Source organism: Candidatus Poriferisodalis sp., from assembly GCF_965208555.1.
In the GTDB taxonomy this organism is placed as follows: Bacteria; Actinomycetota; Acidimicrobiia; order Acidimicrobiales; family Poriferisodalaceae; genus Poriferisodalis.
This window is the reverse complement of sequence record NZ_OZ242342.1, coordinates 973448-1029988: the sequence shown is the minus strand read 5'-3', so window position 1 is coordinate 1029988 and position 56541 is coordinate 973448. Positions and strand designations below refer to the sequence as shown.

Annotated in this window: 56 protein-coding genes, 1 tRNA gene and 1 pseudogene (2 of these 58 only partly in view); 38 read left to right on the top strand and 20 right to left on the bottom strand. The window is 67.2% G+C overall.

Annotated features, from left to right (window positions below):
• The 4 genes from ACOGXE_RS04775 to ACOGXE_RS04760 form a co-directional block, all read left to right on the top strand.
• A protein-coding gene (locus ACOGXE_RS04775) for a hypothetical protein (RefSeq protein WP_419932809.1) crosses the window boundary here: on the top strand, window positions 1-393 show its 3' end. 630 nt of this gene lie to the left of the window's left edge; only the last 393 of its 1023 coding nucleotides appear in the window; its start codon lies off the left edge, out of view; the stop codon is at window positions 391-393.
• Window positions 394-417: 24 nt separating this feature from the next.
• A complete protein-coding gene (locus ACOGXE_RS04770; protein WP_419932808.1) occupies window positions 418-912 on the top strand; it encodes a MazG nucleotide pyrophosphohydrolase domain-containing protein in 495 nt (164 codons plus the stop codon).
• 67 nt (window positions 913-979) lie between these two features.
• Window positions 980-2275, top strand: coding sequence for a phosphopyruvate hydratase (gene eno / locus ACOGXE_RS04765; protein ID WP_419932807.1), 1296 nt, complete (start codon window positions 980-982; stop codon window positions 2273-2275).
• Window positions 2276-2285: 10 nt separating this feature from the next.
• Entirely contained in the window at window positions 2286-2702 is a 417-nt protein-coding gene (locus ACOGXE_RS04760) for an FtsB family cell division protein (RefSeq protein WP_419932806.1), read from the top strand.
• 18 nt (window positions 2703-2720) lie between these two features.
• On the opposite strand, the gene ACOGXE_RS04755 is transcribed toward ACOGXE_RS04760, so the two are convergent.
• On the bottom strand, window positions 2721-3308 hold the full coding sequence (locus ACOGXE_RS04755) for a TetR/AcrR family transcriptional regulator (protein ID WP_419932805.1): 588 nt from the start codon (window positions 3306-3308) through the stop codon (window positions 2721-2723).
• Between the two features lie 165 nt (window positions 3309-3473).
• On the opposite strand from ACOGXE_RS04755, the gene ACOGXE_RS04750 reads away from it, so the two are divergent.
• Entirely contained in the window at window positions 3474-3944 is a 471-nt protein-coding gene (locus ACOGXE_RS04750) for a (2Fe-2S)-binding protein (RefSeq protein WP_419932804.1), read from the top strand.
• Window positions 3945-3957: 13 nt separating this feature from the next.
• Entirely contained in the window at window positions 3958-4785 is an 828-nt protein-coding gene (locus ACOGXE_RS04745; protein WP_419932803.1) for an FAD binding domain-containing protein, read from the top strand.
• Between the two features lie 536 nt (window positions 4786-5321).
• On the opposite strand, the gene ACOGXE_RS04740 is transcribed toward ACOGXE_RS04745, so the two are convergent.
• The 5 genes from ACOGXE_RS04740 to ACOGXE_RS04720 all read right to left on the bottom strand — a co-directional run bounded on the left by ACOGXE_RS04740 (window position 5322) and on the right by ACOGXE_RS04720 (window position 8388).
• Window positions 5322-6065: an SDR family oxidoreductase gene (locus ACOGXE_RS04740; protein WP_419932802.1), complete on the bottom strand. Its 744-nt coding sequence runs from the start codon at window positions 6063-6065 to the stop codon at window positions 5322-5324.
• A gap of 621 nt (window positions 6066-6686) precedes the next feature.
• Window positions 6687-6869, bottom strand: a complete 183-nt coding sequence (locus ACOGXE_RS04735; RefSeq protein ID WP_419932801.1) for a hypothetical protein — start codon at window positions 6867-6869, stop codon at window positions 6687-6689.
• 250 nt (window positions 6870-7119) lie between these two features.
• Window positions 7120-7608, bottom strand: coding sequence for a hypothetical protein (locus ACOGXE_RS04730; protein ID WP_419932800.1), 489 nt, complete (start codon window positions 7606-7608; stop codon window positions 7120-7122).
• 160 nt (window positions 7609-7768) lie between these two features.
• Window positions 7769-8074 (bottom strand): addiction module antidote protein, encoded by a 306-nt coding sequence (locus ACOGXE_RS04725; protein ID WP_419932799.1) that lies wholly within the window; start codon window positions 8072-8074, stop codon window positions 7769-7771.
• Window positions 8071-8388 carry a type II toxin-antitoxin system RelE/ParE family toxin gene (locus ACOGXE_RS04720; RefSeq protein WP_419932798.1) on the bottom strand — a complete coding sequence of 106 codons (318 nt, stop codon included), beginning with the start codon at window positions 8386-8388 and terminating at the stop codon, window positions 8071-8073. Before ACOGXE_RS04720 ends, ACOGXE_RS04725 begins: the two co-directional genes overlap by 4 nt.
• A gap of 62 nt (window positions 8389-8450) precedes the next feature.
• On the opposite strand from ACOGXE_RS04720, the gene ACOGXE_RS04715 reads away from it, so the two are divergent.
• The 3 genes from ACOGXE_RS04715 (at window position 8451) to galE (ending at window position 11590) form a co-directional block, all read left to right on the top strand.
• Window positions 8451-9503 (top strand): fatty acid desaturase family protein, encoded by a 1053-nt coding sequence (locus ACOGXE_RS04715; RefSeq protein WP_419932797.1) that lies wholly within the window; start codon window positions 8451-8453, stop codon window positions 9501-9503.
• 68 nt (window positions 9504-9571) lie between these two features.
• Window positions 9572-10609: an aldo/keto reductase gene (locus ACOGXE_RS04710; protein WP_419932796.1), complete on the top strand. Its 1038-nt coding sequence runs from the start codon at window positions 9572-9574 to the stop codon at window positions 10607-10609.
• A gap of 24 nt (window positions 10610-10633) precedes the next feature.
• On the top strand, window positions 10634-11590 hold the full coding sequence (galE, locus tag ACOGXE_RS04705) for a UDP-glucose 4-epimerase GalE (RefSeq protein WP_419932795.1): 957 nt from the start codon (window positions 10634-10636) through the stop codon (window positions 11588-11590).
• A 13-nt stretch (window positions 11591-11603) separates the two neighbouring features.
• Here galE and galK read toward each other — a convergent pair whose 3' ends face one another.
• Both galK and ACOGXE_RS04695 read right to left on the bottom strand, forming a co-directional pair.
• On the bottom strand, window positions 11604-12737 hold the full coding sequence (galK, locus tag ACOGXE_RS04700; protein ID WP_419932794.1) for a galactokinase: 1134 nt from the start codon (window positions 12735-12737) through the stop codon (window positions 11604-11606).
• A gap of 29 nt (window positions 12738-12766) precedes the next feature.
• Complete coding sequence (locus tag ACOGXE_RS04695) at window positions 12767-13765, bottom strand: LacI family DNA-binding transcriptional regulator (RefSeq protein ID WP_419932792.1); 999 nt, start codon at window positions 13763-13765, stop codon at window positions 12767-12769.
• 175 nt (window positions 13766-13940) lie between these two features.
• On the opposite strand from ACOGXE_RS04695, the gene ACOGXE_RS04690 reads away from it, so the two are divergent.
• The 18 genes and pseudogenes from ACOGXE_RS04690 to ACOGXE_RS04605 all read left to right on the top strand — a co-directional run bounded on the left by ACOGXE_RS04690 (window position 13941) and on the right by ACOGXE_RS04605 (window position 32920).
• Entirely contained in the window at window positions 13941-15296 is a 1356-nt protein-coding gene (locus ACOGXE_RS04690) for an alpha-glucosidase/alpha-galactosidase (RefSeq protein ID WP_419932791.1), read from the top strand.
• Entirely contained in the window at window positions 15293-16243 is a 951-nt protein-coding gene (locus ACOGXE_RS04685) for a carbohydrate ABC transporter permease (RefSeq protein WP_419862640.1), read from the top strand. Before ACOGXE_RS04690 ends, ACOGXE_RS04685 begins: the two co-directional genes overlap by 4 nt.
• The gene (locus tag ACOGXE_RS04680) at window positions 16240-17196 is read left to right on the top strand and encodes a carbohydrate ABC transporter permease (RefSeq protein ID WP_419932790.1); all 957 of its coding nucleotides are present in this window, start codon (window positions 16240-16242) and stop codon (window positions 17194-17196) included. Before ACOGXE_RS04685 ends, ACOGXE_RS04680 begins: the two co-directional genes overlap by 4 nt.
• A gap of 61 nt (window positions 17197-17257) precedes the next feature.
• Window positions 17258-18670 carry an ABC transporter substrate-binding protein gene (locus tag ACOGXE_RS04675; protein ID WP_419932789.1) on the top strand — a complete coding sequence of 471 codons (1413 nt, stop codon included), beginning with the start codon at window positions 17258-17260 and terminating at the stop codon, window positions 18668-18670.
• Between the two features lie 271 nt (window positions 18671-18941).
• A complete protein-coding gene (locus ACOGXE_RS04670) occupies window positions 18942-20462 on the top strand; it encodes a CRTAC1 family protein (protein ID WP_419932788.1) in 1521 nt (506 codons plus the stop codon).
• Window positions 20459-20950, top strand: coding sequence for a hypothetical protein (locus tag ACOGXE_RS04665; RefSeq protein WP_419932787.1), 492 nt, complete (start codon window positions 20459-20461; stop codon window positions 20948-20950). The genes ACOGXE_RS04670 and ACOGXE_RS04665 overlap by 4 nt, the downstream gene beginning before the upstream one ends.
• Entirely contained in the window at window positions 20937-22103 is a 1167-nt protein-coding gene (locus ACOGXE_RS04660; protein ID WP_419932786.1) for an ABC transporter ATP-binding protein, read from the top strand. Before ACOGXE_RS04665 ends, ACOGXE_RS04660 begins: the two co-directional genes overlap by 14 nt.
• Window positions 22104-22158: 55 nt before the next feature.
• Window positions 22159-22986 carry an EamA family transporter gene (locus ACOGXE_RS04655; protein ID WP_419932785.1) on the top strand — a complete coding sequence of 276 codons (828 nt, stop codon included), beginning with the start codon at window positions 22159-22161 and terminating at the stop codon, window positions 22984-22986.
• Window positions 22987-23142: 156 nt separating this feature from the next.
• The gene (locus tag ACOGXE_RS04650; protein WP_419932784.1) at window positions 23143-24810 is read left to right on the top strand and encodes a hypothetical protein; all 1668 of its coding nucleotides are present in this window, start codon (window positions 23143-23145) and stop codon (window positions 24808-24810) included.
• A gap of 46 nt (window positions 24811-24856) precedes the next feature.
• Window positions 24857-25762: an AAA family ATPase gene (locus ACOGXE_RS04645; protein WP_419932783.1), complete on the top strand. Its 906-nt coding sequence runs from the start codon at window positions 24857-24859 to the stop codon at window positions 25760-25762.
• A gap of 5 nt (window positions 25763-25767) precedes the next feature.
• On the top strand, window positions 25768-26937 hold the full coding sequence (locus tag ACOGXE_RS04640) for a vWA domain-containing protein (protein WP_419932782.1): 1170 nt from the start codon (window positions 25768-25770) through the stop codon (window positions 26935-26937).
• A gap of 75 nt (window positions 26938-27012) precedes the next feature.
• Window positions 27013-28169: pseudogene (locus ACOGXE_RS04635) on the top strand (XdhC family protein).
• A 33-nt stretch (window positions 28170-28202) separates the two neighbouring features.
• Window positions 28203-29369: an acyl-CoA dehydrogenase family protein gene (locus ACOGXE_RS04630; protein WP_419932781.1), complete on the top strand. Its 1167-nt coding sequence runs from the start codon at window positions 28203-28205 to the stop codon at window positions 29367-29369.
• Between the two features lie 22 nt (window positions 29370-29391).
• Window positions 29392-29958, top strand: a complete 567-nt coding sequence (locus ACOGXE_RS04625) for a nucleotidyltransferase family protein (RefSeq protein ID WP_419932780.1) — start codon at window positions 29392-29394, stop codon at window positions 29956-29958.
• The gene (locus ACOGXE_RS04620) at window positions 29949-30638 is read left to right on the top strand and encodes an SRPBCC family protein (protein ID WP_419932779.1); all 690 of its coding nucleotides are present in this window, start codon (window positions 29949-29951) and stop codon (window positions 30636-30638) included. Before ACOGXE_RS04625 ends, ACOGXE_RS04620 begins: the two co-directional genes overlap by 10 nt.
• 83 nt (window positions 30639-30721) lie before the next feature.
• On the top strand, window positions 30722-31144 hold the full coding sequence (locus tag ACOGXE_RS04615; RefSeq protein ID WP_419932778.1) for a DUF501 domain-containing protein: 423 nt from the start codon (window positions 30722-30724) through the stop codon (window positions 31142-31144).
• Window positions 31145-31149: 5 nt separating this feature from the next.
• Window positions 31150-32250 (top strand): exopolyphosphatase, encoded by a 1101-nt coding sequence (locus ACOGXE_RS04610; RefSeq protein WP_419932777.1) that lies wholly within the window; start codon window positions 31150-31152, stop codon window positions 32248-32250.
• 31 nt (window positions 32251-32281) lie between these two features.
• A complete protein-coding gene (locus tag ACOGXE_RS04605; protein WP_419932776.1) occupies window positions 32282-32920 on the top strand; it encodes a GNAT family N-acetyltransferase in 639 nt (212 codons plus the stop codon).
• Here the strand turns inward: ACOGXE_RS04605 and ACOGXE_RS04600 are convergent.
• A complete protein-coding gene (locus tag ACOGXE_RS04600; RefSeq protein WP_419932774.1) occupies window positions 32890-33849 on the bottom strand; it encodes a PD-(D/E)XK nuclease family protein in 960 nt (319 codons plus the stop codon). The genes ACOGXE_RS04605 and ACOGXE_RS04600 overlap by 31 nt on opposite strands.
• 103 nt (window positions 33850-33952) lie before the next feature.
• On the opposite strand from ACOGXE_RS04600, the gene ACOGXE_RS04595 reads away from it, so the two are divergent.
• Both ACOGXE_RS04595 and ACOGXE_RS04590 read left to right on the top strand, forming a co-directional pair.
• Complete coding sequence (locus ACOGXE_RS04595; RefSeq protein ID WP_419932773.1) at window positions 33953-34432, top strand: hypothetical protein; 480 nt, start codon at window positions 33953-33955, stop codon at window positions 34430-34432.
• Window positions 34433-34503: 71 nt separating this feature from the next.
• Window positions 34504-34589 (top strand) — tRNA-Leu (locus ACOGXE_RS04590).
• Window positions 34590-34595: 6 nt separating this feature from the next.
• Here ACOGXE_RS04590 and ACOGXE_RS04585 read toward each other — a convergent pair.
• Window positions 34596-35648 carry a ketopantoate reductase family protein gene (locus tag ACOGXE_RS04585; protein ID WP_419932772.1) on the bottom strand — a complete coding sequence of 351 codons (1053 nt, stop codon included), beginning with the start codon at window positions 35646-35648 and terminating at the stop codon, window positions 34596-34598.
• Window positions 35649-35748: 100 nt separating this feature from the next.
• Here ACOGXE_RS04585 and ACOGXE_RS04580 point away from each other — a divergent pair, with 100 nt between their 5' ends.
• The 3 genes from ACOGXE_RS04580 (at window position 35749) to ACOGXE_RS04570 (ending at window position 39081) form a co-directional block, all read left to right on the top strand.
• A complete protein-coding gene (locus tag ACOGXE_RS04580; RefSeq protein ID WP_419932771.1) occupies window positions 35749-37017 on the top strand; it encodes a cytochrome P450 in 1269 nt (422 codons plus the stop codon).
• A gap of 57 nt (window positions 37018-37074) precedes the next feature.
• On the top strand, window positions 37075-38376 hold the full coding sequence (locus ACOGXE_RS04575; protein WP_419932770.1) for an inositol-3-phosphate synthase: 1302 nt from the start codon (window positions 37075-37077) through the stop codon (window positions 38374-38376).
• Window positions 38377-38487: 111 nt separating this feature from the next.
• The gene (locus tag ACOGXE_RS04570) at window positions 38488-39081 is read left to right on the top strand and encodes a hypothetical protein (RefSeq protein WP_419932769.1); all 594 of its coding nucleotides are present in this window, start codon (window positions 38488-38490) and stop codon (window positions 39079-39081) included.
• A 79-nt stretch (window positions 39082-39160) separates the two neighbouring features.
• Here ACOGXE_RS04570 and ACOGXE_RS04565 read toward each other — a convergent pair whose 3' ends face one another.
• From ACOGXE_RS04565 to ACOGXE_RS04550, 4 genes are read right to left on the bottom strand one after another with little or no spacing between them, the layout of a single operon-like run.
• Window positions 39161-40039: a DMT family transporter gene (locus ACOGXE_RS04565; protein ID WP_419932768.1), complete on the bottom strand. Its 879-nt coding sequence runs from the start codon at window positions 40037-40039 to the stop codon at window positions 39161-39163.
• Window positions 40036-41016 (bottom strand): ornithine cyclodeaminase family protein, encoded by a 981-nt coding sequence (locus tag ACOGXE_RS04560; RefSeq protein WP_419932767.1) that lies wholly within the window; start codon window positions 41014-41016, stop codon window positions 40036-40038. The genes ACOGXE_RS04565 and ACOGXE_RS04560 overlap by 4 nt, the downstream gene beginning before the upstream one ends.
• The gene (locus ACOGXE_RS04555; RefSeq protein WP_419932766.1) at window positions 41016-42218 is read right to left on the bottom strand and encodes an aminomethyltransferase family protein; all 1203 of its coding nucleotides are present in this window, start codon (window positions 42216-42218) and stop codon (window positions 41016-41018) included. The genes ACOGXE_RS04560 and ACOGXE_RS04555 overlap by 1 nt, the downstream gene beginning before the upstream one ends.
• Window positions 42215-42703, bottom strand: a complete 489-nt coding sequence (locus ACOGXE_RS04550) for a SixA phosphatase family protein (protein WP_419932765.1) — start codon at window positions 42701-42703, stop codon at window positions 42215-42217. Before ACOGXE_RS04550 ends, ACOGXE_RS04555 begins: the two co-directional genes overlap by 4 nt.
• Before the next feature lie 175 nt (window positions 42704-42878).
• Between ACOGXE_RS04550 and ACOGXE_RS04545 the strand changes: the two genes are divergently transcribed.
• From ACOGXE_RS04545 to ppk2, 3 genes are all read left to right on the top strand, one after another.
• On the top strand, window positions 42879-44861 hold the full coding sequence (locus ACOGXE_RS04545) for a thiamine pyrophosphate-binding protein (RefSeq protein ID WP_419933477.1): 1983 nt from the start codon (window positions 42879-42881) through the stop codon (window positions 44859-44861).
• A 37-nt stretch (window positions 44862-44898) separates the two neighbouring features.
• Window positions 44899-45585, top strand: a complete 687-nt coding sequence (locus ACOGXE_RS04540; protein ID WP_419932764.1) for a class I SAM-dependent DNA methyltransferase — start codon at window positions 44899-44901, stop codon at window positions 45583-45585.
• Window positions 45586-45703: 118 nt separating this feature from the next.
• Window positions 45704-46525 carry a polyphosphate kinase 2 gene (ppk2, locus tag ACOGXE_RS04535; protein ID WP_419932763.1) on the top strand — a complete coding sequence of 274 codons (822 nt, stop codon included), beginning with the start codon at window positions 45704-45706 and terminating at the stop codon, window positions 46523-46525.
• Window positions 46526-46573: 48 nt separating this feature from the next.
• Here the strand turns inward: ppk2 and ACOGXE_RS04530 are convergent, their stop codons facing one another.
• The 4 genes from ACOGXE_RS04530 to ACOGXE_RS04515 all read right to left on the bottom strand — a co-directional run bounded on the left by ACOGXE_RS04530 (window position 46574) and on the right by ACOGXE_RS04515 (window position 51288).
• The gene (locus ACOGXE_RS04530) at window positions 46574-48229 is read right to left on the bottom strand and encodes a SulP family inorganic anion transporter (protein ID WP_419932762.1); all 1656 of its coding nucleotides are present in this window, start codon (window positions 48227-48229) and stop codon (window positions 46574-46576) included.
• 59 nt (window positions 48230-48288) lie between these two features.
• Window positions 48289-49032: an SDR family NAD(P)-dependent oxidoreductase gene (locus ACOGXE_RS04525; RefSeq protein ID WP_419932761.1), complete on the bottom strand. Its 744-nt coding sequence runs from the start codon at window positions 49030-49032 to the stop codon at window positions 48289-48291.
• A 129-nt stretch (window positions 49033-49161) separates the two neighbouring features.
• Entirely contained in the window at window positions 49162-50229 is a 1068-nt protein-coding gene (locus tag ACOGXE_RS04520) for a TIGR03617 family F420-dependent LLM class oxidoreductase (RefSeq protein ID WP_419932760.1), read from the bottom strand.
• Between the two features lie 45 nt (window positions 50230-50274).
• A complete protein-coding gene (locus tag ACOGXE_RS04515) occupies window positions 50275-51288 on the bottom strand; it encodes an NAD(P)-dependent oxidoreductase (protein WP_419932759.1) in 1014 nt (337 codons plus the stop codon).
• Window positions 51289-51345: 57 nt separating this feature from the next.
• On the opposite strand from ACOGXE_RS04515, the gene ACOGXE_RS04510 reads away from it, so the two are divergent.
• Genes ACOGXE_RS04510 through ACOGXE_RS04500 form a run of 3 tightly spaced genes read left to right on the top strand, consistent with a single transcriptional unit; the run spans window position 51346 to window position 54867 of the window.
• On the top strand, window positions 51346-52644 hold the full coding sequence (locus ACOGXE_RS04510) for an MFS transporter (RefSeq protein ID WP_419932758.1): 1299 nt from the start codon (window positions 51346-51348) through the stop codon (window positions 52642-52644).
• A gap of 60 nt (window positions 52645-52704) precedes the next feature.
• The gene (gene hmgA, locus ACOGXE_RS04505; protein WP_419932757.1) at window positions 52705-54027 is read left to right on the top strand and encodes a homogentisate 1,2-dioxygenase; all 1323 of its coding nucleotides are present in this window, start codon (window positions 52705-52707) and stop codon (window positions 54025-54027) included.
• Between the two features lie 27 nt (window positions 54028-54054).
• Window positions 54055-54867: an SDR family NAD(P)-dependent oxidoreductase gene (locus tag ACOGXE_RS04500; protein WP_419932756.1), complete on the top strand. Its 813-nt coding sequence runs from the start codon at window positions 54055-54057 to the stop codon at window positions 54865-54867.
• Window positions 54868-54926: 59 nt separating this feature from the next.
• Here ACOGXE_RS04500 and ACOGXE_RS04495 read toward each other — a convergent pair whose 3' ends face one another.
• On the bottom strand, window positions 54927-56309 hold the full coding sequence (locus ACOGXE_RS04495; RefSeq protein WP_419932755.1) for an LLM class flavin-dependent oxidoreductase: 1383 nt from the start codon (window positions 56307-56309) through the stop codon (window positions 54927-54929).
• Between the two features lie 41 nt (window positions 56310-56350).
• Window positions 56351-56541, bottom strand: partial view of an ABC transporter ATP-binding protein gene (locus ACOGXE_RS04490; RefSeq protein ID WP_419932754.1) — the end only. 568 nt of this gene lie beyond the right edge of the window; only the last 191 of its 759 coding nucleotides appear in the window; its start codon lies beyond the right edge, outside the window — the gene reads right to left on this strand; its stop codon occupies window positions 56351-56353.

Genomic DNA, 56541 nt, shown 5'->3' with positions numbered 1-56541 from the left:
GCCTCCGAGCGCGTGCAGGCCGGGGATGCGTTCGGCGATGTTGCTGCGGCGGTCAACTTGCCCGGTCTCACCGAGACCGACGGCACCATCGGCTGCGGTCTGCCCTTCGACCTGCGACTGCCCAGCGAGCTGACGCTGGCGCTGCTCGAACTGGAGCTTGGCGAGCTGACCGAGCCGCTCCTGCTGCCGTCCACAGCGAGCCCGACCGGCGAGCTCTGGGTGGTGCTGCATTTGGACTCGCTGGACACCGATGCGATCGATCTCTCGTCGATCGGGCCGTTCGCGGGCCGTCTGCTGACGGAGATCATGCCGACCTACGAGGTGAGCGTCGCACCGGCGCTCGGCGCATGGAGCGCCGACAACCTGCGCGTGGCGCTGCCGCTCGTGCCGTGAGTCAGGGCTGGCGCGGGAGCCGTCGTGGCCGGTGAGCACACCACCGGTGAGCAACCAGACCTCGGGCATCGATTGGTGTCGCTTCACGAGGTGATCACCAGGTTGCGTCGCGAATGCCCGTGGGACCGGGTGCAGACGCACGCCACGCTCGCTCCATACGCACTCGATGAGGCCTCGGAGCTCGCCGAGGCGCTGCAGGCGGCGTCCGAAGCGCTGGCCGGTGACGCGCACCAGGCGGCTACGGCCATCGAAGATCTGGTCTCTGAGCTCGGCGATGTGCTGCTGCAGGTCCTGATGAATGCTGCGATCGGCGAGGAGGCGGGCACGTTCACCCTGGTTGAGGTGCTGGAGACCGTCGAGGCCAAGATGCTGCGCCGCCATCCCCATGTGTTCCAGCGCGATCCGAACGCTCCCGAACCCAGTGATGCCGAGCTCTCGGTGCAATGGGAGGCGATCAAGGCCGCCGAGCGTGAGGCTCGGGCCCGCCGCATCGCCGCGCGCGAAGCGCGCAAGGGCTAGCCGCGCACGGGCTAGCACAGCGCGAAGCGCGGAAGAACTGGCTGGCGCACCGGTACTCTCGCATTGCGTGACAGCGCACGCGTCCACGCAGATCGCCGGGGTGACCGGCCGCGAAGTCCTCGATTCCCGTGGCAATCCCACCACCGAGGCCGAGGTGCGGACCGCCGGCGGCGCTGTGGGCCGCGCCATCGTGCCTTCGGGTGCCTCCACCGGTCAGTTTGAGGCGGTCGAGCTACGCGACGGCGGCCCGCGCTATGGCGGCAAGGGAGTCGCCGTGGCCGTGGGGCACGTGAACGGCGAGATCGCCGAGGCGCTCACGGGTCTCGACGCCGTCGATCAGCGGCAGGTCGACGGCACGCTGATCGAGCTCGACGCGACCATGAACAAGGCCCGTTTGGGCGCGAACGCTGTGCTGGCTGCCTCTCTGGCAACGGCGCACGCGGCGGCAGCGGCGTTGGGCCTGCCGCTCTACCGCCACGTCGGCGGAGCCAACGCGCATGTGCTGCCGACGCCGATGATGAACGTCATCAACGGCGGCGAGCACGCCGACAACAACGTCGACCTGCAGGAGTTCATGATCGTCCCGGTTGGGGCGGCGTCGTACTCCGAGGCCCTGCGGTGGGGCACCGAGACGTACCACGTGCTGCGCGGCGTCCTGCGCTCCCGCGGCCTGTCGACGGCGGTGGGCGACGAGGGCGGGTTCGCACCCGATCTGGAATCCAACGAGGCGGCGCTCGCGTTGCTGATCGAGGCGATCAGCGAAGCCGGCTTCGAGCCGGGCGTCGACATGGCGCTTGCGCTCGATGTGGCGTCCACCGAGTTCTACGCCGACGGCGTGTACACCCTGGCCGGCGAAGGACGCCAGCTCGACGCCGCCGGCTTTGCGCAGTACCTGGCCGACTTGTGCGAGCGCTACCCGATCTGCTCAGTCGAGGACGGCATGGCCGAGGATGACTGGGACGGCTGGTCCAGGCTCGGCGATCTGGTCGGCGACAGGGTGCAGCTCGTCGGCGATGACCTCTTCGTCACGAACATCGAGCGGCTGGGGCGCGGCATCGCAGCCGGCGTCGCCAACAGCGTGCTGGTGAAGGTCAATCAGATCGGCACGCTCACCGAGACGCTCGACGCTGTCGAGCTGGCGGGACGGTCTGGCTATACCGCGGTCATGTCGCACCGCTCGGGCGAGACCGAGGACACCACCATCGCCGATCTGGCCGTTGCCACCAACTGCGGGCAGATCAAGACCGGGGCGCCGGCGCGCTCGGATCGGGTCGCGAAGTACAACCGGCTGCTGCGGATAGAGGAAGAGCTCTCCCAGCTCGCCGCCTACCGGGGCGGCACCTCGCTTGCACGTGACTCATGAGCCCGTTTCCATGAGCTCAGGGTCTGCGAACTCAGAGCCTGCGAACACGTCGACGCAGAACCGCCATCGGGAGGGCCGACCCCGACCCCTGGCGGTGCTCGTGGGCCTGGTGATCGTCGTGAGCGCTGTCGGTCTCCTGGCGGTGCTGCTGTTCCCCTGGCAATCGCTGACGTCTCAGCGGCGCAGCATCGATCATGCCGCTGACACGCTCGAGCGGCTGCAGGCGGAGACGTCCCATTTGGCTGCCCAGGTGGCCGACGCCAAGGATCCGGTGGTGGTGGAGCGAATTGCGCGGGAGCAGCTCTCGCTCGTTCGCGAGGGCGACACCCTGTATCGCCTGAACGTGGATCCCGCCGACGTCATCACACTGCCTGCGGCGTGGCCGCTGCCCGGCGTGGCCCACCTGCTCGGCGACGGCGACGGTTGACGGCAGGCTCAGCCTCGGTCAGTCGGTCATGATCTGCAGAGCGCGGCCGATGATCGCTTCACGATGGGCATCGGGATCCACGCCGCTCTGGTCGAGTGACAGACGGATCGTGCCGACTGCGGCTGCTGCCCGGATCCGATCGGTGACGTCCGATGAGGATCCGGTGAGCCAGGCGAAGAGGTCTCTGGCCTGGCCTCGCAGTCGCTGACCGACGGTGCTCTGCTGAACATCGACATCGTCGGCGACGAGTCGGAACACGACGATGTCGCGGGCCAGCAGGTCGAAGTAGCGATCGAGCACCTCCCGCAGGGCTTTGGGCGTTCGCTCGAGTTCGGCCATCCGGGCGATGATCGCCTCGCCGTCGCGCTCCATCGGAGCCAAGACGCCAGCGAGCACATCCTCCTTGCCGGTGAAGTGGTAGTAGAGCGCCGCCGGCGTCAGGCCGAGCCCCGAGGTGAGCTGCCGGATCGACGTGCCGCGGTAGCCCTGCCGGGCGAACAGGTCACGGGCGCGCCGCAGGATCAAGGCACGTGTGTCGGGCGGCACCGGTTCGCCTGCGCGTTCCGGCGTGCCGCCAGTACCCGCTGGGGCCCCGTCGCCGGCCACATCGTCAAACTACTGCTGTGCCTGCGGGCCGCCTGTCCTCGTGTCTGCGCGCGCCTGCCGCATGGTGCATGATGGTGCGCGCTCGGCCCTGCGGGCCGTGTAGACAGACACCCGGCTTGGACGAGCGATTGCTCGGCCACGCGGTCGACCAGAAGAGGGGTCATTGTGGAGATCAGCGTCACTGTGAACGGCGAGACTCGTACCGGCGACGTCGAACCGCGCACGCTGCTCGTGTATTGGCTGCGGGACGACCTGCGGCTGACCGGCACGAACATCGGCTGCGACACGTCCTCGTGTGGCGCCTGCACGGTGCACGTGAACGGCGAATCAGTGAAGTCGTGCACGATGCTGGCAGTGCAGGCCGACGGCGAGGACATCTTGACCATCGAAGGCCTGGCGCCGTCTGACGACGAGCTGCATCCGATGCAGGAGGCTTTCCGCCAGAACCACGGCCTGCAGTGCGGTTACTGCACGCCTGGCATGGTCATGGCGGCGGTATCGCTGCTCGAGGAGAACCCTGACCCGTCCGAGCGTGAGGTCCGCCTGGGGCTGGAAGGGAACCTGTGCCGCTGCACTGGGTACCACAACATCGTCAAGTCAGTGCTGGCCTGCGCGGCCGGCGAGACGTCGGCCTGAGGGGAGCACAGCAATGATTCCTGCAGCATTCGACTACGTACGGGCCGGCGCCGCGGAGGAGGCCATTGCGCTGCTCGGCGAACACGGCGACGAGGCCAAGCTGCTGGCGGGCGGCCACTCGCTGCTGCCGATGATGAAGCTGCGCTTGGCAGTGCCGAGCGTGCTCGTGGACATCGGCCGTGTCGACGATCTCAGCTACATCAACGACGGCGGCGACCACATCGCTGTCGGCGCGCTGACCCGTCACCGCGCCCTGGAGACCAGCGAGCTGCTGGCGGCAGAATGCCCGCTGCTCGGCCATGTGGCCGGCGAGGTCGGCGACCCGCAGGTCCGCCACCGCGGCACCATCGGCGGTTCGCTGGCCCACTCCGATCCCGCGTCCGACCTTCCGGCGGCTGTGCTCGCACTGGGCGGCAGCCTCGTCGCCCAAGGCCCCAACGGCAGCCGTGAGATCTCGGCCGGTGATTTCTTCACCGGCTACTTCGAATCGGCGCTCGCGGATGACGAGATGCTGACCGAGATCCGGGTCCCGAAGGCCCCCGGCAGCGGCTGGAACTACCAGAAGTTCAACCGGCGGGCCCAGGACTGGGCGATCGTCGGCGCCGCTGCGGTGACCGTCAATGGCGGCACCAACGTGGCGCTGGTGAACATGGGCTCGGTGCCGTTGCGTGCCAGCGCGGTGGAGGCGGCGCTGGCAGGCGGGGCGTCAGCGGCTGAGGCCGCTGAGCAGGCCGCCGAGGGCACGGACGCCCCGACGGACCTGAACGCCACGCCGGACTACCGCAACCACCTCGCTCGCGTGCTCACCCGCCGCGCACTCGAGGCCGCCGGCCTCTCCTAGGGCGGCAGCCATCGGGCGGCATGGGATCGCTCGCAGCGCAGCGGCAGTGCTACTGCTGGCCGCACCCGTAGCAGCCAGTTGCGCAGACTCACCGCAAGGGGCTCTTGAGGTTCGGCCATCTGTCGTCGGATCGAGTGAAACCATTCCCGAGTCCTCGATGTCCGCGTCAACGGCTCTTTCCGACGCCACGGACGGGTTTGACTTCCCAGCCGGGTCCTGGTGGGCTGGGAAGCCCAGACGGGTCTTCGGCCTGCGTCGCAGGCCCTCGGGGCATCGCCGCCCGACGATGTGTGGCAGTCCCGCATTCGAGCGGCCTGCGATGCACCGATCTGGGAGCAGGATGGGGCGCGGCGGCTGGCCGAACAGTACGTCGCTGAGGATGGCGGAGATACAGAGTCGGTCAGGCTCTTGGAGGACGCGGCCGAGTCCCTATGGCTCATAGCGGTTCAGGTATGCCGCGAGGATTTCCCCCAAGAGGCGATCGAGCGCGGCCCGCGCTTCGCTTTCTCTCCCTAGGGGAGGCGAGTAACTCGAGGTCAGTCCAAGAGGCCGGTGGCTTGGCCGCCGTCGATGAGCAGGCCTGTGCCGGTGATGAACTTGGCCTGCTCGCTGCACAGGAACGCGACAGCGGCGCCGAAGTCGTCAGATTCGCCGCAGATGCCCATCGGGTTGCTCTGGCCTGCCTGATCCCGGTCCATCATCTTGGCGACCCGATCGGTCCAATGGGAGCCGGGCTGAGCGGAGTTGACCGTCACGCCGTCGGCGGCGACCTCCCGCGCAGTGATCTTGAGGAAGCTGGTGAGGCCGGCTCGTGCGACCGAGCTGGCAAGCAGGAACGGGATCGGCTGCTTCACGCCGACACTGGTGATGGCGCACACGCGGCCCCAGCCGCGCTCACGCATCGGCGGGATGGCAACCCGGCACATCTCGATCATGGCCTTGCAGTTCATGTCGAAAGCCATCTGGTAGGCGTCCATCTCGGTGCTCTCGAACATGCCGGGCGGTGGGCCGCCAGCATTGGTGACCAGAATGTCCACTGATCCGAGCCCGGCAATGGCCTGCTCAACAAAGCTGCGACCCTCGTCCGGATTGCCCAGGTCGGCCGCGATGGTGAGCACCTCGCCGTCGATCTGCGCAGCAGCGGCGGCGAGACGTTCGGAATCCCGGCCGCAGATGGCCACGCGCACGCCGTCGGCCGCGAGCGCCTTGGCCGATCCCAGCCCCAGCCCCGCCGATCCTGCGGCTACCGCCGCGGTGCGTCCCGCAATTCCTAAGTCCATTGCCCGTCCCCTTGTCTCGCTGCGCTGGACAGGCCAGCCCATCCGTGTTCGCCCGGAACCGTAGCCAACCCCCGCACGGCAATGCGTGCCCGCGGCCGCCCCGCGGCGGCGCTACGAATTCAGTCGCGAGGTCTGCCAACCCGATGAGCCTGTCGTGCTCGGCAATGCGACCCAGGACTTGGGGGACTATTGGGCTGCTTCCCCACGCGACTGAACGACGTACAGCGTGTGAGGGTCAACGATTTCCAACGAGTCGTACTCCTGCTGGGTCAAGCTGAGTACGCGAGTGATCTCGCCAGCTTCGAAGGCGTCCAAGTCCGCTGCACTCAGAATGTGAGCCAACATCTAGTACTCGGCAGCGGCCGATCGTCTCACTTCTGCCTCATGCGCCGCCACCAACGCACTCACCCGGTTGTCGGCTGCGTCGGCTCGCGCCATGGCGTCATTAACCCGCTGTTCGCTATCGCGATTGAGTCGAGCACATTCCTCAGCCCACATCGCAGGGACATTATGTGTGCCTCGCTCATGCTGATTCACCCTCGGTTTTGCGCAGGCTGTGGAGATCTCTGTGCATTTAGGGCAGACGGCCGAACGACAACACCCACGGCCACCACGAGCTAGTCAGTCACCCGGTGAGACCTCATCAAGATCAACGTCATGCACTTGGATGGGTTTGGTCCTGCCACTCTGCTCAGCGGCACGGCGCAGTTCGTCTTCCGTCTCTGCTAGATCTGCCCGCTCGTCGAACAGGAACGCCTTTTCGACATCTCTCAGGTCCTCAAACCCCTGCAACGGATCAGTCACGTGGCCTTACCTCACTCTCTCAGCCATCTGGGGAAGCAACCCTATGGTCTCCCTCGGTTGATGCGATCAGAACTGGTCGTGAGTTCTCCCGCTGTTGCCGTGACCGCCGAAGGTGTTGCTGTCGTGGTCGCTAGCCCGGCCAGCACCTCGCATACCGCCGCGTCGATATCGACTTACTCCGCGCCGCTGCCGCAGGCAGCGACCAGTATCGCCACAGCGACGGCAACGGCGAATGCTCGTCCGAAGGCCATCAGCATCCGTGATCTCGCTCGTACTGTGCCTGTGTGCGCAACTCCCCTGTTTGGCTGTACCTCCAGGCCCAGTCTCTTGCCACCTGATCACACCTGAGCTCTTCCTTTATGCGATCTTGCTCGTCGTCGGTCACGACTCGGCCTTCGAGATCGGCCAGTCGGCGTTCCTCTGCTGTCCTGTACACGGGAAACGAGCTGTCGCGGCCTATTCGGACGCCCGCGAGCGTTCGAACTCCGAGCTTGATCTCTTCGATCTGCTCGTGCGTACATCCCCGACTATCGCCGCAGTAGATAACCCCTTCGGGCACAGGAATGGTCGTAGCCGTGGCGGTCGTCGTCGCTGCTGTCGTCGTTGCTGCCTGTTCGGCCAACGCCTTGGCTACGGCAGCGTCGATGTCGGCTTGCCCGAAGTCGCTGCCACAGCCGGAAGCCAGTAGCACCACGATGGATGCCGCCAGCGAGCCACGAACCCTCTCTGGTTTCTCCATGGATCGTGAACCGCTCGACGATGGTTCCTCGCCATGCCCGCAGCCTACGAACGCGACAAATGCCATGTCTGTCCGCAGAAGATGCTCTCGTCCCAATTCTCCTCGTCCGTGACGGCGCCTCAGCTGTCCGGCGATGCCGGGTATGAAAGGGAGCGGCCGGCTATGCCGCGGCTGCGTCGTCGGCCAAGGACGCGTGCAGGCGCAGGCCCGTGGCGCGCATCACCTTGAGCACGGTCGCGAGTTCCGGGTTCCCAGTTGGGGAGAGCGACTTGTACAGGCTCTCGCGTCCGAGTCCGGTCGCAGCGGCAATTTTGGTCATGCCGGCCGCCCTAGCGATGTCACCGAGTACGGCGGCAACCAACTGAGGATCGCCGTCCTCCAGAGCCGCGTCAAGGTACACGATTGCGTCCGCCGCGGACTCGACATGCTCGGCTGGGTCCCACCGACGGATCTTGATGTCGCTCATTCCGCTACCTCGATCCTCGCCGGGATGCGAGCCGCCAGTTCCTGCGCGGTGGCGATATCCCGCTGCTGACTGTCCTTGTCGCCGCCGACAAGCAGCACCACGAGCGTCTGGCCCCGCTGGGTGAAATACACCCGGTAGCCGGGTCCGTAGTCGATGCGGAGTTCGGACACTCCCTTGCCGACCGACCTGACGTCACCTGCGTGACCCAGTCCCAAGCGTCTGATGCGAGCGACGATGCGCAGGCGTGCTTGCCGGTCGCGGAGTTTGGCGAACCATCTCGCGTAGACATCGGTTTGGCCGACCTCGACATCCATCGGGCGAACGTATCCCGCAAGCGTATCTTGTGCGATACGGTTTTTCGAGACGAGACCGCCCGGTGTCGCTGGACTCTTCGGTGCGGTCTGTGCGTCGTAGCATTCGAAGTGTGAGCGTTGCCGCGGCACCGCCGACGCACGATGAGCTCGTGACGAAGATGACCGGTGGCATGACGCGCTCGGACCTGCCTCGGTTCGAGGGCTCGGAGCGCCTGCGCACCGACGGCCGGCCCAAGCCGGCCTTCCGGGCGGAGCTGCGTCGCATCCCCAACTTCATCAATGCGATCGAAGTCGTTGCGACGATGGCGGCACCCGTGACCGTCATTGCGGCGGTGATGGCCATCGGCTACCCGCTGGCAGTCGTCGCCGCAATACCGGTGATCGGCACCTTGCAGCTGCGGTGGTTCATCCTCCATCACGAGGCGGCCCACCGGCTGCTGTTCTCGAACCGCTGGCTGAACGACCGGATCGGCATCAATCTGCTGGGCTGGCTGCCGATGGGCACGGGCTCGCATTTCTACCGACGGGGCCACGCCATCCATCATCGTGACGAGTTCGGCCCCAAAGAGCCCGACTTCCTGCTGTATTCGTTCTACCCGATCTCGGGAAAGTCGCTGCGGCGAAAGCTGGTGCGCGACATCGTCGGAGTGTCGGCCTGGCGCATCACCAAACCGCGGTTCACCGGGCTCGTGAAGCTGAAATACGTGCCGCTCAGCCTGCGCTTCTTCGCCGGGCAGGCAATCGTGTTCGGGCTGTTCTGGCTGGCTGGCCATCCATGGCTGTACCTGCTGCTGTGGGCGCTGCCGTGGTTCACCTGGTACCAGTTCATCAACCGCCTGCGAGCCATCGCCGAGCACGGGGGCATGACACGCACGGCCGACCGTCGCAACACCACGCACCACATCCGCCAAAGCTGGCTGGCTCGGGTGCTTTTCGTGCCCTATCACGTGGGATATCACCTGGCACACCACGTCGATTCCGGCATTCCGGCCCGCAATCTGCCGCGCTTGCAGCGCGCGCTGAGCGAAGACGGCTACCTGCCCGCCGATGCATCTTGGCCGACCTACAGGGCGCTGTGGCGCGGCCTTTCGTCCGCTGAGCCAAGGGCCGCCTAGGGCCGGCTGGGCATTGCCTCCAGCTTCGGCCGACGGATGAGCGTCGCAGTCGAATACGTTTCGTGGCCATGTCGCGACTGAAATCCACCCAGCTCGGTTCGAACTGCGGACTCCAGGTGTCGGAGCTCTGCTTGGGAACCATGAACTTCGGCGTGCCCGGGCGCGGCCACCAGGGTGACTGGACGCTGGGCGTCGAGCAGGCCCGCCCGATCTTCGAGGCCGCCATCGAGCGCGGCCTGTACTACTTCGACTGCGCCGACGTCTACGGGGTGGGTGCGTCGGAAGAGGTGGTGGGGCAGATCCTGCGCGAGCTGCTGCCGCGCGAGCAGTTCGTGCTCACCACCAAGGTTTCGATACCCATGGGCCGCAACCCGAATGAGGGGGGTCTGAGCCGCAAGCACATCATGGAGGGGGTCGACAATTCGCTGCGTCGCCTCGGCGTCGACTATGTGGACCAGCTGATCATCCACCGCCACCCGCACGGCATTCCCGGCAGCGCCGACACGCCCATCGCTGAGTCTTTGGAGGCGTTGCACGATGTGGTCAAGGCGGGCAAGGCCCTGTACCTGGGCGGATCGTCGATGTTCGCGTGGCAGTTCGCCGAACTGCAGCTCACTGCCGAGATGCACGGCTGGACCAAGTTCGTGTCGATGCAGAACCACTACAACCTCATCTACCGCGAGGAAGAGCGCGAGATGAACCCGTACTGCGTCAGCACGGGCGTGGCGCTGACGCCGTGGTCGCCGCTGGCGCGGGGGATTCTCACGGGGTCCTACCAGGGCAGTCTGGACGCCGGCACAACAGATCGCTCGACGGGCCAGGACCGTGCCCGCACAGAAAGCCTCTACCTGGGCGAGCGCGACTTCGACATCGCTGCCCGGGTGTCTGAGCTGGCTGAGCGACTCGACGTGCGCCCCGCCCAGATCGCGCTGGCGTGGCTCGCAAACAAGCCCGAGATCACCGCCCCCGTGGTTGGCGTGTCCAAGATCAGCCAGCTCGACCAGCTCGTCGAGGCCACGACCATCGAGCTCAGCGCAGACGACACGGCCTACCTCGAAGAGCTCTACCAGCCCGTCGAGAACCTCCTCTCGCTTGGCACCAGCTGATGGGCGCGTCCCAGCGGTGATCTCGTGACAGTGCTCGTGACGGGTGGCGCGGGCTACATCGGCTCAGCGGTCGTCGACGCGCTCGCTGCACATGGCGAGGATGTCTTGGTGATCGACAACCTGTCGCGCTCGACGCGTCCCGATTTCCCCGGTGGTGTGGAATTCGAATCGGTGGACATCGGCGACACCGAAAGCCTCGAGCATCTCGTGCGCCGTCACGGCATCGAGTCGTGCATTCACTTGGCGGCATTGATCGCCGTGGGGGAGTCGGTGGCCGATCCCGGGCTGTACATCGAGAACAACGTGGTGCAGTCGGCCCGACTGCTCCGCGTGCTCGTGCGCAACGGCGTTTCCCGGTTGGTGTTCTCGTCATCGGCCGCGGTGTACGGGAATACCTCAACGACTCCAATCTCCGAGAGCGAATCCACTCAGCCGACGAGTCCCTACGGGTGGACCAAGCTGGTCGCCGAGCAGATGCTGGAGATGCACGACCACGCGGACGGTCTGCGGTCGGTGTCGCTGCGGTACTTCAATGCTGCTGGCGCAACCGCTCGTCGCACGTCACCCCACAGGCCGGCGACACACCTGATCCCGCTTGCGGTGCGTGCGGCAACAGAGCCTGACGGGCGGCTGACGGTCTTCGGCGACGACTACCCGACTCCCGATGGCACCGCCGTGCGCGACTACATCCACGTCGCTGACCTCACTGAGGCGCACCTGCTGGCGCTCGACTACCTGCGGGCGGGCGGGTCGACCACGGCGGTCAATCTCGGCGCCGGCGTCGGCCACTCGGTGTTCGAGGTCGTTGCCGCTGTCGAACGTGTGCTCGGACGCCCGGTGGCGTGCGAGATAGGGCCGCGCCGGATGGGCGACCCTGCTGAGCTGGTCGCCTCCACACAACGGGCGCGTCACTTGCTCGGCTGGGAGCCATCGCGTTCGACACTCGCAGAGATCGTGTCGTCCCTGGCCGCACACTCGTGACGACGTGCGTTCGTCACTCCGGATGCTGCCCGATGCTGTCGATGTGGGAGGCGCCCGCAGCGGGCTGGGAGAGCCAGACGCTTGCGTTGAGACCTGAGACGGCCCGGTAGCGCTCCTGCACCGCTGGGATGAAGTCATCTGCGGCGTCGGCGGCGACCAGCGCCACCGCGCAGCCGGCAAAGCCACCGCCGGTCATCCGTGCGCCGATGCACCCGGGGCTGGAATGCGCGATCTGCACCATGGCGTCGAGCGCCTGGCCTGATACCTCGTAGTCGTCTCGCAAGCTGGCGTGACTGGCGTTCATGAGTGCTCCGAAGGCCGCTGCGTCGCCCGCGTCCATGGCGGTGGCTGCCGCGAGCGTGCGCTCGTTCTCGGTGATGACGTGCCTCGCTCGCCGACGTTCAACCGCCAGTTCCGCCGGCATTCGCTCGAGTTCGTCCAGCTCGGCGTCGCGCAGTGCGGCCACCGAGAGCCATCTCGCTGCGCGTTCACAGGCGGCGCGGCGGTCGGCATATGCCGAGTCCACCAGTTCGCGCCGTGTCATGGTGTCGAGGATCGCGATCACCGTCCCGTCCGGAAGCCGGCGCGGCAGCATCTCCAACGACCGGCAGTCAATCAGCGATGCGTGCCCCCGGACCGCACCTGCAGAAATGAGGGGATCCATGATCCCGCACGGCATCCCGACGACTTCATGCTCCACGCGCTGACACAACTCGGCCGTTGCCGTCGCATCCCAGCTCTCGCCCGCAAGTTGCAACAGTGCTCTCGCCATGGCGACTTCCAATGCGGCTGATGACGACAGGCTCGCCCCGATTGGCACATCGGTGGCGATCGTGCATCGCCACGGACCGATCGATTTGCCGAGTCCGTTCAGCAAGTGGCTCACGCCGAAGACATACGCAGCCCAATGCGTTGCGGTGATCGGCTCCCGTTCGTCATCACGCCGTGCCTCGCCGAAGATCTCCGAGATCACTGTGCTGGGGGAACCGCTCTTGGCTCGGCTCAGTGCGACGACGGTGTCGAATTCGATCGCCATGGGGAACACGAATCCGTCGTTGTAGTCGGTGTGTTCGCCGATCAGATTGACTCGCCCGGGTGCCCTGCTGAGGACATCGGGGACGCCCCAGCGTTCGCGATGCAATGCCAATGCTCGATCGACCGGCGCGACTCCACCTGTCACGCCGACTCGCGGATGATCAACTCCACCCCCAGGACCACCGCCTCCCGCCGCTCGCCCGGCGAGTCGATCAGGTCTCCCAGTGCTGTCACCGCCTCTGCGCTGAGCCGCGAGCGGTCGAGTCGGATGGTCGTGAGTGCCGGTGATACGTAGGTGCTCATCTCGATGTCGTCGCAGCCCACGACGGCGATGTCCTCAGGCACTCGACGGCCGCTCGCGATCGCCGCACGTATCGCTCCAATGGCGACGAGGTCGTTGTACGCAAACACGCCGTCGAGGTCTGGCATCTGAGAGAGCAACTGTGTCAAACCCTCTTCGCCTCCCTTCACTGTCGGGTCTGTTTGCGACATGGCCGGCGGGCGGTGGCCGTCCTGAGATTCCGCCAGAGTCTGCAGAAAGCCTTGCTCGCGGTGTCGGCGCCGGGGCGGAGACACGGTTGCACTGATGACTCCCATGCGTCGACGACCGCGCTCGAGCAGGTGCTGTGCAGCAAGCCTGCCGCCGCTGTGGAGGTCGAATGACACGCATGCGACGTTGGGTGCGTCGAGGAAGTCGTCCACCACCACGATCGGCAGTCCGCGTTCGCCGTAGTCGGTGAGCTGTTCGATCGAATCGAGTGCAGGAAAGACGATCACACCGTCCACGGCCCTTGCCCAGAAGGACCGGAGCACTTCTGCCTGCCGTTCCGGATTGCTGCCCGTGCTTGCGAAGAACATGGTCTGGCCGGCTTCACGGGCGCGTTGCTGAATGCCCTCGGCGAGGGCGGGAAAGTACGGGTCGGTCATGTCGCCACCGACCAGACCGACGGTGCCGCTGCGCTTGGTGATCAACGCCCGCGCAACCATGTTGGGGCGGTAGTGCAACTCCTCGACGGCGGCCAATACTCTGCGGCGGGTTTCCTCGGAATAACCCCCCTCATCGTTCACGACCCGAGACACCGTGCGCGGCGAGACCCCGACCTTGTTGGCCACGTCGTGGAGTGTCGCTTCCCGATCCATGGCCCTCCGAACACGAGAGTCGGTCCTGCCGCGGCTAGGCGCTCTTCGCCAGACCCGTCTACGCGCGAACTTACCGGTTCCGGTCGGGCAGGCAAGGGTTTGCGCCATCGTTGACGTCAACGTTGACGCCAACGTTGACGTATGCTATTTTGGCGAGACAAGCCAGGGGGGTCAGATGGTTGCAGTCGCATTCATCGGGGCGGGGAGCACAGTGTTCTCCCGCAACCTGATGGGCGACCTGCTCGCGTACGACGATCTGCGGGACGACCTGGACATCCGCCTTCACGACATCGACCCCGAGCGACTCCGCACATCCGAGATCGTCGGGCACCGGCTGGTCGCAGATCGGGGCGCACGTGCCAAGGTCCTTGCCACGACGGACCTGCGCAGCGCCGTCGAGGGCGCCGACTTCGTCATCACGATGTTCCAGATCGGCGGCTTCGAGCCGGCCACAGTCCACGACTTCGAGATTCCGGAGCGGTTCGGTCTCACCCAGACCATCGCGGACACCATCGGCATCGGCGGGATCATGCGCGGTCTGCGGACGGTTCCCGCGCTGGTCGAAGTAGCCGAAGCCATCAGCGAGTTCAGCGATGGCGCACGGCTGCTCAACTACGCCAATCCGATGGCGATCAACATGTGGGCGCTCACGTTGATGGCCGACGTGGAGGCCTACGGGCTCTGCCACAGCGTGCCGACGACGGCGCATCACCTGGCCGGCGATCTTGGGGTGCCGGTCGACGAGATGGAGTATCTCGCCGCTGGCATCAATCACATGTGCTTCTTCTTGCGGCTGGAGCACCAGGGCACCGACCTGTATCCCGCATTGCGGCAGCTCTATACCGATCCGGCAGAATCGCCGACCCGCGGCGAGTGGGACCTGCCCGATGCCGTGAGGTACGAGATGCTGCGGCGGCTCGGATACTTCGTCACCGAGTCGAGCGAGCACTTCGCGGAGTACACGCCGTACTTCCTCAAGCGAGGCCGGCCTGAGCTCATCGAGCGGTTCAAGATTCCGGTGCGCGAGTACGTCAGGCGCTGCGAGGAACAGATTGCCGAGTGGGAGGAACTCCGCCGGCGCCTCGAAGACCCGGAGTATCCGCTGGAGGTGCCCGCGAGCGACGAGTACGCGCCGCAGATCATTCACAGCATTGCCACCGGCACCGAACGCATCGTCTATGTCAACGTGCCGAACCTCGGCCTGATCGACAATCTGCCTTCGGGTTGCGCTGTCGAGGTGCCGGCCACCGTTGGGGCGGGCGGAGTGACGCCCCACGTCATCGGGTCGTTGCCCCCTCAGCTCGCTGCGCTCATGCACACCAACATCGGCCCCCAGCAGCTCACGGTGGAGGCACTGCGGACCGGTCGCCGCGAGCACGTGTATCACGCCGCCATGCTCGACCCGCACACGGCAGCCGAACTCGATCTCGATCAGATCTCCGAACTCGTCGACGAGCTGATCGAGGCCCATAGCGAATACATCCCCGAGCCGCTTCGCGAGCGGGACACGGCCGCTGGAGAGATCCGGTGACGGTGACCACGGCACCGCCTGGAGCCTCGCCTCGACGGTCGCTGTTCGGCACAGCCAGCCTGCACGGCGGCTGGCGATCCGCCTTCTGGTTCCTGCTCCCTGCGCTGGTGGGATTCGTGGCGTTCTATCTCTATCCCGCGCTGCGAGGCGTGTACATCAGCTTCACCGACTGGAACCTGATCGCCAATCGGGGGAGCTGGGTCGGCACCGACAACTATGACCGACTCTTCAGCGACCGTCAGGTGTGGGAATCGCTCAAGATCACCTTCAAGTACACGGTGATCAACATCGTCTCGCAGACGATCCTCGCTGTCTTGATAGCGGTGCTCATGGATCGTCTCACCAAATCGGTCACCATTCGCGGGATCCTGCTGCTGCCCTGGCTGATTCCCAACGTCATCGTGGCGCTGCTGTGGGTGTGGATGCTCGATGGGAATCTGGGCATCGTCAACGACTTCCTTGGTCTCTTCGGCATGGACCCAGTGAGGTTCTTCACCGACACCGGCAAGGTCATACCCAGCCTCGCGGGCATCAACACGTGGCGTCATATGGGCTACACGGCGTTGCTGATCTTCGCCGGGCTGCAGACGATTCCCCGCAGTCTCTATGAGGCGGCAGCAGTCGACGGCGCTACCGAGCGCCAGATGTTCCGGGACATCACGATCCCGCTGCTGCGCCCGATCCTGGCGCTGGTCCTCGTGATCACCATCGTCGGTTCCTTGCAGGTGTTCGACACCGTGTTTGTCGCCACCGGCGGATTTGGCGGACAGCCCGGCGGACCGGCCAACGCCAGCCGGGTGATCTACCTGTACATCTACCAGAACGCATTCGACTTCAACCAGCTCGGCTACGCAGCCACGATCTCAGTGCTGCTCGTCGCGATTCTGCTGACGGTCACCTTCCTGCAGCTCAAGCTCCTGCGGGCCGGCGAGAGCGATCTGGCATGAGTGGCACGACGCTGGACGACAAGCTCACGCCCGCACCCGCGCCCACCGCCACGCCAACATCGGCGCGGCTGCGGAAGCGGGGGATCGGTCGTGGGGCGGCATGGGCGTTCATGATCGCAATCCTCATCGTCAGCGTCTTCCCGTTCTGGTGGGCGCTGCGCACTGGCCTGTCGACCAATGGCCAGCTCTTTGCGGGCGAGCAGAGCTTGCTTCCGGTCGGCTACACCGACAACAACTTCGAACGCGTGCTCGGCACCGCCAGCGAGGAGGAGATTCTCGAGAGCCTGGGGCGCCAGAACACCGGCTCCTTCGACTTTCTGCAGTCGCTCAAGGTCAGTGTGATCGTCTCGACGGCGATCACCGTCGGGCAGGTCGCGTTCTCGGCGATGGCCGCCTATGCGTTCGCCCGACTGCGCTTCCGGGGCCGCGACAAACTGTTCTTCCTGTTTCTCAGCGGGTTGATGATCCCGCCGATTTTCACGCTTATTCCCAACCTCATCCTGGTCAAGAACTTCGGCTGGCTGAACAGCTACCCCGGGATCATCGCGCCGTTCTTCTTCATGACGCCGTTCGCGGTGTTCTTCCTGCGCCAGTTCTTCCTGGGAATCAGCCGTGAAGTCGAGGAGGCTGCGCTGCTCGACGGAGCTGGGCACTTCAGGACCTTCTTCGGGATCATCGTGCCGATGAGCGCGGCACCGCTCGCAACGCTGTCGATCCTCACCTACATCACTGCGTGGAACGAATTTCTGTGGCCGCTCGTAGTGGCCCGAGATCCAGCGCGACAGCCGCTCACTGTCGCGCTGGGGCAGTTCACGGCTCAACAACCCGGGACCTCCCCGGACTGGTCGGGCCTGATGGCGGGCACCTTGCTCGCAGCCCTGCCGATCATCGTCATCTTCCTGGCATTCGGTCGGAAGGTCGTCGACTCGATCGGCTTCTCGGGGATCAAGTGATCCCCACCGACAAACGGCGGCCCGCTGTGGGTCGCCGCTGACTCCTGGGAGGGAGAACCTGATGAACAAAGCGCTATGGAGACTGCTCGCAGTCCTCTTCGCCTTCTCGATCGTCGCTGCGGCCTGCGGTGACGACGATGCCGACGACGCACCTGCGGCAACACAGGCACCGTCGTCCGATGACGGCGACGACATGTCCGAGGACGACATGGCGGAGGCAGTCAGCATCGAGTACTGGCTCTGGGACGGCAACCAGCAGCCCTATTACGAGCAGTGCGCTGCTGACTTCGAGGCCGCCAATCCTGGCATCGATGTCGAGATCACCCAGTTCGGCTGGGGCGACTACTGGACCAATGTGACCGCAGGCTTCGCCTCGGGCTCGGGCCCCGACGTGTTCACCGATCACCTCGCCCGCTATCCCGAGTTCGTGGCCAGTGATGTTCTGGTTCCGCTGAACGATTTCGTGGAGCGTGACAACGTCGATACCGGCGCCTACTTCCCGGGTCTTGCAGAGCTGTGGGTCGACAACCATGGCAACCGCTACGGCCTGCCCAAGGACTTCGACACCATCGCGCTCGTGATGAACTCGGACCACGTCGCTGGGGCGGGTGTGACGGCCGCAGACTTTGCCTCGGCTGAGTGGAACCCCGACGACGGCGGCTCGTTCGGCGAACTCATCCGCAGGCTGAGCGTTGACGCCAACGGCAACACCGGTGACTCGCCGGACTTCGATCCGGAAAATGTCGAGGTGTACGGACTGGGTCTCGAAGGCAACTTCGGCGCGTTCGGACAGACGACATTCTCGGCCTTCGCAGGATCCACCGGATTCGAGTTCCTGGACGTGAACCCGTTCGGTGACTCCGCGAACTATGACGACCCGCGTCTCGCAGCCACCATCGACTGGTTCGCGCGGATGATTCAGGCCGGCTATGTCGTGCCGATCGAGGACGTCGAATCACTCGGCGGGACCACCGTGTTCCAGAACGGCTCGGCTGCGGTCATGGCTGACGGCTCGTGGAAGATCGGCACCTACATCGGGGCCGATACACCCTTCGACGTCGAGTTCGCCCCGCTTCCGGTTGGACCGAGCGGTGCGCGTGCCTCGATGTTCAATGGCCTGGCCGACTCCATCAACACGCACTCGGAGCATCAAGAAGAGGCGTGGCAGTGGGTCAAGCACATGGCGTCAGCTGCATGTCAGGACGTCATCGGCGAGGGCGCCGTGGTGTTTCCGGCCATTCCCTCGGCTGCCGAGATCGCCATCGCTGCCCACGAGGGCAATGGCGTGGACGTGACGGCCTTCACGGTGCACGTCGACGAGGGCACGACGTTCCTCTTCCCGATCACTGACAGCGCCAGCCAGATCGAAGCCATCGTCGGTCCGGCCATGCAGGAGATCCTGCGTGGGCAGGTTGACGCTGGTGAGCGCCTCGCCCAAGTGGCAGGCGAGGTCAACGCGGTCCTCGGCTCCTAGCCAGGACTGCCCTCCCGGGCGAACCGGACCGGAGGCACTGATGATGTCGAGGGAACGTTCCTCCGACTCCTCGGCTTGCCGGCTGCCTCCGGTCCGGACGCTCGTGGGCGCTTGTCGAGACCTTCGAGCCGGGCGCGCCCGCCTTGTGCTCGGCGCGGTATGCGCGCTGTCGGTGCTGGCGCTCAGCGCTTGTGGCTCAACCGCGGATTCCGCTGAGGTGAGCGTCGAGGCTGTGCCGCACGCCGACCGAAGTGCCTGCGACGGTCGATTCGTGCCCGTTGACCTCGAGCATCACACCCGCGGACCAGGGGCGAGCCGCTCCATGTTCGACGGCATGGGTGCGGGCCTCGCTGTCGGTGACCTGGATCGAGACGGCGACGATGATCTCGTCCTGGCCAATCTGAGTGGAGACAGCTCGGTGCTGTGGAACGACGGTCCACTGCGATTCCGCCGCGAAGCGCTCGTCGAGGGCCGCTTCCGCCAGGTGATCATCGTCGACAGCGATGGTGACGGCAGCAACGATGTCGTGTTCACGACCGGCGTCGGCCGTCCACTGGTCATGCGCAACACGGGCCAGGGCTCGACGGCTGACGAGCGCTTCGAACGCGACGAGATCGTGGGCCTCGATGCGTACACATACTCCATGGCATGGGGGGATCTCGGCGGCGACGGCGACCTCGATGCAGTCACCGGTGCGTACAACGCCGAGCTCACGGCCGAGCGGCGCCTCAATCTCGGCAACAAGGGAGGCGTGGGCCTGTTCGAACGCGACGGCGAGACATTTGTTCATACGCAGCTCGCGTCCGAATCGCAGGCGCTCGCGACCCGCATTGGCGACATCGACGGCGACGGCCGCGCTGACATCTATGTCGGCAACGACCTCGCCACGCCCGACTACGTGTGGTTTGCCGGCGAGGACGATTTGTGGACCCCGGCGACTCCATTTGCCCAGACCGCGTTCAGCACGATGGGCATCGACTCGGGTGACATCGACAACGACGGCGACCTGGACCTGTTTGCGACCGACATGAAGCCCATGGACGACCGACCAGAGACCATCGACGCATACGCCAATGTGCAGTCAGACATCGACGCCTCGCCGTCAGACGACATCCAGCGGCCCGAGAACGTGCTGTTGCTGTCAACGGGCGATGGCTTCGCCAGCGACGCGCCGTCGTTCGGTGTGGAGGCGACGGGATGGAGCTGGTCCGGGCTGTTCGGCGATCTTGACAACGACGGTTTCGTGGACCTGTACGTCGTGAACGGCATGGTCGCCGACAACCTGTTCGGGCACCTGCCCGACGCCAGCCTGGTCGAGACCAACCAGGCATTTCGCAATATCGACGGTGAACGCTTCGCGCCGGCCGCCGGCTGGGACCTCGACGACACGACGGGCGGGCGGGGGATGGCTATGGCCGATCTCGACCTCGACGGGGATCTCGACATCGTCGTGAACAACCTCAACGCGCCGTCGCGGCTGTATGAGAATCGGCTGTGCGGCGGCGGTGCCGTGACCGTCGCGCTGCGTTGGCCCGGCACCGGCAATCCAGATGCCATCGGTGCACAGGTGCGATTGGTCGGTGAGCGCGACAGCACGCTGGTGCGCACGGTCGAGGCGGCACGCGGCTATCTCTCGGGTGCCTCGGCGATGCTGCACTTCGGTGTGGGCGACAGTTCCGGCTCAGTGGAGATCGAGGTGACGTGGCCCGATGGCACCGTCAGCACGATCAGTGACCTTGACGTCAATCGGCACGTCACGATCACCCGGACGGGCGAGGCAGCGCAGTCATGAGTGCCGAATACCTGGTTCAGCCGGGCACGCGGTTTGAGCGCATCCGAGACGCCTCAGTGCATCTGACGCCCTTGATACCGGCCGCGGCCGCAGTGGTGGTGATCGGCCGGCCTGCCGTGTGGGCTGCGCCAGTGATCATCCTGGGACCGCTCGCGCTGGGAGCAATCCTGAGCCGCGGCGGGGACGCCGGCAGACGCCATCGGCGCCGAGCCATTGACTTCAACGCGTCCGTCGCAGTCGCTGCCCTGTTGCTCTGGGGAGTCCTGGAGCTCGGTGCGCGTGTCGAGCTGGCGGGCGTACTCGTGCCCGTCGGCCTGCTGCTGCTCGCGCTGCTCTGGCTGAATTGGCTGCTGATGATGGCGATAGCCGCGAATCGGGCGAGATACGGAGAGCTGTTTGAGCCCCCGTGGGTCCTTCCGTTGTCGCGCTGGCTTCGAAGAGAGGACCCACGGAGGATCGCGAAGGAGAATTCACATGGCGACGGTTGAGCTTGCAGATCTGACGAAGGTATATCCGGGGGGTGTCACCGCAGTGAACGCCATGAGCCTGAGCATCGACGACGGCGAGTTCGTCGTGTTTGTCGGGCCATCAGGGTGCGGGAAGTCCACGGCGCTGCGAATGGTCGCCGGGCTCGAGGAGATTTCGAGCGGGACTCTGCGTATCGGGGATGCTGACATGACCAAGGTGCACCCGCGGGATCGCGACATCGCCATGGTCTTCCAGAACTATGCGTTGTATCCCCACCTCACGGTGCGCAAGAACATCGCCTACCCGCTGAAGCTTGCCAAGACCCCGAAGTCTGAGATCGATCAGCGGGTGCAGCGCACCGCCGACGTGCTGCATCTCTCCGAGTTCCTGGATCGCAAGCCGGCCGCGTTGTCGGGCGGGCAGCGTCAGCGTGTCGCGATGGGACGAGCCATTGTCCGTGAGCCCTCGGTGTTCCTCATGGACGAACCGCTGTCGAACCTCGACGCGAAGCTCCGCGTGTACATGCGCAGCGAGATCTTGCGAATCCAGCGAGACCTCGGCGTGACCACCATCTACGTCACTCATGACCAGGTGGAGGCGATGACCATGGGTGATCGAGTGGCAGTGCTGAACGGCGGTGTGCTCCAGCAAGTCGACAAGCCCTCGGTGCTGTACCGCCGGCCGGCGAATGTGTTCGTCGCTGGGTTCGTGGGGTCACCGGCGATGAATCTCTTCGAGTCGGCTGTCTCCGTCGGCGGCAGCGGTGTCAACGTCGAGATGGGCACACAGAGTGTCGAGTTGCCGCTCTCGATTCTCGATGAGTGCCCGGCGCTGCGTGCTTACGAGGGAAGGCGTCTGGTGTGCGGCATCCGTCCAGACGACGTATATGACTCGGCACTCGCTCCGGACTACAGCCAACGCATCGTCGCCGGCGTACAGCTCCTCGAAGAGCTCGGCTCAGAAATCGTCGCCCATCTCGACATCGGTGTACAACGCATAGAGACCGGCAGTCCGTCGGCTGACGCGGATGACTCTGAAGATCTCGGCAGCGCTTTCCTGGGCCGGTTTGCTCAGCAGAGCGAAGCGCGCGTCGGCCAGCGCATGGAAGTTGCCATCGACGTGTCGGCGATGCACTTCTTCGACAAAGTGACTGGCGACGTCGTTCGCGACTGAGTCGCTCATCGGGGCCGCCAGGCTGAGGGAGACGCGCAACTAGCGTGCGGATCGCATGCCGGTGCTGCTGGGTGCTGCGGCGTCGGTCCTGATCGGCGTATCCGACTACTTCGGTCGCTACTGCAGCCGGCGCGCCCGCGCCATGACCGCGGTCGGCACCGCGTTCATGGGCGGCTTGGTCGTGACGGTGGTTCTGCTGTTGCTGGTGCCGAGTTCTGCCATCGGCGCCTCGCTCGCGCTTGGTGCGGCCTCGGGCGTGCTGATGGCGCTTGCGCTCTCGGCGATGTGGCACAGCATGGCCGTGTCGTCGGCGGCGATTGCCTCGCCGGTGGTGGCAGCGTCCACTGCGCTGGGGCCGCTGGCATACGGGCTCGGCGTCGGCGAGCGGCCCTCGTCGGTTGCGGCCGCAGGCATCGCCGTGACCATCGCCGGGCTGCTGGCCGCGGTGATCGTGCCGGATCTGCGAGGCGACATCAGGCGGGGCATCGCCTTTGCTCTCCTGGCGGGAGTCTCGTTCGCGACGGCGACGGTGCTGTTGGGCGAGACCAGCCTGGACAGCGGCATGTGGCCTGCAGTCAGCCAGCGCATGGCGGCATTGGCGTGCATGCTGGCAGTGACCAGGGTCCGGCGGATACCGCAGATCCTGCCCCCGTCGCTCCGTCTTGCCGGCTTCGCCGGCGGCGTTGCTGGCGGAGCGGGCATGGGCGCCTTCATTGCCGGGCTGCAACGAGGTCCGCTCAGCGAAGTAGCGGTAGCTGCGTCCCTCTATCCGGTGGTGACGATCGCCTTGGCGGTGCTGTTCGACGACGACACGCTGCGCTGGTGGCAAGTCATCGGCATTGCCGCGGCGCTGACCGGCACGTCGATGATCGCTCTCGGCTGAGCATCGTTCGTTGCGGGAGCCTGCACCTGCCTGCATCCCCAAAGTGAAATCTGTTCATGTGATTGTTCGATTTCATGAGAGATGTTGTGAAAAAATCGGAGACCGACAGGACACTGGCGAGCAGCGTCTCCTGACGGAAGGACTCGGGCAACGACGGTGGCCTACTTCGATCTGGGTTCGTACCGCTGGCCGGTGACGACGTCTGACGCCGAGGCCCAGCTGTGGTTCGACCGCGGCATGGCGTGGTGCTACGGGTTCCATCACGAAGAGGCGATCGCCTGCTTCGAGCGTGCACTCCTGCACGATCTCGGCTTCGCGATGGCGCACTGGGGCATCGCGTACGCCATCGGACCGAACTACAACAAGCCGTGGGAGGAGTTCGACGCCGAAGACCTGCGCTCGTCGTTGGCGCGTGCCCGTGCCGAGGCGGCCGCTGCCGAGGACGCTGCGGCCGGCGCCGGCGATCTCGAACGGGCCCTGATTGGCGCGCTGGCGCATCGCTACCCGGCCGATCCCGAGGTGCCTGGCGAGGACGACTTCGGGCGATGGAACGACGCCTACGCAGACGCCATGCGCGAGGTCTACCGGAGTCATCGTGACGACCTCGATGTCTGCGCCCTGTTCGCCGAGGCGATCATGAACCGGACGCCGTGGGAGTTGTGGAATCTGATCACGGGCGATCCGGCAGAGGGTGCGGGCACGCTCGAGGCAGTCGACGTGCTGGAGACTGCGTTCGACACTCTCGACGCCGATGGCGCCAACAGCCACCTGGGCCTGCTGCACATGTACATCCACCTCATGGAGATGTCGCCGCATCCCGAGCGGGCGCTGGCTGCCGGCGACCGCCTGGTCGATCTGGCGCCCGACGCCGGCCACCTCGTCCACATGCCGACCCACATCGATGTGCTGTGCGGCCACTACCACAACGTCGTGACGCGCAACTCGGCCGCGATCGTCGCCGATCGCAAGTACCTGGACTTCAAGGGTCCGATGAACTTCTACTCGGCCTACCGCTGCCACGACTACCACTTCAAGGTGTACGGGGCGATGCTGGCCGGCCAGTACGCCCCTGCCCTGGAAGCGGCCGAAGAGATGAACCGCACGCTGCCCGAGAACCTGCTGCGGACCGGTTCGCCGCCGATGGCCGACTGGCTGGAGGGGTTCGTGGCGATCAAGCAGCACGTGTACGTGCGCTTCGGCAGGTGGCATGAGATCCTCAGCCAGCACCTGCCCTTCGACCAGCAGTTCTATTGCGTCACCACTGCGATGATGCGTTATGCACGCACAGTGGCCTTCGCCTCGCTGAGCCAGGTCGACGACGCGCTGGCCGAACGCGAGGAGTTCCTGGCTGCCAAGGCTCAGGTGCTGCCCAGCCGCACGCTGTTCAACAACACGGGTCTGGACATCCTGACCGTGGCCGAGGCCATGCTGAACGGCGAGGTGGAGTACCGGTGTGGCAACTTCGATGTCGCCTTCGACCATCTTCGCCACGCGGTGGAACTCGACGACAACCTGCCCTACGACGAGCCCTGGGGCTGGATGCAGCCCACCCGCCACGCCTTGGCTGCGCTGCTGTCGGAGCAGGGCCAGTTCGACGAGGCCGAGGCGCTGTACCGCGCCGATCTGGGCCTGGACGACCAGCTGCGCCGGCCCTGCCAGCATCCCGACAACGTCTGGAGCCTGCACGGGCTGCACGAATGCCTCGCACGCCGGGGAGAGACGGTGGAGGAGCCGCTGATCCGCCAGCGCCTCGATCTCGCCATCGCACGGGCAGATGTGCCCATCACCGCCTCCTGCTTCTGCCGGTTGGAGACGACCTCATAGAGCGGCCGGAGGCTGAGCCGTAGGTGAAGCCGTAGCCTTGGCCGCTGTGTTCACGGCGCCCAGTACCACTGCTGATGTCTCGGCGGCGCTGACCGAGCACGGTTACCTGCCCGACGAGGGGCTGTCGACGGTGGTGTACCTGTCGGTCACGATGGGCCGGCCCCTCTTCTTGGAGGGCGATGCCGGCGTGGGCAAGACCGAGTTGGCCAAAGTGCTCGCGGCCTGGATCGGCGGGGAGTTCATCCGCCTGCAGTGCTACGAGGGCATCGATGCCGCTCAGGCGCTCTACGAATGGGACTACACGCGCCAGCTCCTCCACTTGCGCACTGCCGAGGCTGCAGGGCGCGCTGCGGCCGACGCCGAGGCCATCGAGGACGAGCTGTATTCGGAACGCTTCCTGATACGCCGGCCGCTGCTGCGGGCCATCGACCACGACGATGCCACGCCCGCCGTGCTGCTGATCGACGAGGTCGACCGCGCCGACGACGAGTTCGAGGCATTCCTGCTGGAGGTGCTGTCCGACTTCACGGTCACCGTGCCCGAGCTGGGCACGATCACGGCGGCCCGGCCGCCGCTCGTGGTGGTCACCTCCAACCGGACCCGCGATGTGCACGACGCCCTCAAGCGCCGCTGCCTGTACCACTGGGTCTCGCACCCGTCAGTGGACCGTGAGGTCGAGATCGTCAAGCTCAAGCTGCCCGATGTCGACGGCGCACTTGCACGGCAAGTGGCCTCTGCCGTGTCGGTGATGCGCGAGATGCGGCTGTACAAGCCTCCTGGCGTGGCCGAGACCATCGACTGGGCCACGGCGCTGGGGCGTCTCGGTGCAGCCGAGCTGGACACTCCCATGCTCGAGGCCACGCTGGGAACGGTGCTGAAGTACCGCGAGGACCAGCAGCGGGTCACGTCGGTCGGGATGGAGATGATCATGGCCGCCGTCGCCGAGGCCTGAGAGCCGTGGGCGCCGGTGGCACCGATCTCGGTGCACCGCCGTCGGCGCCTGACGAGCACGTCAACGAGCCTGAGCGCTTGGCCTCGGCGTTCTCGTCGATCCTGCGTGGAGCGGGGTTGGTCGTCACCATCCGCCGTGTCATGGCGTTCACTGAAGCGCTGCGGCTGTTGGGAGTTGCCAACCGCGAGGATGTGTACTGGGCAGGCCGCGCCACGCTGGTCGGCAGTCCGGCCGACATCGGCGTCTACGACCGGGCCTTCGCAGTTTTCTGGGAAGGCCGTGCTCCGAGTGGGATCGTGGTCGAGCTGCCGCCAATCTCGGTGACGCTGGCCACCGACACTGACGACGACAGCGGCGCAGCGCCGCCAGGCGACGGTGACGAGCCCGATGCCGGGCCGACTCTGCGGGTCCGCTACAGCGATGTCGAGACGCTGCGCCACAAGGACTTCGCCGATTGCAGCGATGGCGAGCTGTCTGAGCTGCACGCCCTGATGGGCGAGCTGCGCTTCCAGGCAGTCACCCGCCGCTCGCGGCGGGCCGTGCGGGCCAAACGTATGTCTCGGCGTCCGGACCTGCGTCGCACCATTCGGCGTGCCTTGCGCACCGGCGGCGAGGCCATCCGCCGCGAGTTCCTCATCGGCGATCGAAAGCCGCGCCGCCTAGTGCTGCTGCTCGACGTGTCGGGGTCCATGGAGCCCTACGCCCGAGCACTCGTGCGATTCGCTCACGCAGCCGTGATCGGCCGCACCCGGGTGGAGGCATTCACTATCGGCACGCGGCTCACCCGGGTCACCCGCGAGCTGTCCTCGCGTGATCCCGACGCCGGCTTGAAGGCCGCTGCCGACTCGGTACAGGACTGGTCGGGCGGCACCCGGCTCGGCGCGACGCTGCACGAGTTCAACGATCGTTGGGGCGTGCGGGGCCATGCGCGCGGGGCCATTGTGGTGATCTGCTCCGACGGTTGGGACCGCGGTGCACCCGACGAGCTGGCCGAGCAGATGGCCCGCCTGCACTTGGTCACTCACCGGCTGGTGTGGGTCAATCCGCTCAAGCACACTCCTGGCTACGCGCCGCTGGCCCGTGGCATGGCTGCGGCCCTGCCTCATGTCGACGAGTTCATCGAGGGTCATTCCTTTGACTCGCTCGAACAACTTGCCGCTGCCATCGCGGCGTGAGGCGGGCCGCACCGCACGATCACCCGACGCACAACCTTCCGACGCATCAACTATGGAATTGGGGAGACTGGGCACATGGACGAGATCTTGGACGACATCGACCGCTGGCGGACTGCGGGCCAGCGGGTAGCCATCGCCCGGGTGGTGGACATCGAGGGCTCGGGGCCACGCGACCCAGGGGCAGCGATGGCCGTGAACGAAGAGGGCGAGGTCGCTGGCTCGGTCTCGGGCGGCTGCGTCGAAGGCGCTGTGGTGGGCGAAGCCCTTGAGCTGCTGGGCGGCAGGCGAGGCCCGGGCATCACCACGTTCGGCTACAGCGACGACGAGGCGTTCGCGGTCGGGTTGACCTGCGGCGGCACCATCCACCTGTTCGTGGAGGAACTCGACTGGTGAGCACCATCTACGAGGAGTTCCGGGATGCCATCAGGGCCGAGGAGCCCGTCGCTCTGGCCACAATCATCGAAGGCCCTGACACGGGCGCTGTGTCCGATGTGCGCCCGCGGGCGGGCGCTGTGTCGAATGTGCGCCCGCAGGCGGGCGCCAAGCTCCTCGTGCGACCCGATGAGCCCACGCGCGGCACGCTCGGCGACGCCGACCTCGACCGGGTAGCCGAGCGCGACGCACTCGGCATGCTTGACGCTGGCATCAGCGAAGTGCGTCATTATGGCCAGCACGGCGAAGCGCGCCAGATGGACGTCAGCGTGTTCGTGGAGTGCCATGCGCGCCGCCCGCACATGGTCATCTTCGGTGCCGTCGACTTCACGAGGGCACTCGCCTCCCAGGCCAAGCTGCTCGGCTACCGCGTCACGGTGTGCGACGCACGGGAGGTGTTCGCGACCAAGCGCCGCTTCCCGATGGCCGACGAAGTGGTGGTGGACTGGCCGAACCGCCTGCTCGACCGTATCGGCGACGACCTCGGCCCACGAGACGCAGTCTGCGTGCTCACCCATGACCACAAGTTTGATGTCCCGGCCATCGTGGGTGCCCTGCCCACCCGGGTCGGCTACCTCGGCGCGATGGGTTCCCGCACCACCCACCAGAAACGAACTGAGCGCCTCCGGGAGGCCGGCGTCACCGATGAAGAGCTCGAGCGCGTCATGGCCCCCATCGGCCTCGACATCGGCGGCCGTACCCCCGAGGAAACCGCGGTCTCGATAGTGGCCGAGATCATCGCCTCCCACACCGGCCGCCAAGCCCCGAGGCTCAAAGACGGCCACGGCCGCATCCACTGAACCCGGCGGCAGCGGCCCGGTAGCGTCAGCGCGATGGACTTCACCCACAACGAGGACCACGAGGCGATCCGCGAGGGCGTGCGGCGCGTCTGTGCAGATTTCCCCGACGAGTACTGGCGCGAACGCGACGAGCAGCACGAGTTCCCCTGGGACTTCTACAACGCAATGGCCGAGGGAGGCTGGGTCGGCATCGCCATTCCGGAGGAGTACGGCGGTGGCGGCCAAGGCATCACCGAGGCATCGATCGTGCTGGAGGAGGTGGCGGCCAGCGGCGCCGCCATGAACGGCTGCTCGGCTCTGCACCTGTCGATCTTTGGCATGGAGCCGGTGCGCAAGTACGGCTCGGAAGCGCTGGCCAAAGAGATCCTGCCGGGCGTTGCCGACGGCTCCATCCATGCCGCCTTCGGCGTCACCGAGCCCGATGCCGGAACCGACACCACGTCGATCCGCACCCGGGCCGAGCGTGACGGTGATGAGTACGTGATCACCGGAGCCAAGGTATGGACCACCAAGGCCCCCTACTGCGATGTGTGCCTGCTGCTGGTGCGCACCACGCCCAAGGAGCTGTGCGACGGCCCGACCCAGGGCATGACCTTGCTGCTGGTGGATCTGCAGGACCCTGCGGTCGACATCACGCCGATCCCCAAGGTGGGCCGCAATGCGGTGGTCTCGTGCGAGGTCCGCTACGACGGGCTGCGGGTGCCGGTGGACCGCCGGGTCGGCGAGGAAGGCGAAGGTTTCCGCTACATCCTCGACGGTCTCAATCCGGAGCGGATCCTGATCTCCGGCGAGGCGCTGGGCATCGGCCGGGTCGCGCTGCGCCGCGCCGCGGAGTACGCCAAGAGTCGCGTGATCTTCGGTCGTCCGATCGGTCAGAACCAGGGCATCGCCTTCCCCTTGGCAGACAGCCACGCCCGACTGCATGCTGCCGAACTGGTCGTCCGTGACGCGTCGTGGCGCTATGACAACGGCCTCAGCTGCGGCGAGCAGGCCAATCTGGCCAAGTATCTGGCGTCGGAGGCGGCGTTCGAATGCGCCGACCGGGCCATGCAGACCCACGGGGGCTTCGGCTACGCCAAGGAGTACGACGTGGAGCGCTACTGGCGCGAGGCGAGGCTGATGAAGATCGCACCCGTCAGCCAGGAGATGGTGCTGAACTTCGTGTCGTCCAAGGTGCTCGGCCTGCCTCGCTCGTACTAGCCAGGCTCAGGGCCATCAGCCAGTGTCCACGGCGGGAGTGCTGCTGGCAGCGGGGGCCGGGACCCGGTTCACCGATCCGCAGCACAAGCTGCTGGCCGTCATCGAGGGTCAGAGCGTGGTCAGCCGGGCGCTGGGATCGCTCGTCGAGGCGTCGTTCGATGCTGTGGCGGTTGTTACCGGGGCGGCGGACATCTCCCAAGCACTGGCGAGTGCCGGCGGCGAGATCACCATCGTCGAGAACGAACGCTGGGCCTCGGGCATCGCATCGTCGGTGCGATGCGCGGCCTCGTGGGCTGAGCGGCAGGGCCATGATGCGATCGTCGTGGGTCTCGCCGACCAGCCGTTCGTGACAGCGGCGGCTTGGCGGGCTGTCGGCGCCGGCGAGGGACTCATTGCTGTTGCCGACTACGGCGGTCAGCGGAGGAATCCCGTGCGGCTGGCCCGCGAGGTCTGGCCGCTGTTGCCGCACGGCGGCGACGAGGGCGCCCGGACGCTCATGCGGCGATTTCCGGAAATCGTGGTGCCGGTAGCCTGCGAAGGACAACCCGACGACATCGACACCGTGGAGGATCTGCGCCGATGGAGCTGAAGAGCGAATTCCGTGTCGGCATACCCGTCGAGCAGGCGTGGAGCACCCTGACCGATGTGGAGTTCATCGCGCCGTGCATGCCCGGCGCGCAGCTCACCGAGATCGACGGCGACGAGTTCAAGGGCGGAGTGAAGGTCAAGGTGGGCCCCATCACGGCGCAGTACAAGGGCTCCGCGAAGTTCGTGGAGCTCGATGAGGCCAATCGAAGGATCGTGCTCGAAGCGTCCGGCCGCGACTCGCGCGGTGCCGGCAACGCAGCCGCCGAGGTGACCGCCGAGATGACCCCGGACGGCGACGGCACGGTCGTGTCGATCGCCACCGATCTGAAGGTCACCGGCAAGGTGGCCCAGTTCGGCCGCGGCGTGATGGCCGACGTCACCGAGAAGCTCATTGGTCAGTTCGTGGACTCGCTTGAGCAGAAGCTGTCCGAGATCGGCGATCAGGGTGGTTCCGGTGCTGAGGCGAGCGATGCCGCCGACGATGACGCCGATACCGCCGACGAGGCGGCCGAGGTGCCTGCGTCCGGGGGCCCGCGTCAGATCGAGATGGCCGAGCCCGAGCCGGTCGACCTGCTGGAGACGGCGGGCAGGCCGATGCTCAAGCGCATCCTGGCGCCGCTTGCCGTGGTGGTGTTCTTCCTGTTCAACCGTCGCCGCCGGCGCAAGCGTCGTCAAGGCTGAGGGCCAGTCGCTGCGACTCCTTGAGGGCGTTGCTAGTCCGTTGCGCCGCCGGCGCACCCCCAACGCCCGCTCAGTCCGAAGCGGTGGCCGCCTTGCTGGGCCGGCCGCCGCAGTGCGCTTTCGAGGTGGCTGTCGCGCACGGCGACGGGCGTCCGGTGGTGATCGCCAACGCCCCGCTGCTTGACGACGGGCGTCCCATGCCCACCCGGTACTGGCTGGTCGACCTCGACCTGCGTCGGCAGGTGTCCCAGCTTGAGGGCGACGGCGGGGTCCGGACTGCAGAGGCGGCAGTCGATGCGGAGGCGCTTGCAGCGGCGCATGCCCGCTACGCCGCCGAGCGAGACGCACTGGTGCCCCACGACCACCGTGGGCCGCGCCCGACGGGCGGTGTCGGGGGGACGGCGCGAGGGGTGAAATGCCTGCACGCGCACCTGGCGTACCGGCTGGCGGGCGGCGATGACCCGGTCGGCGACTGGGCGCTGGCACGGCTGGACGTCGGCGGGTGAGTCCCGTGACGGACAGCGCTGAACCTCAGCCGACTGGGCACGATCCGGTTGCGGTCGTGGACTGCGGCACGAACACCACGCGGCTGCTCATCGACGACGGCAAGGGGCTGGGCCTGAGGCTGCTGCGCATCACCGGGCTCGGGCGGGGCGTCGACGCCGGCGGCCGGCTTCGAGACGATGCCATCGGTCGCGTGGTCGACGTGCTGGAGGAATACCGCGAGATCATCGAAGACCGTCAGGCGACTGCCGTGCGGGCCGTGGCCACCAGCGCTGCGCGCGACGCGGCGAACGGCGCAGCATTCCTGCGAAGAGCAGGCGATGCTCTCGGGGTGGAGGTCGAGTTGCTGGACGGCGAGAGCGAAGCGGCTTACGGATTCGCTGGCGCTACTGCGGGCCTTGACGGCGCGCACGCCGGCCCGGTACTCGTGCTCGACATCGGCGGGGGTTCCACCGAGTTGGCGTACGGCACGCCGTCCGCGAGCACCCGGCCGGACAACGCAGCCTCCGTGGACATGGGCTCGGTGCGCTGGACCGAGAGGTTCTTGGCCTCGGATCCCCCCCGGCCGGAGGAGTTGAGCTCAGCGATCTCGGTTGCTCGCCTGCACCTCGATGACATCGACCGCGAGCACCCGGTCATCGGACGGACTGCCGCGGCGGCACGGCTCGTGGGTGTCGCTGGGACGGTCACGACGGTGGCTGCGGTCGAGATCGGCCTCGATCCCTACGATCCTGAGGTCATCGATGGGTTCGTGCTCACCAGGGCTGCTGCCGAAGACGTGTTCCGCACGCTGGCCACCGAGCGGCTGGTTGACCGCATCCACAATCCGGGTCTGCACGTCGATCGTGCACCGGTGATCGTGGGCGGCTGCTGCATCCTGGTCGCAGTCATGCGCCACTGGGACATCGACGAGTGCCTCGTGCGCGAGCGTGATCTGCTTGACGGCATAGCGGCTGAGCTCCGCGAGGCGCAGGCCAGCCCAGCGGCTGAGCTCCGCGAGGCGCAGGCCAGCCCAGCGGCTGAGCTCCGCGAGGCGCAGGCCAGCCCAGCGGCTGAGCTCCGCGAGGCGCAGGCCAGCCCAGCGGGGAGCGATCATGCCGCTCGGTGAGCGCCGGCGGCGCGCCAGTACTGTGCGCAGCGTGAGTCGCCTGCGCACCGAGCGGCTGGAGCTTCGCCCGCTCGTGCCGTCGGACTTCGCCCAATGGAACGAAGTCCGGGAGCGATGCCGCGACTGGCTGGCCAAATGGGAGCCCCGCCCGCCTGCGGGTGCGCCTGACCCATCGCGCGACTCCCAAGCGTTCGCCAATCGCTGCCGTGTTCGCGAGCGCGAGCGCTCGCTGGGCACGGCGTTCGACTTCGGCCTCTGGCATGAGGGCTGGTTCTGCGGCGAGATCAATGTCTCCCATGTGGCGCGCGGCGCATTCCAGAGCGCCCATGTGGGCTACTGGATCGACGAGCGCCTGGCCGGCATGGGACTCGTTGCCGAAGGACTGATGGCGGTCTTCGGATTCGCCTTCGATCAGGCCGGCCTGCACCGGGTGCAGGTGTCGATCATGCCTCGCAACGCCGCCAGCTTGCGGGTGGTGGAGAAGCTGGGGCTGCGCTCGGAGGGGACTGCGCAGGGATACATCCAGATCGCCGGTGTCTGGGAGGACCACGTTCGCTTCGGCTTGACGGTCGAGGAATGGCGGGCTGGTCGTGATGAGATGGCGGCGCGGCTCAGCTCTATCCGCAGCGACGGCATCGCTCAGTCGTCGGGGTCTGACAGCCACTCCTGACCTGGCCCACAGCCTGCGGAGATCGGGCACCAACGGCACGGGGGTCCGGGATGGCGGCGCGGCTCGTGCTCGGTCGAGCGAAGCCTGATGAGTCGGCCGATGCCGTCCACCGTGCGGCGCAGCGCGCTGGCGAGCACCTCGGCGGTGACGGCCTCGTGTTCGATGCGCCCTTCGGCGACGTAGAACGAGCCGATGCCGAGCGGTGGCACGCCCACTGACAGTGTCTCGACCAGCGCGTAGAAGCGCAGATCCTCCGGGTCGGTTGCCGATCGCGAACCGGTCTTGAGGTCGATGATGACCTTGCCGGCGCGCTGGAGGCCGTCAGATCCGCCCAGTGGAGCGGGCGACCCGAGCGTCAAGTCGTACTTTCCGGACAGCACGATGGAACCGGCACCGAGCCGTGCACGGGCCCGGACCTCGGCGGCAGGTCGCCACGCACGTTGCATCGGCGGGAAGGTCTCGCTGAATCGCGTGAGCAGTGCAACGCAGTTGGCGGTGAGATCGGCGAGTTCGCCCTCCGATGCTGCGGCCAGGAAGCTGCCGAGACTGTCGTCGTCGGCGATGAGACGCTCGAGTGCTGCGTCGACGGCATCTTCGGGTTCGAAGCGACGGTGGATGGACAGCTCGACCGCTTTGTGCAGCACCGTGCCGCGTGCGGTCGGCACTGTCCATTCGAACGGGGAGTCTTCATCGGCGAGGTAGCGAGCTTCGCAGCCGAACACGCCGGCGAGACTTCGCTTCGACACCCACAGCCCACGGCTGTCCATGTCGCGAGCCGCATCCATCAGCTCAGCCAACGCCGTTTCCGCTTCGTCGCGCAGCTCGGCGGCGAAGGTGTGCGCGTAAGCAGGGCGCCGCTCTGCGGGCGTGCGGATGGCGTTCAGGGTGGCCTGTTGTGCAGGAAGCAGTGCCGGAGCTGTGGTCGCCATGCGGGTCCATTGTGGCCGTCGCTGCAGCAGGCCCTGACATCACCCCGACGGCCCGCACGGCAAGGCCCGTTTTGATGTCACACCCCTCAGAGATGCTGGCCACATGCCAGCGACACCCCGAACCCATCCGCCCGCAGCACTCCGGCTGGTCGACGCAGCGCCGGTTCGCGACCGGCCGCACCGTGCCGGCGGCGCCTCGACGCGCCCTCAACGTGGCGCCGGCGACCGTGCTCCCGATCTCTCGGGTCGTTTCGTTCTGACGGTGCGAGCGCTCACCATGGCGGCTCGTTCGCTGGGTCTGAGCGCTCCGAGCTTTCAGAGCCCGCCCCGCTCCGACGCGCTCGACCGTTCCATCCAGCGCATGCCTGCTGGTGACTGTGTCGTGGGAGTGCGTGTAAAGGGGCGCCCGTTCGGCGCTGTGGTGGCCGATGCCATTGAGGGCATCGTGGTCTGCAACGAACTGGGTGCCGATGCCGCCGGGGCCGTGCGCGACGAACTGTGGCGGGAAGCCGCGTCCATCAGCAGCGGCGGAGGCATACAGGGCCATCCCGTGGCGTCGTTTCCGTTGAACGAGGCTGCCTGAACACCCGGAGTCGCCGTTCGTCGGCGGAGCGAGCATGATGGGCTCCGCGCGCTCGCTTGCCGTGCTGGCTGGCCCGGGTGGCGGAACTGGCAGACGCAGAGGGCTTAAACCCCTCGGCTCCTTCGGGAGTGTGCGGGTTCGAATCCCGCCCCGGGCACCCGTCTCAGAGGCCGGCGGCGGCGCGCAGCGATGCGGCCGTCTCAGTGCCGGGCCCCAAGCGGCGCGCGGCGGCATCGCAGCACCGCTCGGTCAGCACCCGGTTGAGCGGCGTCGGGATGCCGTAGCGCTCGCCGAGCTCGCAGATGCGGCCGTTGAAGTGCTCCACCTCGACGGTCGGGCGCCGGAAGTGCAGGTCCTGCCAGGTCGATGGGTAGCTGTAGAGCGAGGGGTCGGCGACCTCCCGCGGCTCGCGCTGACCCGGTCGGCGCATGCGGGCAATCCACGTATGAAGATCGCTGCCGTCGTCCATGACCGGTGTGATGCCTGCAGCCTCAAGCACGTCGGCCGCCTCTTGCTGGATGTCGGCCATGAGGAAGCGGTTCTCCTCGGCGCAGAACCACTCCTGGACCGGCAAGTCGACGAGGGCCGAAAACGCATTCGTGAGGTTCACCACAAGCTTGCCCCACTTGTGATCGATGACCCGTTCGACGAGCGACGCACGCATCTCGGCGGCGACCAGATCATCGACCACGCGTGTGCACAGGTCGTCGGTTCCAGCCGGCCAGCAGCCGATGTCAGCCCGGCGTGCGCCGGTATGGGTGACCACTCCCGGCTCGTCGATGCGGGCGCCGATGCGGACCATGACGCCGTAGGCACGGAACCCCTGGCCGATCAGCCATTCCTCATTGGAGACGCTGTTCTGGAAGCAGAACAGCGGCACGCCGTCGTAGAGCTCCCGATGCTGTTCGATCGCCTCGAAGGTGTGCTGGGTCTTCATGGTGAGCAGCACCACGGTGTTCGCATCGAGATCGAGTTCGTGCGCGGTGCGAACGGCCGGCAACGGGAAATTGCCCTCGGTGCGGCCCCCGATGCGCAGGCCGTGCTGTTGCAACGCCGCCAGATGGTCCCCACGGGCGACCAGCGCAACCCTGCGCCCCGCGTTGGTCAGCCGCGCCCCGAGAACACAGCCGATTGCGCCGGCACCGTGAATGACGTAGTTCAGCGGTGCGTCGTTCGGGGACGTCACGTCAGAAACGGGGGATGGGTTCTGAGCCACGGCGGTACATCGTGCCAGATGACCTCATGTGCGACCCGCGCAGCCGCCTGACGCCGCCGGACCGTATCGAGCGATCCGAGCGCGGCGCTACCGTGCTGCCATGCGCGAGTGGAACACGTCACTGCCCAACCTCATGGAACCATGGTTCTGGACGCAGCCGGCCGACGAGATCGACGCGGTGATCGCCCGCTATCACGCCGAGGCCCCGCTGGACTGGTTCGAGGAGCCGTACTTCTCCGAATGGGTCGCACCGAGTCCCGGCTACTGGTGCGTCACCCGCCACGAGGACATCGCCACCATCTCACGCAACACCGAGGTCTTCAGCTCCGCGAGAGGCATCACCCTGGGCGACAACCCGCCGGAGTTCACCGAGTTCTTCAGCTCGATGATCGCCATGGACGACCCTCGTCACGCACGGCTGCGGCGCATCGTGGCCAAGGGCTTCACGCCCAAGATGCTCGAACAGCTCGACGGCGGCATCCGTGAAGGCGCCCGCGAGATCGTGAACTCGATCTGCGAGCAGGGCACCTGCGAGTTCGTGTGGGACGTGGCGGCCGCACTGCCGCTGCGCATCGTGTGCGACCTCATGGGCATACCCGGTTCTGAGTACAAGTTCGTGTTCGATCGCACCAACATCATCCTGGGCATCTCCGACCCCGACTTCCAGCCGCCTGACGGCGACCTCGCCACGGCACTGCTGCAAGCTGGCGCCGACTTGGCCGAGCTCATGAAGGAGGTCGCCGCGGCCAAGCAGGGCGGCGACGGCACCGACCTGACCAGCATGATCGTGAACGCCGAGCTCGAAGACGACCGTCTCAGCGAGGCCGATCTCGCCAGCTTCTTCGTGCTGCTGGTGGTGGCCGGCAACGAGACCACCCGCAACTCCACGGCGTGGGGGCTCAAGTTCCTGACCGACAACCCCGACCAGCGTGCCACCTGGATGGCCGACTTCGAGGGCGTTGCGCCCACTGCGGTCGAGGAGATCGTCCGCGTCGCGAGCCCGGTGAGCTACATGCGTCGCTCGGTGACCCGTGACGTCGAGTGCGGCGGGCGTCAGATGCACGAGGGCGACAAGTTGGCGATGTTCTACATCGCTGCGAATCGCGACCCCGCCGTGTTCGACGATCCCTTCAAGTTCGACGTGTTGCGTGACCCGAATCCGCAGTACGGCTTCGGCGGTCCCGGACCGCACTTCTGCCTCGGCGCGCACCTGGCCAGGCGCCAGATCACCACGATGTACCGGGAGCTGTTCACGCGGCTGCCCGACATAGTCGCCGCAGGTGAACCGGACCTGCTGCAGGCGTCGTTCATTCACGGCGTCAAGCGCCTCGACGCCGAATTCACGCCGGCCGCCCCGATGGCAGCCTGAACTCCCTGAGCTTGGGGACTTGACCCCCTTGCACCAGCGCCCCGTAGCGTTCTTGCCATGAACCAACCGCAGATCGCGCCCGCGACCGGCAAGCTCGGCGTGCTCACGCCTGGCATGGGGGCGGTGGCCACCACGTTCATTGCCGGGGTGCTGGCGGCGCGTGCCGGGCTGGCGGAACCGATCGGCTCGGTCAGCCAGATGGCCCACATCCGCCTCGGCGGCCGGGCCGAAGGCCGCAACCCGCTCATCCGCGACTTTGTGCCCCTGGCCTCACTCGACGACCTGGTGTTCGGCGGCTGGGATCCCATCACCCCGAACGCGCTGGAAGGCGCCCGCACCGCCGGTGTGCTGGAAGACCGCGATCTCGGCGTGATCTCGCGCGAGCTGGAAGGCATCGTCGCGATGGATGCCGTGTTTGACACCCGCTGGGTGAGCCGGCTGGAGGGCACCCGCATCAAACCGCCGATGGGCAAGCTCGAAGCGGCCCAGGCGCTGATGGAAGACATCGAGCGCTTCCGCACCGAGAACGAATGCGATCGGCTCGTGATGGTGTGGTGCGGCTCTACCGAGGCATACCAGGAGCCGTCCGACGTGCATGCCGGCGTGGAGGCGTTCGAAGCCGGGCTCGCAGCCGATGACGACAACATCTCGCCCAGCCAGCTCTATGCCTACGCGGCGCTGATGAGCGACGTGCCCTTCGCCAACGGAGCGCCCAATTTGTCGGTCGACATCCCCGCCATGACCGAGCTGGCCCAGCGCCGCGGTGTGCCCATCGCCGGCAAGGACTTCAAGACCGGCCAGACGCTGATGAAAACCCTGGTAGCACCTGGCCTGAAGGCCCGCATGCTGGGCCTGCGCGGCTGGTACTCCACCAACATCCTGGGCAACCGCGACGGTGAGGTGCTGGACGATCCCGAGAATTTCAAGACCAAGGAGACGTCGAAGCTCGGCGTGCTGGGCACGATCCTGCAGCCCGAGACCTATCCCGAGCTCTACAGCGAGATCGACCACGTGGTGCGCATCAACTACTACCCGCCCCGTGGCGACAACAAGGAGGGCTGGGACAACATCGACATCTTCGGCTGGCTCGGCTACCCGATGCAGATCAAGATCGATTTCCTCTGCCGCGACTCGATCCTGGCGGCGCCGATCGTGCTGGACCTGGCGCTGTTCTTGGACCTCGCCCAGCGGGCCGGTCAAGGCGGCGTGCAGGAGTGGCTGTCGTTCTACCTGAAGGCGCCCCAGTCGGCCGATCCGGCCGGTCCCGAGCACGACCTGTTCATCCAGCAGACGAAGCTGAAGAACACGCTGCGGGAGTGGATGGGCGAGGAACCCGTCACGCACTCCGAAGCCGGCTGACGCGCCGCCCGACAGCTCGTTCATCGACTTCTCAGCTTCGCTTCAGGGTCCTCTCAGGTTCGGTCGCCACGCTCGGGGTTGTCGCACACCCCCGGCGAAAGGACTGGCGGCATGACCGATTCCGGCGAGATCGACGAACCCATCGAGGCTCGGCGAGACAGGGGCCCGCGCAAGCGATGGCTGGCGCTTCTGGTCGCCGCGCTGCTCGCAGCGACTGCGGTCGTTGCGTTCAGCGCGGGCAGCGCGAGCGCGCAGACCCAGAACGACGACAGCCACGCTGGCCAGCAGCAAGCCGACGACACTGCCGCTGACGATGCCGACGGCTCCGACGGCACGTGCGATCGTGACGGCACTCGCCGAGGCGGCAAGCTCGGAAGGCTCGGCATGAGCGACACGCTCACCGAGCTGCTGGGCATCGACGCCGAGACCCTGCGCGAGAAGCTGAAGGGCGGATCGACGCTGGCCGACATCGCCGCCGAGCACGGTGTCGAGGTCTCCGATGTGGTGGATGCGCTCGTGACCGCCATCAGCGAGAAAGCGGCCGAGCACGACCGTGAGGTCGACACCGACGAGCTGACCACCCGGATCACGGCGTTCGTCAATGGCGAGCGGCCCGAACGCCCTGAAGGCGAAGAGCGCGGGCATGGCCGCCGCGGCCTGCATCGCGGCGGCAAAGGGATCTTCGGCTCAGCCGACGTTGCATAGCCCCCCGCTGCGGTTGAGCAGCCTCCGAAGCGGGCCGGTTTCCTCTCCGCCGGCCCGCTTCGGCGCGTCGTGCCAGCGGTCAGTCGCTGCCGAAAGCGACCGCGCCCCTGCGGTCCAGCACCGTCGCATACAGCATGCCGAAGATCACCACGACGGCGCCTCCCAAGGTGACCAGCGCCGGGTACTCGTTGAGGAACAGCGCGGCCCACACGATGCCTGCGACGGTTTCGACCGGGGCGAAGAGGGCCACCTCGCTCGCCGGCGCGTACCTCGGGGCGTTGCTGTAGGACAAGCGCCCCAGCGGGTTGCAGACCAGACCCATAGCGATAACGGCCGCCCATGCTGTGGCGTCGAGCGTTCCCAGATCGGCCACGAACGCGGTGGGGATCACCACCAGCACCGCCGAGAGCGACAGGCCGACGATGCGGCTCATGTCCCGGTGGCGGCGCCAGATGACGGTGCTGGCGGCGAAGCAGATCACGGCGATGAGGGCCAGGAAATCGCCGAGAAGATCGGGCGAGCCGATCGACGTGGACACCACCATGCCGATGCCCACCACGGTCAGCGCGATGCCCACGGCCACCCGCGGTGACGTGCGCTCACGAAGGGCCACCCAGGCGAACGCCGCGGCCAGCACCGGCGCGGATGCCACGATGGCAACGACGTTGGGCACCGCGGTGTGAGTGATCGCCGAAATGAATGTGAGCTGGCTGATCGCGCCGAGCACCCCGATCGCCAGCAGCGGCCAGATGTCAGCCCGCAGCGAGGCCCATGATTCCGCCGCCCGGCGCAGTGCCATGGCGCCGTAGAGCACCAGCGACAGCACCCCGACGATGAAGGCGATGTCCAGCGCACCGGCATCGGAGACGCGGACCCACAGCGAGTCGGTGGACACCAGCAGCATGCCCAGCGCTGCCAGGCCCCAGCCGAGGCGACGGCTGCCCGTCCGGGGGCTCACGAGGACGAACTGTCCCCGTCGGGCGCCCCCAGCGTCCTGGTGCCGATGCGTCGATGGATCACGCGTGCTGCGGCCAAGTCGCTCAATGCGAAGCCGACCGACTTGAACAAGGTGATCTCGGCGTCCGAGGTCCGCCCGGGGTGGCTGCGGGTCACCAGCGACGCCAGGTCGGCAGCGATGTCGCCGGGGGCGATGATCCCTCCCTTGAGCGGCTGGGCCAGGTCGCCCGCCAGCACCGCCCCGTCGAGCGTGTCCACGAACAGTGTCGCCGCCTCCACGGCTGTGTCATCGGCTTCTCGCATGTCTGCACGGAAGGCCCCCACCAGGTCCACGTGCGTCCCGGGCCGCAGCAGATCGCCCTGCACCAGCGGGCTGACGGAACCGGTGGCGCAGCTCACGATGTCGGCACGCCCGACCGCGGCGTCAAGCGCTTCAACCGGCCTTGCCGGCAATCCGCGCTCGACGAGTCGGCGGGCCGTCGCGGCGGCGCGCTCGGGGCTGCGGCCCCATACCTCCACGGCGTCGAGCTGACGGACCGCAGCGTGGGCGAGCGCCAGGTTGGGCGCGAGGTTGCCGGTGCCCACCACGAGCAACCGGCGTGCATCGGCCCGGGCCAGCAGATCGGCGGCCAGTGCGGACACGGCGGCAGTGCGTCGCAGCGTGAGCTCGTCGCCGTCGATCACTGCGGCGAGCTGCCCGGTCTCGCCGTCGAACAGCAGGTAGCCGGCACTGATCGTGGGCAGGTCGGTGCCGGCGTTGGAGGGGTAGTAGGTGACGGCTTTCACGCCGAGCAGTTCGGTGTCCAGCCACGCGGGCATCACGAGCAGCGAACCGGTGCCGCCGCCGGGCAGTCCGACGTTGTGAATCTCTCGCTGGGGCACGTTGGCAGAGCCGTCGGCAAGCAGCTCCGCGATGGCTTCCATCAGATCGCTCCACGGCGTGGCCTCACGTACCGCGGCCGCGTCGAGCGCCAGCATCACCCAGAGCCTGCGCCCGCGCCGTTCCAGGCACTGCGCGGCAACCGCTTTTCCTTGTCGACAAACGGCAAGGTGTCGACCGTCGCCGTGTGCGGCGTGCCGTCACGGTCGTGCAGCTGGACTGTCGTGCCGAGCCAGCCGTCGCCGGGCGGCGGCTGATCGAAGCGCACGTAGCCGACGCCGGTATCGAGCGTGGGCGACCACGTCCCGATGGTCACGTGCCCGACGAGCCGGTCTTCGCAGCTCACGCCCATGCCTGGCTCCGGCATGGCCGTGGGGCAGACGAGTCCGAGCAGCAGCTGGCTGCGGTCGGCCTGCTCCAGCGCTGACTTGCCGACGAAGTCGTCCTTGTCGAGCCGGACGAACTGGCCGAGCCCGGCGCCATAGGGGGTCAGGTCGGGCTCGATGTCGCTGCCGTTGTCCAGGATGCCGGCTTCGATGCGGCGGATCCCCATGGACGCCCCGGTGCTGAATTCCATGCCCAGCGGCTCGCCGCAGGCGAACAAGCCGTCCCACAGTGCGTCGTGATCGGTGGGCTCAGGTCCGCTGTTGCAGTAGATCTCGATGCCGGCCTCGCCTGTCCAACCGGTGCGGGACACCCACAGGGTCTGACCGCAGACCTCGAAGAAGCCAGCGCGGAAGTAGCGGAAGTCGGCTGGCAGCCCCCCGCCGATCGCCGCATCGGCCACGTCGAGCGATTTGGGTCCCTGGATCTGCAGTACCCGGGAATGGGGGTCGAAGACCTCGACGTCGAAGTCGATGGCGTGTGCCCCGAGCCAGCTCAGGAACTCGCCGTTTGCCGTGACGTACCAGAAGCGGTCGTCTGCCAGGCGCATCAGCACACCGTCCATCAGGATCGAGCCGTCGTGGTTGCACGCGAGCCCGTAACGGCATCGGCCGACGCCGAGATCGCTGACCTTGCAGACGAGGACGCGCTCGAGCAGCCCGGCCGCCTCACGACCCTCGATCGCCAGCGGCCTCTCAGGGACGTCGTACAGCAGGACGCCCCGGCGCAGCTTCCAGTAGGAAGGAATGGGGTTCTCGTCGCGGCTGGCCTTCATGGGGTACAGCCGGTTGCAGTACACCGCATGGACGGTCTCAGCGGTCGTGTAGCGATGTGCGAACGGTGATCGGCTGATCCGGTACGGGGCCAACGAGATCGTGTCGAACGACTCGACGTAGTAGTGCTGGCGTTCGGTCACGCCAGATCCTCCGCGTGCGCGCCGAGACTTCGAGGCGACCGGTAGATGCCGTGGGTGATGGCGCCGTCGACGGCATGGAGCTCCCAGATGGACGCCTTCTTGCAGCGTGTCGGGTTCACGTCGACGCCTCGGTAGGCAAGGCGCCACAGCACCTCCGGAATGACATCCCCGTGGCTGCACAGCACGCTGTCCCCCGCTTCGCCGCTCAGGCGTTCTACCAGCGCCTCGGTCCGCCAGCCGTCAGCACCCTCGGCAAGCTCGGCGGAGATCTCGATGTCGAGTCCCAGCTTGGCGGCCAGCGGCTCGACCGTCTGGGTGCAGCGGATGCTGGGGCTCGAGAGAATGCGCTGGACTGGTGCGAACGCCAGCGTCGCTGCGATGGCTTCGGCTTGGGCATGACCCATCGGGTCCAGCGGCCGGGCGCTGTCATCGCCCCGCCAGGCGTGCCGGTCGCCGGCGGATGCATGTCGCACGAGATGCAGCACCTGCAGAACGCTAGAGCCGTGTCGGGCGCCCCTGTCGCGACTACAGGGCCGCGGGCTGCGTGTGCGACCATGAGCGCGAGCCGAACAGGGGTGGGCGATGAGCGATGCATCCCAACATCCGCAAGCGACTGAGGTCGGTGCCGGCGCTCCGAAGCCCAGCACCGCAGTGCCTGCCTTGCCGGCAGGCGAGTTTGCTTGGCACCGGCTCATCGGCGTCGACGAACTCGAGGTGGGACGGGTCACGACGGTCACGGTCGAGCGCGAGAACCTGTGCGTCACCCGCACGGAGGCCGGGTTCGGCTGCTTGGCCAACGCTTGCCCGCATCAGGGCGGACCGCTCGGCGAGGGCAGCATCGAAGGCGGCTGGCTGCGCTGCCCGTGGCATGGCTACGACTACTCGCCGCACGACGGCACGCCCCCGCCCCCGTTCGATGACGCACCCGCCGCGTACCGCACGGAGATCAGATCCGACGGTGTGTATGCGGCGCTGCCGGTTGCCCGTACCCGGCCGCGCACGGTGTCGGACCAGCTCGTCGAGACGATGACCTCATGGGGCGTCGAGTGGGTGTTCGGCATGGTGGGCCATTCGAACCTGGGCTTTGCCGATGCGCTGCGGCAGGCTGAGGCTGACGGTTCGCTGCAGTTCATCGGGGTGCGGCACGAGGGCGCCGCCTCATTCGCTGCCACCGCCTACGGCAAGCTCACCGGAGAGCTGGCGGCTTGTTTCGCCATTGCCGGGCCGGGCAGCACCAACCTGCTGACCGGCCTCTACGACGCCAAGATGGATCGAGCACCGGTACTGGCAGTCTCGGGCCAGGTGCCATCGAGCGTGCGCGGACGGGGCGCTTTTCAGGACACCGACCTGTCCGCGGTCTTCGCCGACGTGTCCCGCTACTCGGCGACGGTCCAAGCGGGCTCGAACGCAGCCGAGCTGATGAACCTGGCCTGCAAGACCGCCCTGGTGGAACGGGATGTAGCGCACCTGGTGCTGCCCGACGAGGTGCAGGTACTGGCGGCGACCCAGGAGGCATCGCCAGCAGGATCGCCGCTGGGACGCACCGGATCTCGGCGGATTGCTCCCCCCACGGACGCGCTGGAACAGGCGGTCGACGTGCTGTCGGCCGCTGCCCGGCCGATGATCATCGTGGGGCACGGTGCCCGCAGCGGCATCGATGACATCGTGACGTTGGCCGAGGCGCTGGACGCCCCGGTCGCCACCACCTTCAAGGGCAAGGGACTGGTTGCCGACCAGCACCCGCTGTCCTGCGGCGTGCTCGGCCGTTCAGGCACCCCGATCGCCAGCTGGTTCATGAATGAATCCGACGTCCTGGTGACCTTCGGGGTGTCGTTCGCCAACCACACCGGCATCGCTGCCTACAAGCCGATCGTGCAGGTCGACTTCGACCCGATGGCGCTGGGGCGCTTTCACGCGGTGACGGTGCCGCTGCTGGCCGACGTGGGCACCGGGGCGCGGGCGCTGGCCGAGGCGCTGGCTGGCCGGACGGCACCGGGAGGCGCTGAAGCGGAGGTGGCGCAACGCTGGGCAATCTGGCGGGCCGAGAAGCAGCGACGCCGCGCCGATGATCGGGGCAGCGGCCTCAACTCGGCGGCCGTGTTCGAGGCGTTGAGCCGCCTGGTACCCGCTGACGCCATCATGCCGGTGGACGTCGGCAATCACGCCTACTCATTCGGGCGTTACTTCGAGCCCTGCGGGCAGGCCGTGCTGATGTCGGGCTACCTGGGATCGATCGGGTTCGCGTTCCCTGCGGCCATGGGCTGCTGGGCAGCGACCCGGCGTGGGTCGGATGCTGGCGGGGGCCGGTGGGCGGGTCGCAAGGTGGTCTCAGTATCCGGCGACGGCGGCTTCGGCCAGTACGCCATGGAGCTCACGACCGCCGTCAAGTACAGGATGGACATCACCCACGTGCTGCTCAACAACGGCGAGCTGGGGAAGATTTCCAAGGAACAGCGAGCGGCCGAACTCGACGTATGGCAGACCTCGCTGCACAACCCCAGCTTCGCCGAGTTCGCCGAGCTCTGCGGGGCGATGGGCCGTCACGTGTGGGCGGCGAGCGAGCTGGATGCTGTGCTGAGCGAAGCTCTGGCGCACCCGGGCCCTGCGCTGGTGGAAGTGATGACCGACCCGCTGCTCGTCTGATGGGGCATGGGGCCGCACTCGTTAAGGTCGCACCTCGATGACCTCTGAATCCGAGGCCGCATCGGCCGCAGCAAACCTCGGCCTCGACGAGGCCTACGCCGTCGACGGTCCCGACGCCAACCGCGAGCTGTACGCCTCGTGGGCCGAGACGTACGAGTCGGTGTTCCTCGCCGAGAATGACTACGTGTACCACCGCCATGTGGCGGCTGCCTTCCGCGACGCCCAGGACAGCCTCGACACCCTGGACGGTCCGGTGCTCGATGCCGGCTGCGGCACCGGCGTTGTCGGTGCCGAGCTGGCGCGGCTCGGCGTTGCGGTGATCGACGGCATCGACATCTCGCCCGAGATGCTGGCGAAGGCCGCCTCCAAGACCCACGACGGCGACCCGACCTACCGGCATCTCTTCGAAGCCGACCTGACCGGCCCGATCAGCCTCGCCGACGATGCCTATGCCGGCATCGTGAGTGCAGGCGCCTTCACCCATGGTCATCTCGGCCCCGAGAACATCAGCGAGCTGCTGCGGGCGGCGCGACCCGGCGCCTGCTGCAGCCTGGGCATCAATTCGGCGCACTTCGACGAGTTCGGGTTCGGCGACTGGCTGGCGCAACGTGAGGCGGACGGGCTGATCAGCGGGCTGGGTTTCACATTGCGTCCCATCTACGGCGGCGCCGACCCCGACGACCCCGACCGGTGGACACGCATCGCCGTCTTCACCGTGACCTGAGCTGGGCTAGCTGCACGGGCCGGTCGGCAGCTGCCGGCGGCCGGCGAGAATCTCGTCGAAACGCGACGACAGGGTCCGGGTCTTCGCTCTGCGGATCGCTCGGATACTGTCCGAACCCATGGGGTCCCCCGACGACGCTGCTGCCGGACCTCCGAAACGCAAGAGCCGGGTGCCTCGCAAGAAGTACGAGCGCGAGCTGGAGCTGCTGCAACAGGAGCTGGCCCACCTGCAGCGCTGGATCCAGCACGGAGGGCTCAAAGTCGTCGTCATCTTCGAGGGCCGCGACGCCGCAGGCAAGGGCAGCACGATCAAGCGCATCATCCGGCGGCTGAACCCCCGGGTAGTGCGGGTGGTGGCACTGGGCACGCCCAGCGACCGGGAGAAGACCCAGTGGTGGTTCCAGCGCTACGTCGAGGAGCTGCCGGCGGCAGGCGAAATGGTGATCTTCGACCGCAGCTGGTACAACCGCGGCCTCGTCGAGCCGGTGATGGGTTTCTGCACCGACGACGAGTACGAGGAGTTCCTGCGTTCGTGCCCGGAGTTCGAGCGGATGCTGGTGCGCTCGGGCATCATCCTGGTCAAGTACTGGTTCTCGATCAGCGACGAGGAGCAGGAGCGCCGGTTCCAACGACGCATCGCCGATCCGGCTCGCCGCTGGAAGCTCTCGCCGATGGATCTCGAAGCCCGTACGCGCTGGGTGGACTTCTCGCGCGCCAAGGACACGCTGTTCGCGCACACCGACATCAAGCAAGCCCCGTGGTGGGTTGTCGAGGCCGACGACAAGCGCGCTGCGCACCTCAACTGCATTGCTCACCTGCTGTCGTTGATTCCCTATGAAGCGGTGCCCTGGGAGCACGTCGATCTGCCCGATCGGGGTTCAGCCGGCGGCTATGTGCGCCCGCCGATCAGCGACCAGACCTTCGTGCCCGAGCTGTACTGACCCAAGCTGTACTGCACTGCCGTCGCGGTCAGCCGGCGGTTGAACGGCTCAGGCTTCGACCCGGGATGCCTTGTTGATCTCGAGGTTGATCTCGAGCAGTCGGGCGGCGATGGTCCGGGCCTCGTCGAAGCTCCCCACGAAGTGGTCGCCAGGCACCCGGTGCAGCACATCGAGGGACTGCAGGCTGCCCGCCGGCAGGCTCTCGAGCCCGATCACAATGCACTCGGTGTCGTGCTCCATTGCTGCGTCGATGAGCTGCTCCACCACCAGCGCGGCGCTGTCGTCGACGTAGCTCGTCTCGCTGAAGTCCAGAATCACGACCTCGTGCTCGACGATGTCCTTGCCGATGGCAAAGCGCAGCCGGTTTGACGAGGCGGCGGTGAAACTGCCACGCATCTTGACCATGCCGACCCGTGCTGAGAACGCATCGAATTGGCTGACATCCACCCGATCGCTGTCGGCGAAGAACACCGCGTCGAGCATGGGCACCGACAGGACGCTGTCGAGCTCGAGGCGCTCGAAACGACGGCTCGAAGCAAGCGCTGCGGCCACCACGCCGGCGGCGATGGCCACCAGCAGGTCGACGAACACGGTGAGGCCGAGCGTGAGCAGCATCACCAGCACGTGCTCGCGCTGCACCCGGTACAAGTGCGTGATGAGCCGCCAGTCGATGAGGCTGAGCCCCAGCCACAGCAGGATTCCGGCGAGCACCGCGTACGGGATGGCGTCGATGAGGCCGCTGAGCACCACGATCAGCACCAGCGCCAGCACCGCCGAGACGGCACCGGCAACACGGGTCTGAGCCCCGGCCCGGATGTTGGCCTGGGTGGCACTGGGAGATCCGGCGCCCGGCAGGCCGCCGAACATGGCGGCGACGGCGTTGCCGAGCCCGACGCCGATCAACTCTCGATTCGGATCGTGCTGTTGACCCGTCATCGCATCGGTCTCGGTCGCGTTCGTCAGGCTGTTCAGCGCCCCGATGAGGGCAATGGCGACGGCTGCGCCGACAGCGCCCCAGAAGCCGCCCGCCGGCATCTCCATCGTCCAGAAGGAGGGGGCCTCGACGACGTCGGCGATGCGGGGCGCCCCGTCGAACATGACTGCGCCGATGATGATGCCGATGACGAGTGCGCCCGGGACACGCGGCACATAGCGCCGGAGCCGCTTCGGCCAGCCGGCGCAGATCACAAAGGTGGTCACCGCCAGACCGAATGCGTGGAAGTCCATGTCGTTGGCGGCGTCGTCCCAGTGACGGATGGAGTCGATGGGGTTGCCGATGATCGGATCCGCGCCGAAGAACGGCAGCACCTGCAACAGCACCACCATGACCCCGATGCCGCTGATGAAGCCCGAGGTGACCGAATACGGCGTGTACTGCACGAGGTTGCCGAGCTTCAGCAATCCCAGCAGCAGTTGGATGACCCCGGCAATGAAGATGATGACGAGGGCCTCCGCCGGGGTGTCGGCGTATCGCACCAGCACGAACGACACGGCGATGGCCACCGGTGCCGTTGCCGCGGAGATCTGCATTCGGGTGCCGCCGAGCACGGCGGCAATGAACCCGACGGCGACCGCGCCCCACAGCCCGGCAATGGGACCGAGTCCGGACACCACACCGAAGGCGAGCGCCAGTGGCAGCACGACGATCGCGGAGACGACGCCGGCCCCCAGATCGGCACGTAGGCGACCGCTGTCGTAGTTCATCTCAGACCTCGCCGCGTGGTATGGGCCCGCGGGTCACAGTAGTTCACTGCTGAGCGAGTTCAGCCGAACATGCCCCCATCAACCGTGAACTCTTGGCCGGTGCAGTAGCTGCTGGCATCGGAGGCGAGGAACAGGACCACCCGGCCGACTTCGGCGGGTTCGGCAATGCGCCCCAGCGGCACGCCGCGCAAGACCCGGCGTGTGCGATCGCTGTCCTCGGTGAACACGTTGGTTTGCGCCAGCATCTCAGTGTCGATGTAGCCCGGGTGCACGGAGTTGACCCGCACGTTGCGGCGGCCAAGTTCCTTGGCGGCTGATTTGGTCATGCCGCGGACCGCCCACTTGCTGGCGCTGTAGGCGAATGATCCAGCGGTGCCCATCAGTCCGGCCACCGAGCTGATGTTGACGATAGAACCGGACTCAGCCTCGGCCATCGCGGCGCCGACCTTCTGCATGCCCAGGAACACGCCGCGGGCATTGATCGCCAGCATGCGGTCGAAGTCGGCAGTGGAGGTCTTCATCAGACCCGCGCCCTGGAAGATGCCCGCGTTGTTCACCAGCACGTCGATTCGCCCGTGGCGACCGAGCACATCGGCCACCACCGAATCCCACGCCGCCTCATCGGCCACGTCGTGGTGCAGGTAGTCGCACCCCAGCTCGCCTGCAGTGCGCTCGCCCTCGTCGTCGAGCACGTCGGTGAGCACTACCGCCGCACCCTCGTCGGCAAAGAGCTGGCCCTCGATTGCACCTTGCCCTCGTGCACCGCCGGTGATGATTGCAACCCGTCCGTCCAAGACACCCATCTGCGGCCTCCCTGTGCCAAATGTGATCGGCGAGTGTGTTCGCCTCCTCGCCGCGCCCGCGCGCGAGCGACGGCGAGACCCTAGACCTCGACGCCCGCGGGTGCAGTTGCCCTGGGGATCTGGGATCGCTCAGGGGCGTTCGGCTCGGCCCAGCTCGCCGAGAATGGCCGAGAGCCGTTCACCGTCGTGAGGGTTGTTCACCGGGATCGAGAATTCGATGCGATCGATGTGAGGCCCGTACCGTTCGCCGAGCAGCCGTCCGATCTGGTCGTAGGTGCCGACCGTGGCGATGGTGTGCAGCATCTCGTCTGAGACGATCGCGGAGATCTCATCCCAGCGCTGCGCCTTGGACAGCGTTGCAGCCTGTTCGGCCTCGTCGGACCAGTCGTGCACATCGAAGGCCGCCTGGTACGCAGGGGTGGACAGGTAGAAGCCGACCCGCTCGCGCACAGTGTGGGTCACCACGGCCAGCGTTGCCTCATCGGGCGCGGTGGCAACCAGCGGTTTCATGCACCAGTCCACGGCCGTGGCATCGCGCCCGACTCGCTCGGCACCCCGCTCGAGCGCTGGTGCCATGACCTCGGTGATGTACCTCGGCGAGCACACCGGGTGCAACCGGATGCCGTCGGCTACTTCGCCGGCCACGCCGCACATGTTCGGATTGATGGCAGCGATGTGAACCGGGATGTCCGGATGGGCGATGGGACCGGGGTCGAACAGCGGAACCATGAGGTTCAGGTTGTAGTGCTCGCTCTGGAAATCGAGCGGCGTGCGTTCCTGCCAGCAGCGCCACACCGCACGCAGGGCGCCCACGTAGTCGCGCATCCACGGACCCGGTGCCGACCAGTCCATGCCGTAGCGGCGCCGGACATGTCCTCGCACCTGGCTGCCGAGACCCAGGATTGCACGACCGCTCGACGCCTTCTGCAGCGTCCACGCTGACATCGCCGTGATCGTGGGCGAGCGCGGGAATGCCATGGCCACCGAGGTGCCCAGGCCCAGCGTGGACGTTGCCACCGCCGCCATCGCAAGCAGCTGGTAGGGGTCGTCCTTGGTTTCCTCGACCACGAGGGCGTCGTAGCCCAGCGCCTCCACCTGCGCGGCGGCGTCGCCGATGGTGGTGACGTCCAGGGGCACGTCGGGTGCTCGCAATCCCGGGTCCAGCTTGCCCAGCGGCAGCAGCGTCTCAGATCTCATGACTCAGCCTTCATGACCCGACCTCCGTGGCTCAGATTGCTCGGATCAATCCTGCACCCCCAGCCGCGGCGTGCCGCCGGCGAGGAATGTTGCGAGCTGGTCGATGAACAGATCGTCATTGCGGGCGGCCATCCCGCTGCCGGCGCCTCCGATGTGGGTGGTCATCACCACCTTGGGGTGTTTCCACAGCGGGCTGTCGACGGGCAGCGGCTCCACATCGAACACATCAAGCACCGCAGTTGCTGCCCGGTCGCCGTCCAGCCAGGCGAGCAGATCGTCGGTGTTGATGACCGCCCCGCGCGACACGTTCACCAGCAGCACGTCTTCACGCAGTGCCGACAGGAATTCGGCGTCGACGAGCCCGCGGGTCTCATCGGTGAGCGGGCAGGCCAGCACCACGACATCAGCGTGCGGCAGCTCGTCGGCGATGCTCTCCATGGTCACCATTGCATCGGCGGCTTCGAGGTCCGTCGCGCTGGCGACGCTGCGGCGGGCGCCCACCACCACGGCGCCGAAGGGACGCGCCAGGGCAGCGACCTTGCGACCGATGGACCCGAAGCCGATCACCAGCCAGCGGCTGCCCCGCACCTCTCGCCACGGCACCTGCAGCCACTCGCCGGCCCGGCGACGGTCGATGCGCCCTGCCCATCCGTGAAACGTGTGCAGCACCAGCGACATGGTGTGCTCTGCGGTCGCGTCATTGGGAGCGTCGCTGCGGCTCAGCTGAACGCCCGCGCTCAGAAGCTGCTGGAACGGCGGCGCATCGGTGCCGGCAAGGCAGGCCTGAGTCCAGCGCAGCGTGCCGGGAGCAAGCGCCGCGTCGACGAAGGGAGCCAGGTTGCCGCCGAACAGCAAGCCGATCGAGACCCAGGCGGCAAGGGGCGCATAGTCGGCATCGCCGGCCGGCATGCCGTCCGCGCCAGCGATCGGCGAACCGTCGGGCAGGCAGACGCCGTCTCGGCTCCACAGCAGCGGTGTGAGGTTGTGATCGAGCGCCGCCAGCCGGTCAGCGAGACGGGCGTAGTCGTCGGCCGGCAGCAGCACCTGCGGGGAATTCACGCTGGAACGCTAGGCACTCCGAACGGCGAGCGCCGAGCGGCCATAGGGTTCGCAGCGATGCGAACGGCAGGAGATCCCGTCGTGGACGCTGGAGCAGCCGCCGGAGCCGCGTTGCCCTCGGGTGCCGACGACGGCCCGCTGCAGCGCTTGGGCCTGAACTTCGTGCTGGTAGCCACCATGATCCTCGGCCCGATTCCGATGATGCTGCCGGCCGTGATGGCGGTTGATCTCATTGCCGCCCTGCAGATCACCACCGGCGCCTTCAGTGTGGCCCTGACGGCCAACACGATCGTCGCGGCGCTGTTCGCACCGCTGTCGGGCCGTCTCACCGACCGCGTCGGACCGAAGCTCTCGACGGTGCTGACCATCGCCACGGCGGGGGTCGGCATGTTCGGCATGGCATTCGCCACCAACCTGTGGCTGCTCATGGCCTCGGCAGGGTTCGCCGGTCTCGGGCAAGGCTGGTGCAACCCGGCCACCAACAAGCTCATTGCCGAGCGGGTGCCCGCCGGCCGCCGCGGCACCATCACCGGGCTCAAGCAGTCGGGCGTCATGTTCGGCATCTTCCTGTCCGGCTCCACGCTGCCGACGCTGGCCGTCTGGTTCGGTTGGCGGACTGCGATGGGCATCTACGGCGCGGCGGCGCTGGTGTGTGCGCTGGGCATCCAGTTGTGGATGCGTCCCGATGCCGACCCGAACGCTGAGGCCCAAGCCGAGTACGACGCACCGCCGGGAGCGGTCTTCGCCCTGAAACCGCTGCATCCCCGGCCAGTGCGGATGGCGCTCGCCGAGCGCGTCTATATCACGAAGATCGCCTGGTTCTCGCTGCTCATGGGAGGCGTGGTCGGCGGCGTGGGCCGGTTTCAGGTGCTCTTCGCCGAGCAGTCGCTGGGCTGGACCAACTTCTGGGCCGGCATGGCCAGCGCGCTTGCGGGCATCACCGCAGCAGGGTCGCGCATCTGGTGGGCCCGTCTCACCGAGACTCGGGTCCGCCCGGCCAGTGCGCTCGCCATCCAGTCCGCCCTCACCGTGGTCGCCATGGCGCTGCTGCTGGCAACCACGTCGGTCCATGGATCGCTGATGTGGGTGATGTCGCTGCTGGCGGGCTTCACGATGATGTCGTGGAACGCCGTAGCGATGCTGGCCATCATCACCGGCGTTCCGGTTGCCTTGGCCGGACGGGCGTCAGGAATCGTGATGCTCGGCTTCATGTCAGGGCTGAGCGTCGGCGGCCTCGCCGCGGGATACGTCATCGAGTGGACAGGCGGATTCGACACGGTCTGGCTGGCCTTTGCCGTCTGTGCCGCAGGTGCTTCGGTGCTGGCGATGACCATGCGCCGCCGCGCCGTCACCTGAGCAAGCGCAGACATCGAGGGGCCGAAGGGGGATCCGCGGCCCCGATCTAGGCTGGCATCCATGGGGGATGACTTCGGCGTCGAGTATCAGAGCGGGTTCGGCAACGAGCACGCCACAGAGGCCGAGCCGGGCGTGCTGCCGCTGGGCCAGAACAGTCCGCAGCGTGTTACTCACGACCTGTACACCGAGCAGCTGACCGGCAGCGCGTTCACCGTGGCCCGGGCTGATGCGATGCGCACGTGGATGTACCGGATCCGTCCGTCAGTGCGCCATGTCAGCGGCCTGCGTGACATCGATTCGGGCAACATCCGCACGTCGCCGTGTCGTGAGGGCTCCCCTCCGGTGGCGCAGTTGCGCTGGAGCCCGGTGACGGTCCCCGCTGAACCCCTCACGTGGCTGGAAGGGCTCTGCACGCTGGCCGCCAACGGCGACGCTCATACCCAGCTCGGCGCAGCCACCCACCTGTATTTCGCCAACCGCTCCATGGAAGACGAGGTGTTCGCCAACGCCGACGGCGAGATGCTGATCGTTCCCCAGCAGGGAACGCTGCGGCTGGTCACCGAGCTGGGCACCTTGACGGCCGGGCCCGCCGAGATCGCCACCGTGCCCCGCGGCGTGAAGTTCCGGGTGGAGCTCATGGAGGAAACTGCTCGGGGCTACGTGTGCGAGAACTACGGGGCGCCGTTCCGGCTGCCCGATCCGGGCCTGATCGGCGTGGACGCGCTCGCCATGCCCCGGGACTTCCTGTACCCGGTGGCCGGCTACGAGGCCGACGACCGCCCGACCCGGCTGGTGTTCAAGCACGACGGCCGCCTGCTTGAGACGCACCTGCCTCACTCCCCGCTGGATGTCGTGGCCTGGCACGGCAACTTCGCTCCCTACAAGTACGACCTGCGCAACTACTGCCCGCTCGGGCCGCTGCTGTTCGACCATCCGGCGCCGTCCATCTGGACACTGCTGACCTCCCCGTCGGAGTCTCCGGGAACCGCCAATGTCGATTTCGTGCTGTTCCGTGAGCGCTGGGCGGTCCAGGAGCACACGTTCCGGCCGCCCTGGTACCACTCCAACGTGATGAGCGAGCTGATGGGCCTGGTCGAAGGCACCTACGACGCCAAGCCCGAAGGAGGATTCGAACCCGGCGGCGTCAGCATCCACAACGCCTTCCTGCCGCACGGGCCCGACATCGAGGCCTACGACGCCGGCACGACGGCCGAGCTCGAGCCCCGGCGGATGGCCGACATGCTGGCTTTCATGTTCGAGTCTCGCTACGCGTGGATCCCCACCGCGTGGGCTGCGGGCCTTCCCGAGCTGCAGGATGACTACGCCGCTGCCTGGTCGCCGCTGGACGACCGCAGCACGCTGCGCCGCAACGGCGACGGCTGAGCGCCTCGATTGCCGGAGGATTCCCCGATGGCGGCAACGCGGGCCAGCGCTGACCTGAGCGGACGGGTGGCGATCGTCACCGGTGCGGGAGCACGCGGCGACGGGATCGGCAACGGGCGGGCAGCAGCGATCCTGCTGGCCGAGGCCGGCGCGCAGGTGCTGGCGGTGGATCGCAAGCCCGAGCTTGCCCAGGCGACGGCCGAGATGATCAGCGACGAGGGCGGCAGCGCAGTTGCCTTGGCTGCCGATGTGACCGTCGAGGCTGACTGCGAGGCGATGGCCCAGGCGGCGCTGGAACGCTGGGGCCGGCTCGACATCTTGGTGAACAACGTGGGCATCGGCAGCGACGGCAGCGTGGTGACGGGCGCCGTCGAGGCGTGGCAGCGAGTGATGGACGTAAACCTCACCTCGATGGTGCGGGCGTCGCGCCACGCCATCCCGGCCATGATCGAGCACTCGGGCGGGGGAGCGATCGTCAACATCTCGTCCATCTCGGCGCTGCGGCCACGCGGCATGACGGCGTACTCGACTTCCAAGGGGGCGATCATGGCGCTCACCGCTGCCATGGCCGTCGACCACGGCGCCGACGGCGTGCGGGTGAACTGCGTGGCTCCCGGCCCCGTGCGCACGCCGATGGTAGGCGGCGACGAGATGCCCGATGAGCTTGCCGAGGCCCGTCGACGGGCCAGCGTGCTCAAGATCGAGGGAAACGGCTGGGACATCGGCGCGGCGGTGCGGTTCCTGTGCACCGACGAGGCCCGCTACATCACCGGCCACACGCTGGTCGTCGACGGCGGTGTGACCCTGCGCGGCCCGTCACGCGCCTCGCCGCGGGGCTGAGCGGGCCGCAGCCGTCATGCGCCTCGCTGGCTGAGCCGGCCACGCGCCGCGCCGATCAGCTACACCCGCTGCTGGCGGAAGCCGCTGGCGTAGTGCGTCTCACCCAGGCGCCTGCGGCCGAACAGCTTTTCGCGCAGCGTTCCCGGCTGATATTCCCGCTGCACCAGACCTCGCTCGCGCAGCACCGGCACGACGCCGTCGATGAAGTCCACGAACGTGCCGGGGGTGGTGGCGTACACCAGGTTGAAGCCGTCCACGCCCTGGTCCAGCCGACGCTCCATGCCATCCGCGATCTGCTCGGGCGATCCCACCAGGAACTGGCCGGCCATGTTCAGCTTGATGAGGTCCCCGAAGGTCCGGCTGCCCGGCCGCGCTGAATCCAGCAGCGATTTCACCGGGCCCCGCACGCCCTCGGTGCGCAGCGTCTCGAGCGGCTGATCGGGATCGATGTGGCTGAGATCCACGTTCAGGTTGCCGCTGAGATGCGCGAGGCCCGCCTCCAGTGAGAGCGTCTCGAGGTAGTCGGCGTGCTTGGCCTTCGCCTCGGCCTCCGTGCCGCCCACGATGGGGGACAGGCCGGCGATGATCTTCACGTCATCGGGATGGCGACCCACGGCACGCACCCGACGCCGGATGTCTTCGGCGATGCGTGTCAAGCCCCGCGAGGCCGCCACCACGAACACGCACTCGGCATGCTTTGCTGCGAAGTCGCGCCCTCGATCCGACGAGCCTGCCTGATAGATCACCGGCGTGCGTTGCGGCGACGGCTCGGCCAGGTGCGGGCCCGCCACCGAGTAGTACGGGCCCTCGTGGTCGATCGGCCGGACGCCGGCCGGATCGGCATACACCCCGCGCTCGGTGTCGGCCAGCACCGCGTGGTCAGACCAGCTGCCCTCCCACAGCTTGTAGCAGACGTCCAGGTAGTCCTCGGCCCGCTCGTAGCGAGTGTCGTGCTTCGGCAACGCCTCGTAGCCGAGGCTCTGCGCGCCGTTCTGCAGGTACGACGTGACCACGTTCCACGCCACACGCCCGCCGGTGAGGTGATCGAGCGTGGTGATCTGGCGGGAGAACGTGAACGGGTGCGCCTGCAGCACGTTGCTGGTGAAGGCAAACCCGAGGTGCTCAGTGACCGTCGCCATGGCGGGTATCAGCAGCATGGGGTCGTTGACGGGCACCTGCATGCCCTCGCGCAGCGATGTGTCGGCGTTGCCCCGGTAGGTGTCGTACAGCCCGATCACGTCGGCCAGGAAGACGGCGTCGAAGCATCCCGCCTCGCAGATGCGGGCCAGCTCCAGCCACGGCTCCAGCGAGGTGTACTCACGCTGGCGGGTGTCGTCGCGCACCCACAGTCCCTGCTGGATATGGCTGACGCAGTTCATGGTGAACGCGTTCAGGATGATGCGTCGCCCGCCCGCCCCGAATGTCCCCGCGTCCGCCGCCACGGCATCAGTCTCGCGCCACCGGCTGCCGGCCGGCCCGCTCCTCAGCGCGAGTTGGAACTCGGGGCCGCCAAGTAGTCGTCGACGATCTCGGCGGGATCGCCGACGGCCCGGATGCGGCCCCCATCCAGCCAGACCACCCGGTCGCAGAAGCGCCGGATCTCGTTCATATTGTGGGTGACCAGCACCACCGAGCCTGACGCTGAGCGCACGTCGTCGATCCGCTCTGCCGCGA

What these genes read in the sequence shown, in the direction of transcription:
- ppk2 (WP_419932763.1), top strand. Translation starts at nt 45,704, where the DNA reads ATGGGGTCCCCCGACGACGCTGCTGCCGGACCTCCGAAACGCAAGAGC.
- ACOGXE_RS04570 (WP_419932769.1), top strand. Translation starts at nt 38,488, where the DNA reads ATGACCGATTCCGGCGAGATCGACGAACCCATCGAGGCTCGGCGAGAC.
- ACOGXE_RS04740 (WP_419932802.1), bottom strand. Translation starts at nt 6,065, where the DNA reads ATGGACTTAGGAATTGCGGGACGCACCGCGGCGGTAGCCGCAGGATCG.
- ACOGXE_RS04665 (WP_419932787.1), top strand. Translation starts at nt 20,459, where the DNA reads ATGAGTGCCGAATACCTGGTTCAGCCGGGCACGCGGTTTGAGCGCATC.
- ACOGXE_RS04690 (WP_419932791.1), top strand. Translation starts at nt 13,941, where the DNA reads ATGGTTGCAGTCGCATTCATCGGGGCGGGGAGCACAGTGTTCTCCCGC.
- ACOGXE_RS04725 (WP_419932799.1), bottom strand. Translation starts at nt 8,074, where the DNA reads ATGAGCGACATCAAGATCCGTCGGTGGGACCCAGCCGAGCATGTCGAG.
- ACOGXE_RS04760 (WP_419932806.1), top strand. Translation starts at nt 2,286, where the DNA reads ATGAGCTCAGGGTCTGCGAACTCAGAGCCTGCGAACACGTCGACGCAG.
- ACOGXE_RS04680 (WP_419932790.1), top strand. Translation starts at nt 16,240, where the DNA reads ATGAGTGGCACGACGCTGGACGACAAGCTCACGCCCGCACCCGCGCCC.
- ACOGXE_RS04530 (WP_419932762.1), bottom strand. Translation starts at nt 48,229, where the DNA reads ATGAACTACGACAGCGGTCGCCTACGTGCCGATCTGGGGGCCGGCGTC.
- ACOGXE_RS04540 (WP_419932764.1), top strand. Translation starts at nt 44,899, where the DNA reads ATGACCTCTGAATCCGAGGCCGCATCGGCCGCAGCAAACCTCGGCCTC.
- ACOGXE_RS04575 (WP_419932770.1), top strand. Translation starts at nt 37,075, where the DNA reads ATGAACCAACCGCAGATCGCGCCCGCGACCGGCAAGCTCGGCGTGCTC.
- ACOGXE_RS04720 (WP_419932798.1), bottom strand. Translation starts at nt 8,388, where the DNA reads ATGGATGTCGAGGTCGGCCAAACCGATGTCTACGCGAGATGGTTCGCC.
- ACOGXE_RS04520 (WP_419932760.1), bottom strand. Translation starts at nt 50,229, where the DNA reads ATGAGATCTGAGACGCTGCTGCCGCTGGGCAAGCTGGACCCGGGATTG.
- ACOGXE_RS04510 (WP_419932758.1), top strand. Translation starts at nt 51,346, where the DNA reads ATGCGAACGGCAGGAGATCCCGTCGTGGACGCTGGAGCAGCCGCCGGA.
- ACOGXE_RS04595 (WP_419932773.1), top strand. Translation starts at nt 33,953, where the DNA reads ATGCCAGCGACACCCCGAACCCATCCGCCCGCAGCACTCCGGCTGGTC.
- hmgA (WP_419932757.1), top strand. Translation starts at nt 52,705, where the DNA reads ATGGGGGATGACTTCGGCGTCGAGTATCAGAGCGGGTTCGGCAACGAG.
- ACOGXE_RS04560 (WP_419932767.1), bottom strand. Translation starts at nt 41,016, where the DNA reads ATGCTGGCGCTCGACGCGGCCGCGGTACGTGAGGCCACGCCGTGGAGC.
- ACOGXE_RS04675 (WP_419932789.1), top strand. Translation starts at nt 17,258, where the DNA reads ATGAACAAAGCGCTATGGAGACTGCTCGCAGTCCTCTTCGCCTTCTCG.
- ACOGXE_RS04730 (WP_419932800.1), bottom strand. Translation starts at nt 7,608, where the DNA reads ATGGAGAAACCAGAGAGGGTTCGTGGCTCGCTGGCGGCATCCATCGTG.
- ACOGXE_RS04745 (WP_419932803.1), top strand. Translation starts at nt 3,958, where the DNA reads ATGATTCCTGCAGCATTCGACTACGTACGGGCCGGCGCCGCGGAGGAG.
- ACOGXE_RS04710 (WP_419932796.1), top strand. Translation starts at nt 9,572, where the DNA reads ATGTCGCGACTGAAATCCACCCAGCTCGGTTCGAACTGCGGACTCCAG.
- ACOGXE_RS04695 (WP_419932792.1), bottom strand. Translation starts at nt 13,765, where the DNA reads ATGGATCGGGAAGCGACACTCCACGACGTGGCCAACAAGGTCGGGGTC.
- ACOGXE_RS04600 (WP_419932774.1), bottom strand. Translation starts at nt 33,849, where the DNA reads ATGGCGACCACAGCTCCGGCACTGCTTCCTGCACAACAGGCCACCCTG.
- ACOGXE_RS04655 (WP_419932785.1), top strand. Translation starts at nt 22,159, where the DNA reads ATGCCGGTGCTGCTGGGTGCTGCGGCGTCGGTCCTGATCGGCGTATCC.
- ACOGXE_RS04500 (WP_419932756.1), top strand. Translation starts at nt 54,055, where the DNA reads ATGGCGGCAACGCGGGCCAGCGCTGACCTGAGCGGACGGGTGGCGATC.
- ACOGXE_RS04630 (WP_419932781.1), top strand. Translation starts at nt 28,203, where the DNA reads ATGGACTTCACCCACAACGAGGACCACGAGGCGATCCGCGAGGGCGTG.
- ACOGXE_RS04525 (WP_419932761.1), bottom strand. Translation starts at nt 49,032, where the DNA reads ATGGGTGTCTTGGACGGACGGGTTGCAATCATCACCGGCGGTGCACGA.
- ACOGXE_RS04660 (WP_419932786.1), top strand. Translation starts at nt 20,937, where the DNA reads ATGGCGACGGTTGAGCTTGCAGATCTGACGAAGGTATATCCGGGGGGT.
- ACOGXE_RS04580 (WP_419932771.1), top strand. Translation starts at nt 35,749, where the DNA reads ATGCGCGAGTGGAACACGTCACTGCCCAACCTCATGGAACCATGGTTC.
- ACOGXE_RS04620 (WP_419932779.1), top strand. Translation starts at nt 29,949, where the DNA reads ATGGAGCTGAAGAGCGAATTCCGTGTCGGCATACCCGTCGAGCAGGCG.